The 57,671-nt window shown below is 44.4% G+C and carries 48 protein-coding genes, 1 tRNA gene and 1 other annotated feature (1 of these 50 running past the window's edge); of the genes, 6 read left to right on the top strand and 43 right to left on the bottom strand.

The genetic code is table 11. The features are described from left to right. The 7 genes from truA to PG840_RS10655 all read right to left on the bottom strand — a co-directional run. Positions 1 to 524: the 5' portion of a tRNA pseudouridine(38-40) synthase TruA gene (gene truA / locus PG840_RS10685; RefSeq protein WP_270205844.1), read on the bottom strand. It extends 256 nt beyond the left edge of the window; the window shows 524 of its 780 coding nt (coding positions 1-524); it begins with the start codon at positions 522 to 524; the stop codon falls past the left edge of the window. A 54-nt stretch (positions 525 to 578) separates the two neighbouring features. Beyond that, positions 579 to 1,343: a type III pantothenate kinase gene (locus PG840_RS10680; protein WP_008371460.1), complete on the bottom strand. Its 765-nt coding sequence runs from the start codon at positions 1,341 to 1,343 to the stop codon at positions 579 to 581. 2 nt (positions 1,344 to 1,345) lie between these two features. Then, on the bottom strand, positions 1,346 to 2,011 hold the full coding sequence (locus tag PG840_RS10675) for an ECF transporter S component (RefSeq protein ID WP_173700001.1): 666 nt from the start codon (positions 2,009 to 2,011) through the stop codon (positions 1,346 to 1,348). A 56-nt stretch (positions 2,012 to 2,067) separates the two neighbouring features. Then, positions 2,068 to 3,267, bottom strand: coding sequence for a bifunctional phosphopantothenoylcysteine decarboxylase/phosphopantothenate--cysteine ligase CoaBC (gene coaBC, locus PG840_RS10670; RefSeq protein WP_008371456.1), 1,200 nt, complete (start codon positions 3,265 to 3,267; stop codon positions 2,068 to 2,070). Between the two features lie 14 nt (positions 3,268 to 3,281). Next, complete coding sequence (gene nrdR / locus PG840_RS10665) at positions 3,282 to 3,731, bottom strand: transcriptional regulator NrdR (protein ID WP_022220817.1); 450 nt, start codon at positions 3,729 to 3,731, stop codon at positions 3,282 to 3,284. A gap of 118 nt (positions 3,732 to 3,849) precedes the next feature. Beyond that, on the bottom strand, positions 3,850 to 4,545 hold the full coding sequence (locus PG840_RS10660; protein ID WP_270205843.1) for an NUDIX hydrolase: 696 nt from the start codon (positions 4,543 to 4,545) through the stop codon (positions 3,850 to 3,852). An 81-nt stretch (positions 4,546 to 4,626) separates the two neighbouring features. Then, positions 4,627 to 4,884 (bottom strand): PRC-barrel domain-containing protein, encoded by a 258-nt coding sequence (locus PG840_RS10655; protein WP_055156107.1) that lies wholly within the window; start codon positions 4,882 to 4,884, stop codon positions 4,627 to 4,629. 278 nt (positions 4,885 to 5,162) lie between these two features. On the opposite strand from PG840_RS10655, the gene arcC reads away from it, so the two are divergent. Further along, entirely contained in the window at positions 5,163 to 6,092 is a 930-nt protein-coding gene (arcC, locus tag PG840_RS10650; protein WP_117557150.1) for a carbamate kinase, read from the top strand. Between the two features lie 651 nt (positions 6,093 to 6,743). On the opposite strand, the gene PG840_RS10645 is transcribed toward arcC, so the two are convergent. From PG840_RS10645 to PG840_RS10550, 20 genes are all read right to left on the bottom strand, one after another. Continuing rightward, positions 6,744 to 7,877: a toxic anion resistance protein gene (locus PG840_RS10645; RefSeq protein ID WP_055262143.1), complete on the bottom strand. Its 1,134-nt coding sequence runs from the start codon at positions 7,875 to 7,877 to the stop codon at positions 6,744 to 6,746. Between the two features lie 21 nt (positions 7,878 to 7,898). Beyond that, positions 7,899 to 9,275, bottom strand: coding sequence for a 5-bromo-4-chloroindolyl phosphate hydrolysis family protein (locus PG840_RS10640; RefSeq protein ID WP_242999970.1), 1,377 nt, complete (start codon positions 9,273 to 9,275; stop codon positions 7,899 to 7,901). 14 nt (positions 9,276 to 9,289) lie between these two features. Beyond that, positions 9,290 to 9,841 carry a hypothetical protein gene (locus tag PG840_RS10635; protein ID WP_055156041.1) on the bottom strand — a complete coding sequence of 184 codons (552 nt, stop codon included), beginning with the start codon at positions 9,839 to 9,841 and terminating at the stop codon, positions 9,290 to 9,292. 217 nt (positions 9,842 to 10,058) lie between these two features. Further along, on the bottom strand, positions 10,059 to 12,023 hold the full coding sequence (locus PG840_RS10630; RefSeq protein WP_117557152.1) for an ABC transporter permease: 1,965 nt from the start codon (positions 12,021 to 12,023) through the stop codon (positions 10,059 to 10,061). Beyond that, on the bottom strand, positions 12,016 to 12,783 hold the full coding sequence (locus PG840_RS10625; RefSeq protein ID WP_270205842.1) for an ABC transporter ATP-binding protein: 768 nt from the start codon (positions 12,781 to 12,783) through the stop codon (positions 12,016 to 12,018). The genes PG840_RS10630 and PG840_RS10625 overlap by 8 nt, the downstream gene beginning before the upstream one ends. Before the next feature lie 420 nt (positions 12,784 to 13,203). Then, positions 13,204 to 14,226, bottom strand: a complete 1,023-nt coding sequence (locus tag PG840_RS10620; RefSeq protein ID WP_117824263.1) for a sensor histidine kinase — start codon at positions 14,224 to 14,226, stop codon at positions 13,204 to 13,206. Further along, a complete protein-coding gene (locus PG840_RS10615; protein ID WP_270205841.1) occupies positions 14,223 to 14,894 on the bottom strand; it encodes a response regulator transcription factor in 672 nt (223 codons plus the stop codon). The genes PG840_RS10620 and PG840_RS10615 overlap by 4 nt, the downstream gene beginning before the upstream one ends. A gap of 15 nt (positions 14,895 to 14,909) precedes the next feature. After that, a complete protein-coding gene (locus tag PG840_RS10610) occupies positions 14,910 to 15,785 on the bottom strand; it encodes a YitT family protein (protein WP_022220447.1) in 876 nt (291 codons plus the stop codon). A gap of 252 nt (positions 15,786 to 16,037) precedes the next feature. Next, positions 16,038 to 16,295 carry a hypothetical protein gene (locus PG840_RS10605; protein ID WP_256171008.1) on the bottom strand — a complete coding sequence of 86 codons (258 nt, stop codon included), beginning with the start codon at positions 16,293 to 16,295 and terminating at the stop codon, positions 16,038 to 16,040. A gap of 39 nt (positions 16,296 to 16,334) precedes the next feature. Continuing rightward, positions 16,335 to 17,405 (bottom strand): 16S rRNA (cytosine(1402)-N(4))-methyltransferase RsmH, encoded by a 1,071-nt coding sequence (gene rsmH / locus PG840_RS10600; RefSeq protein ID WP_117824261.1) that lies wholly within the window; start codon positions 17,403 to 17,405, stop codon positions 16,335 to 16,337. Positions 17,406 to 18,403: 998 nt separating this feature from the next. Next, positions 18,404 to 19,132: a DUF5597 domain-containing protein gene (locus tag PG840_RS10595; protein WP_242655666.1), complete on the bottom strand. Its 729-nt coding sequence runs from the start codon at positions 19,130 to 19,132 to the stop codon at positions 18,404 to 18,406. Further along, positions 19,056 to 19,520, bottom strand: a complete 465-nt coding sequence (locus PG840_RS10590) for a beta-galactosidase (RefSeq protein ID WP_015520311.1) — start codon at positions 19,518 to 19,520, stop codon at positions 19,056 to 19,058. Before PG840_RS10590 ends, PG840_RS10595 begins: the two co-directional genes overlap by 77 nt. A 27-nt stretch (positions 19,521 to 19,547) precedes the next feature. Then, positions 19,548 to 19,688, bottom strand: coding sequence for a hypothetical protein (locus PG840_RS10585; RefSeq protein ID WP_006859593.1), 141 nt, complete (start codon positions 19,686 to 19,688; stop codon positions 19,548 to 19,550). Positions 19,689 to 19,743: 55 nt separating this feature from the next. Then, complete coding sequence (locus tag PG840_RS10580; protein ID WP_117834688.1) at positions 19,744 to 22,215, bottom strand: glycoside hydrolase family 3 protein; 2,472 nt, start codon at positions 22,213 to 22,215, stop codon at positions 19,744 to 19,746. Positions 22,216 to 22,286: 71 nt separating this feature from the next. Beyond that, positions 22,287 to 24,746 carry a glycoside hydrolase family 3 N-terminal domain-containing protein gene (locus PG840_RS10575; RefSeq protein ID WP_270613628.1) on the bottom strand — a complete coding sequence of 820 codons (2,460 nt, stop codon included), beginning with the start codon at positions 24,744 to 24,746 and terminating at the stop codon, positions 22,287 to 22,289. A gap of 16 nt (positions 24,747 to 24,762) precedes the next feature. Beyond that, on the bottom strand, positions 24,763 to 25,005 hold the full coding sequence (locus tag PG840_RS10570) for a hypothetical protein (RefSeq protein ID WP_242999972.1): 243 nt from the start codon (positions 25,003 to 25,005) through the stop codon (positions 24,763 to 24,765). Then, on the bottom strand, positions 24,975 to 26,651 hold the full coding sequence (locus PG840_RS10565; RefSeq protein WP_270205839.1) for a family 78 glycoside hydrolase catalytic domain: 1,677 nt from the start codon (positions 26,649 to 26,651) through the stop codon (positions 24,975 to 24,977). Before PG840_RS10565 ends, PG840_RS10570 begins: the two co-directional genes overlap by 31 nt. An 88-nt stretch (positions 26,652 to 26,739) precedes the next feature. Continuing rightward, on the bottom strand, positions 26,740 to 28,170 hold the full coding sequence (locus PG840_RS10560; RefSeq protein WP_006859599.1) for an MFS transporter: 1,431 nt from the start codon (positions 28,168 to 28,170) through the stop codon (positions 26,740 to 26,742). A 91-nt stretch (positions 28,171 to 28,261) separates the two neighbouring features. Continuing rightward, positions 28,262 to 30,598, bottom strand: coding sequence for a GH36-type glycosyl hydrolase domain-containing protein (locus tag PG840_RS10555; protein ID WP_055160585.1), 2,337 nt, complete (start codon positions 30,596 to 30,598; stop codon positions 28,262 to 28,264). Between the two features lie 62 nt (positions 30,599 to 30,660). Then, positions 30,661 to 33,093, bottom strand: coding sequence for a hypothetical protein (locus PG840_RS10550; protein ID WP_242999973.1), 2,433 nt, complete (start codon positions 33,091 to 33,093; stop codon positions 30,661 to 30,663). A gap of 165 nt (positions 33,094 to 33,258) precedes the next feature. On the opposite strand from PG840_RS10550, the gene PG840_RS10545 reads away from it, so the two are divergent. Continuing rightward, positions 33,259 to 34,461, top strand: coding sequence for a helix-turn-helix domain-containing protein (locus PG840_RS10545; RefSeq protein WP_055160590.1), 1,203 nt, complete (start codon positions 33,259 to 33,261; stop codon positions 34,459 to 34,461). Here the strand turns inward: PG840_RS10545 and PG840_RS10540 are convergent. The 5 genes from PG840_RS10540 to PG840_RS10520 form a co-directional block, all read right to left on the bottom strand. Then, on the bottom strand, positions 34,453 to 36,879 hold the full coding sequence (locus PG840_RS10540) for a glycoside hydrolase family 3 protein (RefSeq protein WP_270205838.1): 2,427 nt from the start codon (positions 36,877 to 36,879) through the stop codon (positions 34,453 to 34,455). The two genes, PG840_RS10545 and PG840_RS10540, sit on opposite strands and share 9 nt — an antisense overlap. Positions 36,880 to 37,085: 206 nt before the next feature. Then, the gene (locus PG840_RS16955; protein ID WP_242655673.1) at positions 37,086 to 37,250 is read right to left on the bottom strand and encodes a sugar fermentation stimulation protein; all 165 of its coding nucleotides are present in this window, start codon (positions 37,248 to 37,250) and stop codon (positions 37,086 to 37,088) included. A gap of 92 nt (positions 37,251 to 37,342) precedes the next feature. Then, positions 37,343 to 39,097 carry a S8 family peptidase gene (locus PG840_RS10530; RefSeq protein WP_270205837.1) on the bottom strand — a complete coding sequence of 585 codons (1,755 nt, stop codon included), beginning with the start codon at positions 39,095 to 39,097 and terminating at the stop codon, positions 37,343 to 37,345. A 67-nt stretch (positions 39,098 to 39,164) separates the two neighbouring features. After that, a complete protein-coding gene (locus PG840_RS10525) occupies positions 39,165 to 40,199 on the bottom strand; it encodes a bile acid:sodium symporter family protein (RefSeq protein ID WP_008369831.1) in 1,035 nt (344 codons plus the stop codon). Between the two features lie 121 nt (positions 40,200 to 40,320). After that, positions 40,321 to 40,566 (bottom strand) — a binding site (T-box leader). A gap of 62 nt (positions 40,567 to 40,628) precedes the next feature. Next, positions 40,629 to 41,645 carry a glycosyltransferase family 2 protein gene (locus PG840_RS10520; protein ID WP_022220025.1) on the bottom strand — a complete coding sequence of 339 codons (1,017 nt, stop codon included), beginning with the start codon at positions 41,643 to 41,645 and terminating at the stop codon, positions 40,629 to 40,631. Positions 41,646 to 41,788: 143 nt separating this feature from the next. On the opposite strand from PG840_RS10520, the gene PG840_RS10515 reads away from it, so the two are divergent. Continuing rightward, a complete protein-coding gene (locus tag PG840_RS10515; protein ID WP_270205836.1) occupies positions 41,789 to 43,009 on the top strand; it encodes a 6-phosphofructokinase in 1,221 nt (406 codons plus the stop codon). 250 nt (positions 43,010 to 43,259) lie between these two features. Here the strand turns inward: PG840_RS10515 and PG840_RS10510 are convergent, their stop codons facing one another. Then, positions 43,260 to 44,810: a hypothetical protein gene (locus PG840_RS10510; protein WP_270205835.1), complete on the bottom strand. Its 1,551-nt coding sequence runs from the start codon at positions 44,808 to 44,810 to the stop codon at positions 43,260 to 43,262. Between the two features lie 572 nt (positions 44,811 to 45,382). On the opposite strand from PG840_RS10510, the gene PG840_RS10505 reads away from it, so the two are divergent. Both PG840_RS10505 and PG840_RS10500 read left to right on the top strand, forming a co-directional pair. Then, entirely contained in the window at positions 45,383 to 45,883 is a 501-nt protein-coding gene (locus tag PG840_RS10505) for a DNA-deoxyinosine glycosylase (RefSeq protein ID WP_117824254.1), read from the top strand. Between the two features lie 160 nt (positions 45,884 to 46,043). Then, a tRNA-Arg gene (locus tag PG840_RS10500) sits at positions 46,044 to 46,117 on the top strand. A gap of 200 nt (positions 46,118 to 46,317) precedes the next feature. Here the strand turns inward: PG840_RS10500 and PG840_RS10495 are convergent. The 5 genes from PG840_RS10495 to PG840_RS10475 form a co-directional block, all read right to left on the bottom strand. Next, a complete protein-coding gene (locus tag PG840_RS10495; RefSeq protein WP_008369822.1) occupies positions 46,318 to 46,608 on the bottom strand; it encodes a DUF2325 domain-containing protein in 291 nt (96 codons plus the stop codon). Between the two features lie 198 nt (positions 46,609 to 46,806). Further along, complete coding sequence (locus tag PG840_RS10490) at positions 46,807 to 47,238, bottom strand: flavodoxin (RefSeq protein ID WP_195508796.1); 432 nt, start codon at positions 47,236 to 47,238, stop codon at positions 46,807 to 46,809. 53 nt (positions 47,239 to 47,291) lie between these two features. Further along, positions 47,292 to 47,891, bottom strand: coding sequence for a DUF3793 family protein (locus PG840_RS10485; RefSeq protein ID WP_117834697.1), 600 nt, complete (start codon positions 47,889 to 47,891; stop codon positions 47,292 to 47,294). A 252-nt stretch (positions 47,892 to 48,143) separates the two neighbouring features. Next, positions 48,144 to 49,175, bottom strand: a complete 1,032-nt coding sequence (locus PG840_RS10480) for a 3-deoxy-7-phosphoheptulonate synthase (RefSeq protein WP_055156021.1) — start codon at positions 49,173 to 49,175, stop codon at positions 48,144 to 48,146. Between the two features lie 26 nt (positions 49,176 to 49,201). Continuing rightward, positions 49,202 to 50,227 (bottom strand): alpha-hydroxy-acid oxidizing protein, encoded by a 1,026-nt coding sequence (locus PG840_RS10475; RefSeq protein WP_270205834.1) that lies wholly within the window; start codon positions 50,225 to 50,227, stop codon positions 49,202 to 49,204. 179 nt (positions 50,228 to 50,406) lie between these two features. Between PG840_RS10475 and PG840_RS10470 the strand changes: the two genes are divergently transcribed. Continuing rightward, the gene (locus tag PG840_RS10470) at positions 50,407 to 51,501 is read left to right on the top strand and encodes a DUF4352 domain-containing protein (RefSeq protein ID WP_270205833.1); all 1,095 of its coding nucleotides are present in this window, start codon (positions 50,407 to 50,409) and stop codon (positions 51,499 to 51,501) included. 115 nt (positions 51,502 to 51,616) lie between these two features. Here the strand turns inward: PG840_RS10470 and PG840_RS10465 are convergent, their stop codons facing one another. The 5 genes from PG840_RS10465 to PG840_RS10445 all read right to left on the bottom strand — a co-directional run bounded on the left by PG840_RS10465 (position 51,617) and on the right by PG840_RS10445 (position 57,167). Continuing rightward, on the bottom strand, positions 51,617 to 54,190 hold the full coding sequence (locus tag PG840_RS10465) for a YfhO family protein (protein ID WP_270613627.1): 2,574 nt from the start codon (positions 54,188 to 54,190) through the stop codon (positions 51,617 to 51,619). Beyond that, positions 54,177 to 55,133 carry a glycosyltransferase family 2 protein gene (locus PG840_RS10460; RefSeq protein WP_118218556.1) on the bottom strand — a complete coding sequence of 319 codons (957 nt, stop codon included), beginning with the start codon at positions 55,131 to 55,133 and terminating at the stop codon, positions 54,177 to 54,179. Before PG840_RS10460 ends, PG840_RS10465 begins: the two co-directional genes overlap by 14 nt. A 158-nt stretch (positions 55,134 to 55,291) precedes the next feature. Continuing rightward, positions 55,292 to 55,465, bottom strand: coding sequence for a hypothetical protein (locus PG840_RS10455; RefSeq protein WP_055247602.1), 174 nt, complete (start codon positions 55,463 to 55,465; stop codon positions 55,292 to 55,294). A gap of 27 nt (positions 55,466 to 55,492) precedes the next feature. Then, positions 55,493 to 56,839, bottom strand: coding sequence for an FtsW/RodA/SpoVE family cell cycle protein (locus tag PG840_RS10450; protein WP_270205831.1), 1,347 nt, complete (start codon positions 56,837 to 56,839; stop codon positions 55,493 to 55,495). Continuing rightward, positions 56,826 to 57,167 carry a PadR family transcriptional regulator gene (locus tag PG840_RS10445; protein ID WP_008373042.1) on the bottom strand — a complete coding sequence of 114 codons (342 nt, stop codon included), beginning with the start codon at positions 57,165 to 57,167 and terminating at the stop codon, positions 56,826 to 56,828. The genes PG840_RS10450 and PG840_RS10445 overlap by 14 nt, the downstream gene beginning before the upstream one ends. Between the last annotated feature and the right edge of the window lie 504 nt (positions 57,168 to 57,671).

Here is a 57,671-nt window from a genome sequence, read left to right as displayed (position 1 = left end):
ATCCCGACCGCATAAATCGTCCGTACCGTATCTTTGTCCTCTTTCAAATCCGTAAAGGCGGAAAAATCGTGGGTTCCCATCAGATACTCTGCTGCTTTTTCCATCGCAGCGATATCGACCGGATGTGGAAAATGAAACCGGTATTTCCGATGAAATACTTCCATCTTGTCACGCAGATCGATCTGATACTCATAGCATTTCCCGACCGCACTCTTTCTTGCATGAAAATCCCGTTTTTCTCTGCTGATATCCACCACTCTGATATCTTCCGGGAGAAGTGCATTTAACTGCTTCTTAAAACTGTCCATATCAATTTCTTGTTCCAGATACAGACTGCACTCCTGCCCTAACGCATGTACACCACTATCCGTTCTTCCTGAACCACTGACCACCATCTTTTTCCCTACAATTTCTGAAATCCGCCGTTCCAGAATTCCCTGTACAGTAAGTTCCGTATTCTCCTGTCTCTGCCATCCACGATACGCCGTTCCATCATAGGCAACTGTTATCCGGTAAGTATTCATCCTTTTATAAAAGGGGCGAAAACTTTATAAGTCCTCGTCCCTGTCACCTTTCTGTTATCTGTTTTTCCGGTAAATGATCAGAAGTCCTTTCAGGAGCAGATCGTCATCCAGTATGACCTCTCTCTTGCAGTACGGAACAATCTTCTTGGAAAGTCCACCTGTTGCGATTGCAGTCATCGGCTGTCCAATCGCTTCCTCAATCCGGTCAATAATTCCATCGATTGCCGCTGCACTGGAATAGAGAACACCACTCTTCATACATTCGATCGTATTCTTTCCGACAATCCGCTTCGGTGCTTCCAGACCGATTCCCTGAAGCTGGGATGCATTTTCCGTCAGGGCGTTCAGTGAAATATTCACTCCCGGATAGATCATGCCTCCGATATAATTTTTCTTTTCATCGATCACACTGACTGTTGTCGCCGTTCCCAGATCGAAAATCATCATCGGTGCTTTGTATTCTGCAATTCCGGCAACTGCATTTGCCACCAGATCACTTCCGAGCTGTGCCGGATTATCCATCAGGATATTGAGTCCGTTCTTCACGCCAGGTCCGATGACCAGTGTCTCTTTTTTCAGAATCTTTTCTGCCGCCTCTTTTACAACATATGTAATCTGCGGAACTACCGAGCTGATGATCGCTCCTTCCAGCTTCTCCGGTTTGATTCCGTGAATATCCAGAACCATCTTAATATCAATCGCATATTCCAGTTCCATCTTTGTCTTGATCGTGGAAAGTCTTTCGATAAAATAGGTTTTGTTGTCATCCACACATCCAAGTACAATATTTGTATTTCCTATATCAATCGCAAGTATCATTTTTACACTCCTAATCTTTCCTGTACCCCTTTTTTCATCAGTGTTTTCCCAAGTACCAGCGTGATCACCGCCGCTACGATCGCCTCCGGAATCCCATTGATTCCGATAATGCTCAGAATAAATCCATATACCGCCTTTACGGTAATACCATTGGCTGCCGCATAATCATTTCTGAAAAATACAAAAATAAGATTCATGACAAGAAGCGTATTGGTCAGTGCTCCGGAAAGTCCTGCCGCAATCAGTCCAACAGAGGATACTCCATTGTTTTTTGAAAGCTTCTTAACCAGACGGTAAACATAAAACGGTACTACACCGATCAAAATACGTGGCACAAAACAGATGATCAGACTTCCGATCCCTCCACTGTATTCACCCAAACTGTAAAATGGGGTAAATACGAATGATGTCAATGTCGGATTTATCGTATTATTGATAAAACTTGTAAAACCAAACACGCCTCCAAGCGCTGCGCCCTTCTTCGGTCCAAGCATCAGCGATCCCATGATCACCGGGATATGGATGATCGTCGCCCTTGTAAATCCCAATGGGATATATCCGATAAACGGGGTGAATGCCAGCACTACAATAAGTGCTGCGAAGATTGCCATCTGTACGAGTCCTTTTGTTTTGGACATGGATGTAGTACGTTCATTGCCTTGATTCATTTTTCTTTTCCTCCTGTTACTATTCTCTTTACGAGATACAATACATTTTGGCTTTTTTATTTATTCATACACTCCAGAATCTTGTCCAGAATACAAGCTGCTGTCTCTTCCTTGCTGATCATTGGAAGTGCAGTCTCATCTTCCTTCGTGATCAGCGTCATCTGATTTGTATCGCCCTGAAATCCTGCTCCGGCAACTTTAAGATTATTTGCCGCGATCATATCCAGCTTCTTCTTTTCAAGCTTCTTTCTGGAATTTTCAACCATATTCTCGGTTTCCATCGAAAATCCACACAGGAACTGTCCGTCTTTTCTGTGCTCTCCGAGATATTTCAGAATATCGTCTGTCTTTTCCAGTTCCAGACTCATCTCACTGTCCGATTTTTTCACCTTTTCATCCGCAATATGCTTTGGCCGGTAATCTGCAACCGCTGCTGCTTTACACACAATGTCTGCATCTGCTGCCTCTTCCTTTACCGCCTCGAACATTTCCTTTGCAGTCGTGACCGGAACAATCTTCACAAACATCGGCTTTTTGATCTCTGTCGGTCCGGTGACAAGCGTAACATCCGCTCCTCTTGCCACAGCAACGCGTGCAAGAGCATATCCCATCTTACCGGATGAGTGATTCGTAATGTAGCGCACCGGGTCGATTGCTTCTCTTGTAGGTCCTGCTGTGACAAGAATTTTCTTTCCGGTCAGATCTTTCTCATAAGCAGTATCCCGATAAATATATTCATACAAAGTCTCCGCTTCCGGCATCTTCCCGGCTCCGTTATCTCCGCATGCCAGATGTCCACTTGCCGGCTGAATCACTTCATATCCATAATGCTCCAGAAGTTTTAAATTATCCTGTACGACCGGATTCTCATACATTCTTGTATTCATCGCCGGTGCAAGGATCTTCTTACATTCGGCACATGCCATCACAGTCGTAGTCAGCATATCATCTGCAATCCCGTGTGCCAGCTTGCCGATCACATTTGCCGTGGCAGGTGCGATCATCACAATATCTGCCCATTTTGCCAGTGTCACATGCTCCACACTGTACTCAAAATTGCGGTCAAATGTATCGATCAGGCACTTATGCTGTGTCAGCGTCTCAAATACCAGCGGATTGATAAAATTCGTTGCATTCTGTGTCATCACAACTTTCACATCGTATCCTGTCTTTACCAGCATACTTGCCAGTGTTGCAATCTTGTACGCCGCGATACCGCCGGTCACGCAGAGCAATACTGTCTTTTTCCGTTCCATTTGTCTTTCCCCTTTTATTCTAATATTTTCTTCAGTTCATCCATGAAGGTATTCACGTCTTTAAATTCCCTGTATACCGATGCAAAACGTACATAAGCAACCGGATCCAGCTTTTTCAGACTTTCCATAACAATCTCACCGATCTGGCTGCTCGGAATTTCTTTCTCTTCCCGGCTGAAAATCGCTGTCTCGATCGAGTCGATCGTTGCCTGAATATCTGCTGCCGCTACCGGACGTTTATAGCACGCCCGGAGTACTCCGCCTTCCAGCTTAGTACGGTCATACTGCTCGCGGTTGTTGTCCTTCTTGATCACGATCAGCGGTATGGTCTCCACCTTCTCATAGGTTGTAAAACGCTTGTTGCACGCATCACAGGATCTTCTCCTTCTGATCGTCGTTCCGTCATCTGCCGGTCTTGAGTCGATGACTCTTGTATCAATGTTACCACAATATGGGCACTTCATCTTTTTTCCTCCTGCCTGGTTCTTGATTGATTCTACTGCCGAATCACGCACATTTTTAATGTCTATAGTATAAATCCTGTATACAGGGTTGTCAACAAATTCACACTTTATCAAAAAGCTATATAAGCCGGCTTTCCACCAGCTTCCATGCCTGTACGATCAGTGCCGCATGGTCACAGGCGATCCGGTCCGATTCTTTTACCTTATAATAAGTCTCTCTTACCAGTCCACTTCTTTCCTTTTTTTCAACGATTGCCGAAATTGTAAGCTCTGCTTCTTTATTTTCCAATGCCAGTCGATAAATGGTTCTCTTCCAATCTCCATCCTCCTTCACCGATTCTGTCTGACAATGAAGCTGCATCCACTTTGCATCCGCCGCATCGTCACCAGCCTGCACCTTTACCTGCCCTTCATCCACAACCGAAAGATATGCCGATGTAATAATCCGTGCCCTCGGATCACGGGTCACATTCCCATAGACTGCAAACTGCTCCATCGGAAGATCCGCCACGCCGGTCTCTTCGATCAGTTCTCTTCTTGCCGTATCTTCCAGATTCTCATGAAGTTCAATAAACCCACCCGGCAGCGCCCACCAGCCAATGCTCGGATGATTCCGCCTTTTCACCATCAGAACTTTCCATTCTCCGTCCACTACCTTTCTTTTGCAGGAGAATATAACTGCATCGGTTGTCACACAAGGATTCTTATATTTATAAGGATCATACTCTTCCAGAAATTCTTCCAGCGTCTGTCCCTTTTCATTTTCGTTTCCGTTTCCCCGGAATGGCTCGATTTCTTTAAAAAATGCTGTCATTTTTCTTCTCTCCTTTGTCTTTTTACTTGTTCTCATTTATTTCACTGAGCAGTCTGCACTCTTCTTCCTCTTTTACTATTCTTATTTACACGGCTTCAGACATTTGTCCTCTTTAATTTCCACAAGAATAATATCCTCTCCAATCCTGCGAATACACTCAAACGGAATAATATACTCCGCATCATACCCAAGAAATCCACAGATTCTTCCCGGTCCCGGTACGATCAATGCTTCCACACACCCTGAACAGATATTGATCTGCAGATCTGCAACAAACCCGAGCCGCTTGCAGTCACATATGTTGATGACCTCACGCTCTTTTAATCCGCAAAATCGAATCCGTTCCTCTTTCATACTGCACCATCCATCGGACTTCTTATTATATTATATGAACATCTCCCCTTGTTGTCAGCATATTTTCTAAAAATCCCCGTCCTTGTGCCATTTAGCTTCTGCCCACCAGTAATTCCTTTTTATACTGTGCATTTTTGCCAACTAATGATTGCAATTTCCATAAAAAAATACTATAATTTTTATATATTTTTTATCGCTGTTGTCTGCGTTATATGTTTTTCATACGCAGACAATTCAAATTCTGAGAAACAGAGGGATGTAATATGAAGAAAAAAGTTGTTGTTGCATTAGGACACCGCGCACTCGGAACCACACTTCCAGAGCAGAAGGTTGCCGTTAAAAAAACTGCAGTTTCCATTGCAGATCTTGTTGAAGAAGGATACCAGGTAGTAATCACACACAGTAATGGACCTCAGGTTGGTATGATCCATACTGCTATGAACGAATTCAGCACCAATCATCCGGATTATACCGCTTCTCCGATGTCAGTCTGCTCTGCTATGTCGCAGGGTTACATCGGATACGACCTGCAGAATGCGATTCGCGAAGAACTGATCGGACGCGGCATCTATCGCAGCGTATGCACCGTTATCACACAGGTAACTGTTGATCCATATGACGAAGCATTCTATACACCAACCAAGATTGTCGGACGTATCATGAACGCAGAAGACGCTGCCGCTGAACGTAAAAAGGGCAATTATGTAGTAGAAGTTCCTGGTCAGGGCTTCCGCCGTGTCGTTGCTTCTCCAAACCCGGTTGATATCGTAGAAGTTGATGCCATCCGCACCCTTACCGATGCAGGACATATCGTAATCGCCTGCGGTGGTGGCGGAATCCCGGTACTCCAGCAGAACAATCACCTCAAAGGTGCCAGCGGAGTCATCGAAAAAGATCTTACTGCCGGCAAGCTTGCTGAACAGATTGATGCTGATGAACTCATCATCCTGACCAGTGTGGAAAAGGTATGCTTAAACCACGGAAAAGAAGATGAAGAAGAACTCGATAATATCTCCGTAGAACAGGCTAAGCAGTATATGGATGAAGGACACTTCGGAATCTACAACATGCTTCCAAAATTCCAGGCATCCGTAGGATTCATAGAAAAGAAAGAGGGAAGAAGTGCTCTGATTACTTCTTTTGATACTCTGAAAGATGCTCTGAAGGGTAAAACCGGAACTGTTATTGAATAAATGTACAAAAGGGACGACATAAAGGACTCCGTTTTCTGTGGGTAGAAATGGTGAAGAGTCCGTAGAGAAAAAATGCACCAGTAATTTGGATACCGGGCTGATTCGCGGAATAATCCTGATGATTATTCCACTCAGCAGCCCTCTGGATTTCGTGCTTGTAGCACGAAACCAGATCCGAGTTACTGGTGCATTTTTTCTAACGGACTCTAGCACCGTTTCTAATTACAGAAAACGGAGTCCTTTATGTCTGTGCGCTGGCAAACTTTTAGTTTCATAAGCATTCACACTAAGCACTTTATTCCTACCACCTGCCATCTCCTCTACTCGCCCCACCCCATACCGGGGGCAGCCTCCAGGCGTCCCCCCCCGTGGAATACAGCAAGGCAGGGACAAGTAGATTCTGTTTTTTTATGTTAGAAAGCGGCGATTAGGGTCCGTTGTAAAAAGGCAGCCGGTAATTTGGATCTGGTTTCGTGTTTCATACACGAAATCCAGAGGACTGCTGAGCCGAATAATCATCAAGATTATTCAGCGAATCAGTCCGGTATCCAAAATTACCGGCTACCTTTTTACCTACGGACTCTTCGCCGCTTTCTCCTCATAAAAAAACAGAATCTACTTGTTCCGGCCTGTATGTCATCCACCAAACGCTTACCCCTGAACCTGTAACAGCTTCGCTTTCAGTTCAGCTTCGATGCGTTGCATTTCCACCTCTGCCTGCTGACGTTTCTGGCGGCCTTCCTGTTGGATCTGCATGACTTCATCGAAGGTTGCGATCAGCGATTCATTGGTTGCTTTTAAGGTTTCAATATCTACGATTCCACGCTCGGATTCTTTGGCAGTCTCTACAGTAGCAATCTTCAGCTTTTCTGCGTTCTTGCGCAGGAGTTCATTGGTCATATCGTTGACCTCTCTCTGGGCTGCGGCTGCCTGTGCGGAATGTTCTACACCAAGGGCGAGTACCATCTGGCTTTTCCAGAGTGGGATCGTATTGACGAGTGTAGACTGGATTTTTTCTGCCATCATTGTGTCGTTTCCCTGTACCAGACGGATCTGTGGTGCGGTCTGCATGGCGATTGTCTTGGTCAGTTCCAGATCATGCAGTTTTTTCTCAAAACGTTCACATCTGGAATCCAGATCTTTTGCTGCCTGTGCATCCTCAGCAAGTCCACTTGCCATCGCTTTATTCTTCAGTTCCTGTAGCTCGCCGTTTCTTGTCTCGGCAAGCTTCTGCTTTCCGGCAAGCACATACATGGCCAATTCTTTATAATATGTCAGGTTCACTTCATACATCTTGTCCAGAAGCGCAATGTCTTTCATAAGCTGCACTTCGTGAGATTCCAGTGCTTTGACAATATTGTTTACATTGGTTTCTGCTTTTGCATATTTGGCTTTCATTGCCTGGATCTTGTTTCCGCCTTTTTTGAAGATTCCGAGGAATCCTTTTTCCTCTTCCTCATCAAATCCTTTCAGTTCTGTCACCACATCACTTAACAGTGTGCCAACCTCTCCAAGATCTTTTGTTTTTACATTTTCCAGTGCTTTTTCTGAAAAATCTGCGATCTTCTTCTGGGTTCCGGCTCCGTACTGAAGAATCATGTTAGAATTGGCGAGATCAATTTTTTCTGCAAATGCACTGACCATATTCTTTTCTTCCGGTGTCAGGACGATCTCCGGTGTTTCCGGTTCTGCCTCCTGATAAATCTGCGGAGTCTCTTTTTTTTCTTCCTGGAACGGATCCAGCGTCAGCTCCGGTGTTACATTAAATTCTTCAAAATCGTTCATACTCTTCTTCCTCCTGCGACTTTATTTTTTCATTCCGTCCTCTTTCAGACCTTCCTGTGCAAGCATGGTATTCAATACGGAAATATCCGATGAGACATCCCACATGGTATCCTGAAACAGGTCATCCAAAAGCTTCTCAAACGCCGTATTTAAAGTATCGAGCGTTGCCTCAATCTCACGTTTTGCAGTCTGGATATTTTCTCCATCAACCGGCTGTCTGTCAAGCTGTTCATATGCTTCCAGAAGCTTGATCGTCGTCGGAAGATAATATTCCATCAGCTTACGGATATCCGAAACTGACTGTGGATTTTCTTCCACCCGGTCGAAGATCCGGTCTACCAGCATCTCCATCCGGCTGATCTTTGCGGAAATCTCTTCTCCCGGAATGGCTTCATTACACTCGTGGATCTTTCTGATAAAAGCATCCCCCTGGTCAATGATCTTCTGCACCTCCGGTGCCAGCTTTTCATTCTTTGCTTCTTTTTCTTTTGTATTTTCCTGTGTCTTCTCTTCTTTCTTTACCGGCTCTTCCGCTTTCGACTGCTGTCTGCGGGTTTCGATCTGTAAATATTCTTCGTAAGCACGGTTTGACAGGATCAGGCATTTCTTCTCACCATCCATGTGCCCCTGACGGAACCAGCCTTTAGAAATCATTCTTTCCAGATCCTTTGTCACAAATTTTATGGATTTTCCGGAATTGCTTCCGATCTCCGAAATATTGCAATACTCTCTGCCTGCAATCCTGCGGCTGTAGTTCTTGAATCTTCCAACCTGTTTCAGAAGCTTAATGCCCCATCCTGTGATCATGCCACTTGCTGCCGTAAACAGTCCAAATACCGCACGCATGATCCATAAAGCCCCCGGACTTTCCGGCAAAGAAGCAATACAAGATGCAAGGAACAGAATCAGAAATATAAGTGCTATGCTTCCGCCTACTGCGATCATGACAATTCCGCCTGCCTTTGTTCCCGTCGTCGATCCATACAAGACAGGTGACTGCTGTGCATTGCTGTATCCATACCGGCTGCTGCCCTGTGATTCCGCCTTATAGTCCTGCATATCCGGATTCCATGCTCTTCCATTTCCATCCGTTCCGCTCCACCTGTAAGTTCCAAACGGAGGTACACCTCCTCCAGGCGTTCTTCCCCATCTGTCAGTCCCGCCCATCTGTCCATATCTTCCACGCGGTCCTCCCGGACCTCTTCCCATATTTCTCGTTGCCTGATCAAACGCATTTCCAAAAGAACGCATGCCCTGTTCCGCGCCATTTACCGCACCATTCACTGCCCGGTTGATCGTATCTGTGATCGTCTGGTTCAGCTTCCGGTAATCCTGCGAGTCTACAGCATCCTGCACGGTTCGTCTGATCTCTTCTCCAAATCTTTCCCAATCCTGCATTTTCAGCTTCTCCTTTATTTTGAAAACTTGATCCTGTCATCAATTCCGTGCGAAAGAACATAATCAAAAACGGTCTTTGGCACCAGATCATCCCACTTTTCATCTGCCAGGATCCTCTGCCGGATCTGGGAACCTGATACCCCTTTTTCCTCTTTAGTCCTTCTCCAGAGAACTTCCACCGGAATTCCAAGCTTCTCAAAACGCTTCTCATTGTTCGCAGTCCATTCATCACAGATACTCATAAAGCAGACCGCACCCTCCGGCAGATACTGCCCCAGATATTCCACTCTGTCAATCGGAAATGGGATGATCTCAAACTCTTCTCTCGGCACTCCGAAACTGAGCAACGTATCACGAAGCATCTCATAACGCTCAATATAAGTCAGAGGATTAGCGCTCCGTCTTACCCGGTAATTGTCTTCCTCACCCCCTGATACGTGCAGATCATCCGACATAGTGATTCCTATATAAAGCCTTTTGCAGCGCATCTTTGCCGCCAGAATATATTCCACATGTTTGAGATGCAGAATCTGAAATCTTCCATATACCAGCCCTTTTTCTATCATTTATACATCCCTTGCTTTCTGTAATTTTATCTTTTCAATGATGTTGAGGTCAAAAGGTATTTTAACCCTTTTGATACCAGATTGCTACGTGCTTTGCACTCTCGCAATCCTTTTCAATTAGTCTATCTGTATTCTACTACAGAACGGTCGTTCTTAGCAAGAAATACCTCTGTATACGACAAAAAGATGACTTTCGTCACCTTTTTGTCTTTTTCTTCTATTCAACGATTTTATAATATTCTTTTGCTGTTATCACAAATACGATCACATAAAAGACGGCAAAGATTCCCACTGTACCGGCAGTGCATCCGAAGAACAGCTTTGTATTTTTCAGATAAAATATGGCTAAAAGCTTTGTGATCACCGGAAATGCAACTGCAATATGGATGATTGCCATCGCAAGCGGCAGGAAGAATACCATCAGGATCTGGCTGCGTATCGAACTTTTGACCTCGCGTTTGCTCATTCCTACCTTCTGCATGATCTGATAGCGTTCTCTGTCATCAAAGCCTTCGGAAATCTGTTTGTAATAAATGATCAGCACCGTTGCCATCAGGAACAGGCTTCCAAGATACATTCCAATAAAAAACACACCGCCATACAGACCAAAGAAAGTCTCTTTTTCAAGATATCTTCCCTGTACGCCAGTATGTTCAAATTCACTTTCTGCCTGTGCTTTCAGCTCTTTGACAGCTTTCAGCTTCTGATCTTCGCTGCCCCTTAAATTGAATGACTCCCTCCATTTTACCGGTTTGTCCTCTGCCTCGAGCTGGTATTTTTCCAGATAATCTTTCATAAACTCTTTTTCATCACTGACGATCATATAATATACATTTTCTGTATTAGAATCACTCTTCTTTCCAAAAGGTGCAGTATCCAGTTCCTTCTTGACCATCCATGTTTCCTCATCAATCCTGATCTTATCCTTTCCGTAATTTTCCCCATTTGTAAAAAGAATAGCTTCCTTATCCCCAAGCTCCATCCTTTCGCCTGTCAGCTGATTATAATCTGCCAACCTAATCACATCAAAAAACACTATATCAGATGACGAATTATCCTTTATCATAGCAGAAGTATATTCTTCTCCGTTTTTTATCTTAACAAGCTCTGCCATATGCCAGCTCTTCTCATCTGTGATCTCTACCTGATTATCCCGGCAGATCTTTTCCACCATGTCATGCAGCTTCTTATTTTCCACATCATCAGATACCGAATTTGTGATATACACTTCCTGCGGATACCTTGTTCTTAAGACATCCTCCTTTCCAATGTACAAAGATACGGTAGACGAAATGATCACCAGAACCATAGTACTGAGTACACAGATATTTGACAGCCCGACTGCATTCTGCTTCATTCGGTAAAGCATGCCGGATACGGATGTAAAATGCTTTGTTTTATAATAGAAATTTTTGTTTTTCCGAAGCAGCTTTAAAAAAGCAATACTTCCTGCTGTAAAAAGCGCATAGGTTCCGATAATGACACAGATTACTGCGACAAAGAAAAGTTGAAGCGCCTTAAGTGGTTCTTTTGTCGTAATCGCAATGTAATAACCGATTCCAAGGAAAATGATTCCAGCCATAGTCAGGAACCATTTGGTTTTTGGCTCGCGCTCGCCCTGACTTCCCGCATGCAGAAGATCGATTGGATTGGCAAGCCGGATCTGCAAAAGATTATAGATCAGAGTCAATGCAAAGATCAGTGTGAAAAAGAGAACGGTATTTCCGGCAATCTCCCATGACATCCGAAATGCCAGTTTATCGTCATAATGAATCATTCTTTTCAAAAGTGCATACATCAGCTTTGCAAGCGCAGTTCCGAAAAAGATTCCGCCCAGGATACTGACCGCACCGGTTACAACCGTCTCGATCACCAGCATTTTCGCAAGCTGCGGTTTCCCCATTCCGAGAATATGATACACTCCGATTTCTCTTTTCCTTCTTTTGATCAGAAAACTGTTGGTGTAAAACAGAAAGATCAGTGCAAATGTTTCTATTACATGAACACTCAGACTTAAAATAATCTGTAATGCTTCCTGGTTCATTGGCGAATTTGCCGCCAGATTCGCCATCATATAATACATCATCACCGTTAAAATGGCAGTCAGTACATAGGGAATATATGTCTTCCGGTTATTTTTCAGATTGGAAATGGCAAGCTTTGTATAAATCGATCTATTCACGGTGCTCACCTCCTGTAGTGAGAACCGTCAAGGTGTCGGTGATCTTCTGGTACATCTCGTCACTGGTCAGATTGCCACGGTAAAGCTGATGAAAAACTTCCCCATCCTTGATGAAGAGGACTCTCTTTGCCGTGCTCGCTGCTTTGACACTGTGCGTTACCATGACAATCGTCTGCCCGTTATCGTTGATCGCATTAAAGAGTCCCAGAAGCTCATCCGTCGATCTGGAATCAAGCGCACCGCTCGGTTCATCGGCAAGGATCAGCTGCGGTTGTGTGATCAGAGCACGTGCAATGGCTGCTCTCTGCTTCTGTCCACCGGATACTTCATATGGATATTTGTTCAGAAGCTTACTGATTCCCAACTGCTCTGCGATCGGCGCGATCCGACTCTCCATTTCCGTGTATTTCTTTCCAGACAAAACCAGCGGAAGGAAAATATTATCCTTCAGGGTTAGTGTATCCAAAAGGTTGAAATCCTGAAAGACGAATCCAAGATTCTGCCGCCGGAATGCTGCCATCTCTTTTTCTCGGATCTTGCTGAGATCATTCCCTTTTAAGTAAACATTTCCACCAGTCGGCTTATCAAGTGCAGCCAGGATATTCAGAAGTGTAGTTTTGCCACTTCCGCTTTCTCCCATAATTGCTACATATTCGCCTGCTTCTACGGAAAAGCTGACGTTATGCAGCGCCTCTACCTGATTTCCTCCGAAACGGGTTGTGTATATCTTTTTTACGTTCTTTACGTCAAGTAATGCCATGGTTTTTATGACCTGCCCTTCTTTTTTATTTGATAAAGTCATTATAAAAAAGTAAGGGATTTCCTTCCATCGAAGTAAATGACAATTTGTGTGGGGTTTCTTACATTTTTGTAAGGATCGGGTTGGAAAAGACTCATTTGGTGAAAGAGACGCCGCCAGAAAAAATAAATATTCCAAATTCCTTTGTGCAAACCATTCCGATGAACCACTTAGGACGGGAATCATGTTCGGCAATGGCCTCCATGATTCCTGTGTTTCATCTCCATTGCACAAACATGGAATTTTCCATATTTATTTTTTCTGGCGGCTGTTTTGTTCAAATGGATAAACTTTTTGCAACTGATAGATCCTTACCCAAAAGTAAATCATAGTTCTGTTCCGTTGTTGGAAGTTTTTTCGTTTTTGTACCAATAGACTCCATTACTCTATTCGTCTGGATTCACGGTCAAAGTTTAGATATACTTTTGTTCCTTTTTCTGGTTTTGATTCAATCCAGATAGTATGATGGAGACGATCTATGATTGTCTTACAGAGATATAATCCTATTCCAGTGGATTTTTTATTCGCTCTTCCATTGTAGCCGGTAAAGCCTTTTTCGAAGATTCTTGGGAGGTCCTCTTCTGCAATGCCAATTCCGTTATCGGAGATCACCAGAGTTTTTTCTTCTGTGTAGATTGATATTTCTCCGCCTCTTGCGTATTTAACTGCATTGGAGAGAATTTGTTCGATGACGAAGGTCAGCCACTTTTCATCGGTCAGGATCTTCTGATCCTGGATTTCAAGGTGAAGTCTTGTCCTGGTCATGATGAACATCTGGGAATATTTGCGGACTGCCTGGCGGACGATTTCTTCCAGGCTGCAGATCCGGAAGGCGTAATCGGAGGTTGCGGAACCCATTCTGAGATAGGTGAGTACCATATCCACATATTGTTCAATCCGGAACACCTCCATTTTCATGCTTCGGGTAAGTTCCTGTGCTTTCGGGCTTTCCTGTACTTCTTCCAGTTCTTCCCCGCTCTGGATCAGGACACCGAGTGCTGCAATTGGAGTCTTGATCTGATGAACCCACATGCTGTAATAATCAGACAGCTCCTGTTTTTCAATCTGCACAGAGGATTCCAGCTCTTTTTTCTCTTCGTAAAGCTGCCGGATCAATTCCTGGTACATTTCGCTTTCCCGGCTTTCTGCCTCCGGAAATCCTCCTGCCTCTGTCCGGATTTTTCCCTGATTTTCTTCCAGTATTCTTTGTCTTTTTTCATATCGTATGAAAACAAGTGTAAACCAGATCACATTCCATAAAATCACCAGAAGGAACGCATATCCTGCAATCTCCACCGGAATTTCATAGATCCAGAAGATGACTGCAAAGAGAATGCCCGAAACAAGAACCGCTATTCTCTCCGGTCTTTTTTCTTTCCAAAATGCCCTTAAAATCTCTGTCATACCAGCATGTACCCGATTCCTTTCTTTGTCCGGATCACATCATGCATTCCGGCTTCCTCCAGCTTTTTCCGAAGTCTCGCCACATTTACTGTAAGTGTATTATCATCGATGAATTCGTCACTTTCCCAGAGGCTGGTCATGATCGCATCTCTGGTCACAAATTTTCCTGCGCTCTCAAAAAACATCTGACAGATCTTGAACTCATTCTTGGTGAGTTCAATCTTCTGCCCGGCTATTGTAAGTGATGCATCTCCCAGATTCAGCAGCATTTCTCCATGCTCAATGATATTTGCCGTTCCCTGAAGTGCATATGCTCTTCTGAGCACCGCCTGCACCTTTGCTGTCACTACATTCAGATCAAACGGCTTCTCGATAAACTCATCTCCGCCCATGTTCATTGCCATCACGATATTCATGTTGTCATTCATCGATGACAGAAAGATGATCGGCACATTGGACAGCTTCCGGATCTCCTGGCACCAGTAGAATCCGTTGTAAAACGGAAGCCCGATATCCAGGATTACAAGCTGTGGATCTGTCTTTTTAAATTCTTCCATTACATTTTTGAAATCACGTACACATACTGTCTTATAATTCCACTTTTTCAAATGCGATGCCAGCCGCTTTGCGATCGTGTTATCGTCTTCAACAATCAGTATTTTATACATTTATTCCTGACTCTCCTAAACTCTCTTCTGGAAGTTTCCGTACACCTTAACCCCTTCATCTACCGTAGTAAATGCTTCCGGATCCAGTAAATACACCATGTTCAGGATATCTTCTACTTCAAATTTATTCACGATCGTCACCAGAACATAATTGTGTTCACTCGTAAATGCACCTTCACCATTCCACTGCGTAACACCACGTCCGGTTTCTTTCATGATTGCCTCTGCGATTCCCTTCTTCTTCGTGAAAATCAGCATTCTCACATTGATGTTCTGAAAATGCATCCTGTCCAGAGTTACCGTGTAAAAGAACAGGTAGACGACCGAATAAATCACCGTTGAGATATCAAAAACTAAAAGATAAATGGCATACAGTATCAGATTGAAGATGGTTCCCAGTTTTCCAACGGACATTCCCGCATATTTTTTCGCCATCCAGATACCGATAACCTCGATTCCACCACCGCTTCCTTTTGCCGTCAGCATGATTCCGATTCCGGCTCCGGTTACAACACCACCGATGATGATTCCAATGACCGGATCAGCAATCACTGCTGTTGCCGGAGTTGGTACGATTGAAGTAAATAAACTGATTCCTACCGTTCCAAGGATTGTATTTATAAAAAATGTCTTTCCGATTTTAAACCATGCAATAAATAAAATCGGAATGTTGAGCAGTAAATAAATGATACCATACAGGTTCAGACCTGCAATTTCCTTAATCCCGATCTGTCCTGCTCCATAACTTAACAGCTGTGCAAGACCAACTGCTCCCCCGCTGTATAAATTCATAGGGATAATAAATACATTCAGACCAACTGCGTAGATCAGACAGCCCACTATGATCCAGACAACCTGCATTCCCCTCTTCTGGGGCAAAAAATTGTTCATACTTTTTCTTTCCTCCTTGCTTCCGTTTTGATACCAGATATTTCATAACTTTTCCATACAGTATATCACGCCGGCATCTGAATTTGTAGACTAAAGTACAAATCGGCTTATAATTTTCTGTTATATATTTTAATCATTTTTCAAATAACAAAAGATGCAGCTCTGTTATCTGTTTTGATAACTTTGCAGCATCTTTCTACTCTTCTTTTTTATCCAACGTGACGCTCAAATCTCTTAAATCCAAGAATATTTTCAATCCGATCCATTGCATCCTTTTTTACTGATATACTCAGCGACTTCCTTCATAGCCTGATAATTATCAATCTGCACACTTCCCATATTACCACTCTTTTCAATCTTACGGTCAATAAATACAACTGGGATTGATAAATCTGCAAGTAGCTTATTACTGGTCGCATAATCCGAACTGACATAAATGATTCCATCTACCATTCTGGATTTTAACACATTCAAAAACTTTTCTTCCTGCACCGCATTATGATCCTTGATTTTTGTTTTGTCAATATTCTAATCAGCCTACACTTACTTTTACTCCGCCTTCACAGCCCAGCGCATCTTCGTAGATCTTGCACGCCCATTCTGTGCACACTCTTCTGCCGAAGGTCGGACTACATCTTTGGCATATTCGGAATAAACTCCCTCGCGATATCCTGCTTTTAAAGCTTTCTTCACCAGTTTGTCTTCTCCTGAATGGAACGTCAGGATCGCTACTCTTCCCCCCGGTTTCAAAGCGCCCGGCAGTTTTTCCATAAATTCATAGAGTACTTCAAATTCATGATTCACGTCAATTCGAAGTGCCTGGAAAGTCCGCTGACAGGTCTTCCTGATGATATCTTTTTTCTCCTTATTTTCCGGAAGGAAAGACAAGGTCTGTTCGATCACCTGACGTAGCTTTGTCGTAGTATCAATCCGGTGTCCTTTCCGGATTTCTTCGGTGATTGCCTTTGCCAGTTCTTCACAATACGGCTCATCCGAATTTTCATATAACATCCCGGCAAGTTCTTCTCTTGAAATTGTATCCAGTCTCTCGGCTGCACTGATCCCTTTTTCCTGATTCAGTCGCAGATCCAGAGGTCCGTCCACTTTGAAAGAAAATCCTCTCTTCGGGTTGTCAATCTGCATGGAAGACACACCCAGATCAGCCAAAATAAAATCAAATCCCCCAACTTCTTTTGCAATCTCATCGATAGTACAAAAGTTCTGAAGACGGATTGTTAAAATATCCTCCCCAAATCCCTGTTCTTCCAGACGTTTTTTTGTCTTTGCAGATTCTTCCGGATCTACATCTGTCGCGTAAATGTGCCCCTTTCCTTCCAGACATTTCAGCATTGCTTTTGTATGTCCGCCATAGCCAAGCGTTGCATCAAATCCCACCTCTCCCGGCTGGATCTTCAAGAAGTCAAGAATTTCCTGCACCATGATCGAAATGTGCATTCCGGCAGGTGTATTTCCTTTCTGAATGACATGTGCAATCATGTCCTGATATTTCTCCGGCTGTAATTCTTTGTATTTTTCTTCAAATTTTCGTGGATATTTTCCCTTGTACCTTGTGCGGCGCTTGTGAACACCTTGTTCAATGTTCTTTTCCTGTTCTGACATACATTGTCTCCTTACTTGTTAATTTATTTTTGGTTTTTTCGAATCTCTGGTCAACTCCATCGATTTTGTTGACTCATTGCCATTTTCTCAACGTTTTCCATATTTTTCTTAATATTATTTTGTTCGACTGTAACTTGAACAGCTGCTACTTTTAACTGACCATCCATTCTACCTTCTTCCTTCAAAATATTAATTTGTTTAAACTCACTATACTCTATCACTCTATCAGCGTAAAGCATTTTTTACAAATCGCCCTATTTTTGTGCATATACAGTTTTGAGTTGTGCATGTTACATAATTTTTTTACCTATTAACTGAACAAATTTAAGGTTAACCACTGAATAAAGCTATGTTTTCAGGTTGTTTTTCGAGGTGTTATTATAAATATAACATTTTAATCTGGCAGGCTTCTCTCCAAACAGAGTCGTCCCGAGGATGTCAAGTCATTGCTACAAAAAATATGCGGCTTTTTTGCCACAAAATGGCTTAAAACCGCATATTTCTGTATAGAGGACGTTATATAATTGTCACAAAGTAACTGGGGAGGATGTTACGTCATTGTCACAAAATTCTTTCAGTATCATTCCCATCAATTCCTGTACAATGCTTTCTGATTTAATTCTTATCAGATTATCCCATGCGTCCACTTTGCCTAACAAATTCATTTTTTCTATCAAAATCAGATAAAAATCTGTATTCCCATAGCATCTATTTTCTGGCTTTGTTAGAATTACACTTACTTTTGCTCTCTGCAGTCTCTTTGTCCATTCCGCAACCAGAATCCCGAACTGTCACACAGACAACATTTTCTTTCACTTCCGATATAAAACATTAAACTACCTGGGAAAAATTGGAACTTCCTCTCCGTTTACATATGCCGCCATCTCATCTCTGATTAACACAATATCTCCAGACGGTTTTCATTTTTCATCTAATGCTGTAATAAACAATTTGCCATACTCCAGTCCTCTGTATATCTCTCTTTAAAGTATAGAAAATTAGTATTTAAATGTCTCTATTCTAAAACATCCCGGCATATTATATAAGACTGATACGATTTTTTCATCGCCGTTCTGTCTCTGCTCACATACCCATTTACCAACATGGAAAGTCCCTGCTTCTTTTGTGAGAAAGTCTACTCTCCTATGATCCCCGGGTTTCGTATGGAAACGGATACTGCACATCATTCCTATGATCAGAAACGTATTTTCATCCAGTTCAAAGACGACTCCTGCGGCTGCCGGTGCACCGTCTGTCCTCGGGAGATACTGTATTTCTATATCATAGTTCTTAAACTTCAGATAGCATCCCTGCTCTCCATCTGACTGTTTCAGAAAACACTTCATATGTTCTGTCCCACGGTATTTCAAGTACAGCGGTCTGATCTCTTCCAGTAGCCGGTACACCTCGCCCAATGTCTCTTTAGTCCCGCTCAGATTAAAGGAAAGCGGATCCAGTTTCAGAGCGTCTATCACTTCTGCCGAAAGATCCGAAGGCTGGTCTGCCCACAGATCTTCCACTCCAAAAGGCGCATAGCATAACGCATGAAAATGCAGGAATGCATAAAGGGCATAGGAAGCTGTAACTGCATCTTTCCGCACTTCGGGGATTAAAAGCGGATTATCCGGCCGGCTGTACGTCTTCATGATGTCAGAGACATATGGCACATAGATGTCCGGACCGATGGTAAAAAGTGAAGGCGCCGCTGCTTTCCATACCCACAGCATATCCTCTACCGGTCCTCCGGACGGATAGGAACCCGGATACCACGGAAACTGCTTCAGCCATACGTTCGTAAAGCAGGGAAGCGGACTCTGCGTTCTTCCAGAGACCGAACCAGAGCAGGATCAATTTCTTTTTATATTTGTCCGCCTGCTTTATAAGCGCATCCACAAGGGTGAAATCAAACTTTCCTTCTTCCGGCTCCAGCGTTTCCCAATACACCGGCACAATCAGCGTATTCAGATTACTCTGCTCCATCTTCTCCCAGATTTCTATTTCCATCCTTTCCGGATCATACGCAGCGGAATTATGTACCTCGCCTGCAAATGCCTGAAAGGGTTGACCGTCTACATATAATGTAGAAATTCCGTTGTCATTTCTTATCTCTGCCATGTGCTTCATTCCATTATTTTCCTTTCTTTAGAAAAGAATCTTAGTACGGGCAAGCCAAAGGCGTATTCCACTTATAAGCGCAGAAATCCCAACTGCGATCGCAAATGCTCCTGCCACGATATTCATGATTCCTGAACTTTTCACTGTATGATACATTTTTTCTTCCATATACCTACCTGTTTCATCTACATCCTATTATCACATTTACTCGTTACCCTAACCATCAATCTGCCAGCCTGATTCTCTTTATCATAATCAGCAGATGACGCACTGCCTGTTCCAATTCTTCTCTCGTCACTCTGCCTTCTTCGTATCCTTTTAATATCTGGCGGATTACCGGAGGACCGCCGGGCATTACGATATCGTTTCCTGCCGCAACAGCGTCCGCGCCGTCCACAACCATATCCATATCTCCCCAATCCGTTACAACAGCCCCTTCAAATCCCCATTCCTCACGCAGGATATGTGTGCACAGGTCATGGCTGCCGCCGGAAAATGACCCGTTGATCTTATTGAAGGAGGTCATGATGCATGCGATCCCGGCATCTTTGACTAACATCTCGAACGGCTTTAAATACTGTTCTCTAAGTGCCCTTTCTGTCAGGATTGAGTCCACTGCATCTACATTTTTCCCTGCATTTCCGCGGCGGAATGTCTCCTGCTCATTTGCCGCGAAGTGCTTCGGGCACACAATAACCGGACGGCTATTCTGTACGCCTTTTGTAATCTCGCAGGCACAGACTCCCGTCAGGTACGGGTCTTCAGAAAAATATTCAAAATTTCTTCCGCACAGCGGATTCCTGTGGAGATTCACAGCAGGAGCAAGCCAGACATTCACCTGCTGTTCTTCACATTCTTTCCCTACTGCATCTCCAAACATCTGCCACAGTTTTTTGTCAAAGGAGCACGCAATGAGCATCTCTGTTGGCCATGCAACACCGCCAATCCCGGCAGGGCCGTCTTTATAGAAAATGGACTTGATTCCTTTTTCTGCAATCGCCGGAGAAACATATCCCGGATATCCTGTCGGGTGGCTGTTTGTTGTAATCGGTTTTCCTTCGTCATCGAAAATCGTAGCCGGATCACTGCGATCACCCACAGCCGCAAAAGGAGTCCCCGGTCCATAACCCACGCAGAGAGAAGCGAGTTCTTCGATGGACAGCTCCGGCAGACTTTGCTGCGCTTCTTTTTCAGCCTGTATACTCTCCCCTCCTGCAAGAATATCCTCTCCCGTTACAGAAATTACCGCCGTCTCGGTCACGCCTCCATCAGGTTTTTTCTCATATACGTCTTCCGGCTGACACTCTGTGCAGTCTTTCTGTGTCAGGAACAAAAGTTTTCCTCTGTTGCATCCCGAGATAGCCAGACGGTTCGCACACTGTTCTGTAATGACTGTATCCCGCAGGCATACCATTCCCACCGTAAAGGTGTCTCTTGATGATTTTCCCATCTTCAGGAGATAATCGCCTGACTCGATGATCCAAGCGGCTCTTTCCTCATCATAAACCGCCAGTTCTCTCCATGGGATCCAGATCTTAACCTGCTCTTTTTCACCCGGAGCGAGGTCAGACGTTTTCTCGAATCCCTTCAATTCCTGATAAGGACGCTCCACGCCCTCTGCTGGATATACCTTAGACAGATAAACCTGGATTACCTCTTTCCCCGACATTTCCCCAATATTTTTCACATCGGCTGTCACCATAATACCGCCGTTTTGCTTCTTGACCAATGCATCGCTGATTGCAAATGCAGTGTAAGATAGTCCATAACCAAAGGGGTAAAGCACCTGTTTTCCGAATGTATCGAAATAACGATATCCAGTATAAATATCTTCCCAATACACGGTTACCGGACTCTTCATAAAACCTGTACTTCCGTTTTCTTCTGGCGAAAGGCCGTAACTCTCATAGTCCAGAATATTCTCCAGATGCTCCTTATCCCACGAGAAATGATCTGCCGACGGATAATCTTCATAGTGTTCCGCTATAGTCACCGCCAGTTTCCCGGAAGGATTAATCTCCCCTGTCAAAATGCCAGCCAGCGCAGAAGCCCCTTCTTCCCCCGGGATTCCAATAAACAGAAGGCTTTTTATGCTCGCATATTTTTTCATCCACGACAGATCAATCAGTCCGTTTACATTCAGGACTATCACTACATTAGCAAAATGGGTACAAATATCCTTTAACAGGCTTTCTTCTGATCTGGTCAGGTAATAATCCTCCGGCAGATGACGGTCACACTCTTCTCCACCGGAGTTTCTGCCGATCACGAAGATTGCTGTGTCTGTTTTTTCCGCCGCCTGAAAGATAAGTGTCTCCGGCACATCATATTCATCAAGCGGAGCCTTGTATTTCCCAAATATTTCGTACATGATTCCGCTGTTTACCATTTCGCTGACCTTCGTCCAGTCAAACTCATCCTCTTCCGTTACCTGTTCTGCACTTGCTTTATACTCATAAAATTCTTTCAGCAGCGATTCAGGTTTTATCCCTCTCTTTTCACATTCTTCCAGAATTGTGCCGCACCCGGCTATATTAGCACCACCGGATCCATTTCCGGAATACAAAGTGCCTATCTGTGTCCTTCCGAAAAATGCAATCTCTTTCTTCTCTTTTAAAGGGAGTATATGATCCGCATTTTTAAGCAGAACAATCGATTCTTCTGCTATTTTTCTGGCAATCTTTTTTTTATCCATTTTTTATCCTCTCCTGTTTTCTCATTTCCTGCCGAACCTGACAGCCGGTCTGCTGTATAAATCTAACGGATTTATAGTCTTACTTCCCGTGCTTTCGCATAAAATGCCCTTTCCATTCCATTGATCCATTTATCTTCTGTGATTCGGTATGTTCCTTTTAACCGGATATCCTCAGAAGAACTTCCAATTTCTGCATCTATATCCCCTTTTTCCACCTTCCAGCGCATCTGCCTGTCAAGAAATGCTGACTGATCCGCCTGCACTGTAAATGTGACCCGCACTTTTTCTTCCGGCTCCATATGGATCCGCTTAAATCCGGCAAGCTCTTTCACCGGACGTGTCATACTTGCGAATCTGTCCCTGAGATAAAGCTGTACTACCTCATCCCCGGCACAGTTTCCTGCATTCTTTACCACACAGCTAATCTGTACCGATTCTTCTGCTCCAATCTCTGCTGCCGATATATGAATTTCTGAATACTCAAACCGTGTATAAGACAATCCATGCCCGAAGCAATATCGCGGTGTATGGGGAAGATCCACATAGTTGACAAATCCGATACTCTCCTGCTGGTGCCATGCAGAACCGTTCGGGTGATTATAATAAATTGGAATCTGTCCGGCGTGATATGCCACGGATACCGGCAGCTTACCGCCCGGGTTATATGCACCCAGCAGGACATCCGCCACAGCCTGCGCTCCCGTTTCCGCTGGGTTCCAGGCTTCTATGATGGCATCCAGATATTGGTCTGCTGTGTCACTGGAGATTGGTCTTCCATCAAAATGAACCCCAATCAAAGGCTTACCACATGCAGCGGCAGCCTGAATAAATGCATCCTGACATTCCGGCAGATTGATGTCGGCAGCGTCCACACCTTCGCCCATGGTCGCCATAGAGCATGTGCCGTGCTTTCCTCCCAGAGTCAGGATCACAGCATCTGCTTCCCTGACTGCCTGCAGCGCTTCTTCAAATCTGCCCTGATCCTTTCCGGCAACCGGATACCCGTATGCATACAGAATCTCCGTGTCTGTCATCCGCTCCTTCAGTTCTTCTAACAGGCTTCTGCAGGCCGGCTTCTGCAGGCGCAGGATATCATCAAAAAGCTCCGCTTCGTCTGACTGGATCTTTGTACCTGGGACATAATTCACCGGCTCACCATTTGGCAGCATTGCTCCGCTGATCTGCCCGGACTCCGGGCTGCCCTCTACCCCTGCGATGGAGCTTGCGACAGCGTAGACCGACTCCATCATGCACAGATGGGTATATCCGCCGAAGAACTTTCGGGCACAGTCTGCATGAGGCCCGATCAGGGCAAGCTTCTTTATCTTACCTGACAAAGGAAGTATCCCGTTGTTTTTCAGGAGTACCATGGACTCTCTTGCTGACCGGAAAGATAACTCCGCCCCCTCTTTCTCTTCAAAAATCTTTTGACAGGACTCACCATCCATGGCGAACGGATGCTCAAACAGACCCATGCGGAACTTGGCTTCCAACACCCGCAGAACGGTCCGGTCCAACAGTTCTGTATCCGCCTGCCCGCTTCGGAACATTTCTTTGAGTTCTTCTCCATATCCGGTCGCTTTCGGCATCTCTATGTCCATCCCTGCTTCCATGGCAAGAAGCCCTGTTTCTCCGATAGTCTCCCCGATTCGCTGGACCTCGTGGGCATTGTTAATGCCGCCGTAGTCGCTGACACACAGACCGTCAAACCCCATCTTTTCTCTGAGAAGTTCCGTGAGCAGCCTGTGTGAAACGGAAGCCGGCTCGCCATCGATAGAATTATAACAGGGCATGACCCCTTTCAGCTCGGATTCAGAAATCGCAGACTGGAAAGGCTTGCCGTATATTTCTTCCATGAGCCGGGACGGCGTATCACTGTTCGTTCCGTGAATACCGCCCTGTGAATTGTGAAATCCGAGAAAATGCTTGGCGACACTTTCCGGTCTTCTTCCGCCTGCCTCTGTTGTCTGGATTCCTTTCGTATATGCCGCTCCCAGAGCTGCCGCCAGAGCCGGGTCTTCCCCGTAGGTCTCTCCCTGTCTTCCCATGCGGGAATCCCTTGAAATATCCAGCACCGGAGCCAGAATGTGAGTGATGCCGCAGGCTGCTTCCTGTTTTGCCACCACTTTGGCTATCTTCTCTTCCAGCTCCGGATCCCATCCTGAGCCTCTGGCGATTCCGGATGGGAAACTGGTTCCTTCCTGAATAAATGCTCCGCACAGTCCCTCCATATGAAAGATTGCCGGGATATGATGAGGGCTTTGTCTCATCACAGTCTCCTGCATCTTCCTCTGCCATCCGGCGGCCTCTTCCAGCATGCCTATCCTGCGCATTTCCAGAGTACTCACCTGTCCAATCCCGTAAGGCATCTCCAAAGCCTGCTGTTCCATATCATCATAGCTGTCACCAAATGGGAAAATGCAGCCAAGCTGCGCCATCTTCTCGTCTAAAGTCATTTCTTCGAGAAGTGCCCGTGCCCGTTCAGCCGGGGTTCTCTCGGTGTCTGTATATTTTACCTTCTGCTGTACCATTTACTTTCTTCTCCTTTTACATCTGCGCATTCAATTCTTTTAGTACGGCTTCATAAACCGCTTTTACCTCTGGGGCAGAGCTGATTCCTTCAGCCAGAGTCATTTGCCTTGCATACTCGATCATTGGATTGTGTACAAGCTCCGGCAGCATCTCTTCCATCATCTTCATGCCAAGAGGTTCGTCCAGAATCTCTCCCAGTGTACTGTCCAGAGTGAATTTCAGCTCTTTTAAACTTGTGTTTGTGTCATATTCATACACATATGTTCCCGATCCCACCTCTCCCAAAGCGTCGTCGCGCCCTTATTCACAGCATACAGCCATGATGGCAGATCCTCTCTCATAAACAGGAGTCCGGCCGTATCATGCGCTTTTTTCTCAGACAAGACATGACATAAATACGGCGTCCCTACAAATCCTGTGGTCAAATGATTCTGATGATCTTCTATATTGCTCACCAGCATTTGTACTATATTTTCCCTATCCTTTTCATATGCCAGGTTAAAATAGAGAGACAGCGCGCATGCAGTCTGAGTCTCGCTGACGATCCTGCCTCTTGCGGTGTAATATTCTTTCCTGAAAGAGTCCAGCGTCTTTTCACGGAGCACTTCATAATATGCCGCCTCTCCATATTTTCCCAGCACATGAGCCGTCTTTGCCACAAGCTCTGTGACATATATATAGTAAGCGTTTGCCACAAAGTAAACATCTGTAGCTCCAACGCTTTTATCTCCCATTTCACGATCCAGTGCCAGCCAGTCGCCATACTGGTAATTGGTCATCCACAGCCCGTTTTCATTTACATGATTGTGAATATAATCTACCCACTCGTGCATACATTTCCATGATTCTTCTAAAATACGTGTGTCTCCATACATCTGGTAGACTACCCATGGTATGATCACTGCAGCATCGCTCCACGCCGCAGAACTGTAAGTTCCCTGTATGTCCGGTACTATATGAGGCACTCCCCGTTCCAGTGAAGACGCCGCCGATATATCCCTCATCCATTTTGTAAAAAACAGAGCCGTCTCCCGGTTGAACGCTGCTGTCCATGAGAATACCTGCGCATCTCCCATCCATCCAAGCCGCTCATCCCTTTGAGGACAGTCGGAGGGGATATCAAAGAAATTATCACGCAGACTCCAGGAAATATTGCTCTGAAGCTGGTTCACTTTTTCATTGGAACATCGGAACTCTCCGGTCTTTCTCATGTTCGAATGCATTACGCAGGCTGTAAACATCTCAGGTTGGGGATTCTCTATTCCCTCCACGGCAGCATACCGGAAACCATGAAATGTAAAGTGGGGCATCAAAACCTGTTCTTCCCCGTTTAGGATATAGGTGTCCTCGGATTTTGCCGTCCGCAGAGTGTCCGGGTAAAATACACCGTCCTGATCCAGAGTCTCCGCATGGCGGACAGTGATTTTCTGGCCTTTTTCTCCCCGGATTCTGATTTCTACAAGACCTGTAAGGTTCTGGCCGAAATCTACAAGTATATTCCCTTTGGAATCCGTGAAAACCCTCTTTGCCTTCAAGTGCTCAGTCACCCGCACCGGTTCATTTAGCTGCGGCGTCAATACAGTCGGATGAAATACGGCTTCTGGCACGGCAGATACTTTTCCCTCTCTGATATCAGGGGCATTTGTATCAATTGTCTCTCCCATGTAAATCTCACTGTAACGAATCTGACCGGTACGCACATGCCATGTCTCGTCCGTAGTAATTACCTCTTCTGTCCCGTCTGTATAACGCACATGAAGTTCTGCCCAAACAGCAGTTCGATCCCCATACCGTTCCGGCTTACAGTCAAAGCTGAGAATCCCTTTATACCAGCCGTTGCCCACTGTCAATTCCAGGACATTTTCCTGCCCTGTCCCTATTACTATTTTCCGCCTATAACTCAAGCCGGCGCTCCGATTCCGACGGAAGCGCCGGCTCTCATAATTACAATGTTTCTTTCAGCTTTGCCTGCTTCTTGATAATATCTGTTTCTTATTTTTCAATGGTCTTTCCTGCTCTGCGCGCAGCGATTTCCTCGCGCATCTTCGGCAGCTTTTCTTCCAGATCGAATTTCAGGAAGATTACAAACATCACAAGGTTGATCACAACCGGAAGATAATTTGAGAATCCATAGATGGAATATATCATGGATGTACTTGCGACTTCCAGCGTGGCATCATATGCACCGATTGCCAGGAACGCCGACAGTATTGCTGCACCAAGGCCATTTCCAACCTTACTGCCAAAGCCGATTGCTCCGCCCGACATTGCCACCAGCTTCTTATCATATTTCCACTCATTGTAATCAATGGTCATGGATGTCAGCACGCCATACAGACTCATCATCGGAATCTGTACAAAGCTGCCTAATAGACCGGTCACCACACAAACTGTAAAGTTCGTCGGTATAAAGCAGCGAATGCCTGCGAGTATCGCCGCTCCTAAGAGCCCGATGGAGATTGTCCTCTTGATTCCAAGTCCGGCAATAATCGGCTTGGATAAGATGAATCCCACTACGGTAGCCAACATACCTGCTGCTCCGATTATTCCGACCAGATTATCATTTCCGAAAATCCATTTACAGTAGTATATACTGCCAGATGCCGCGATACCGCTCGTAACACTTGTGGTCAAGTTAAAGAGCAGGATGATCACCCAGTATTTATTCTTCAGAAGCATTGTCATTGCTTCTTTGAAAGGAACCGGCTCTTCCTCTTCTTCAGCAGCTCCCTCGGTTTCTTCTTCTTCGTAATCACATGCAAATTTGGCTTTGCGGCCGTTATGGCAGCAGATTGCAAACAGAACAAATACCAGTACACCAAGTACCACGCCGTATTTGATCCATGCGGACTGTGTGCCGCCCAGCATATTTGTCACCGGGATCGTGAGAATGGAGATCAGCATTCCAGCGCCATAATTGGCAACCGCACGGAACAGCCCGATACTTCCTCTCTCGCTCAAGCTTCTGCTTCGTACAGTCATAACTGCCGCAAACGGGGTCGCAATAAAGGTATAAAGACCTGCGGACAATACCAGATTCGTAATCAGCGCGTAGATTACGCCCGGAATCTGTCCTGCCTGAATCGGTACGGTAAACATCAGAACCATAATCAAGGCTGCCGGAATAATCTGTGGCAGGATCCATCTGAAATACTTATGGTCGCCTCCTTTTGAATGATCGATAAAATTCCCCGCAATCACATCCGTGAATGCATCAATCACCTTTGAGATTGCCAATACAATACCAACACTTCCGACAGCTAGTCCTACCTTGTCCGTGTAGAAATAATTGAGCTGTCCGACCAGATTCGCCATCAGCCCTAATGCGAGCTGTCCGCCGAGATCTGCCAAATAATCTCTTTTGCGCATTACGCGCCTTGCGCCCTGCTTGTCGTAACGGGGTGCGTTTTTGTCTTTTGCCATCTTTCCTCTCCTCCTGTATCATTGATGATAGGTTTACTATACTGTTTTTCTATAGATAATTATTGTAAATTAATTTACAAAATTGTAAATTTCATCCTCGTTTTATTAAAACGTCTATCCTATGCTGCTTAGCATCCTGATAGTCTGGTATCAGCCCGGAATCGCAGATTGAACCGTCAGCATAAACCTCGGCTTTTCCATTCTTAATATGTTCGGGATTGCGGATGATAATATGATAATCCGCACCTCTGAAGTATCTCGTCACTTCTGCCTCTTCCCATTCTTCCGGAAAGCAGGGACTGATCCTAAGCCCTTCATAATCCCGTTTTACACCCAGAATACCTTCATACAGCCCCATCATGCACCATGCGGAAGTTCCTGTTGTCCATGACTGATAGGATTTTCCGTAATATCCCGGGTTCGTGGAATAGCAGTTGGTAAATACATAAGGTTCTGCCCCGGACTTCGCCGACGGGTTCTCTTCGCTGTCAGGCATAATCTTTTTCAGCGTTTTCAGTGCCTTTTCTCCCCTGCCCGTACAGCAGTCCATGAGGATCTTAAAGCCGGTAGCATGACAGTACACTCCACCGTTCTCAAAAAGTCCCGGCAGCATACCGGACATCCTTCCCACATGGGCATCATACTCCGGGTACGGCGGCAGATTTAATGGAAAGCCGAAATCCTGCTCCATACTATCAACAGCCTCCAGCACCTGAGAAAGCCTGTCTCCATCCGCGACTCCTGCCAGCACAGCCCATGTTTGTGCGTTCAAATAGATTTTGCTTCCGGCGCTGTCCTGCGTTCCTACGTTTCCCTTGCTGCTTAAGGCTCTCGCATACCATTTCCCATCCCATGCATAGCGGTTGATATCTTCCTTAAGCTGTTCATATTCCTTCTCGATAAATCCGGCATACGCTGTATCGCCCGCATACTCCATCATTCTCTTTAATTCTCTCAGAGCCAGACAGAACTGGTGGGACAGCATCACAGACTCCGCCTCCTGATCATCCGTGATATTTAAGGCGTCATTCCAGTCGGCGAAATAAATCTTCACCAAACCATGCTCCCCTTTATCAAGAATTAAGCGATTAACCGCAGCCTTTACATGTTCCAGAACGGATGCTTTTCCGCCGTCCTGCCATTCAATCTCCGTATCAAGAATTGACAGATCCCCCGTCTCCTTAATCAGCTCGCATACCGCCCAGATGATCCAGAATGGCTGGTCTGAGTAGCGTGTGTCATCATAAGGATACCATGTAAGCACTCCGTGCCCGTCCTGAAACTGATGGCGCAGACATTCCAGGATTTCTTCTTTTGCTTTCTCCTGACGGTAATTCAACAGCGCTACAGAAATCTGCAGGTTGTCACGGACACCTTTCTTTCCTACGATACAGAAATCTGCCTGCTTTTTTACCCAGTTGTTCATCATATGATTAATCTTCTGGTCTGGTGTTTTCACAGACAAAGAGCTAATCTTCTCATAGTTATACGCCTCCGCCTCTGCGAACTCCCGTTCTGTGGATTCTGCATCTGCATACCGCTTTACTGCACTGCATGCCTCTTCACAGGAAGAGCTGATCCCGAATACCACCTGAATCTCTTTCTCCTCTCCCGGCATCAGCGTGATCTTATGCTGCAACACCCCGCCAAGAATGAACAGCGAGGCTTCCGAATTTGTACAGTCTTTTCCCTGCACGACAATATCCGGTCTTTGGAACAGGGCGCAGGCGGAAGCATCCGGTAATGTCAGCGTGCTTGTAGACCCGCAGAACTTTGTCAGGTCACCGTCCCATGCATAAACCGGCTCGGATGAGGCCAGAAACCCATGATACAGTTCATGGGGCGCGAAGGGATGGGCGGAATCACAGTAGATTCCGTTCAGTTCCCGTTTGAATTCTGTCTTCATGCATCGGTACATTTCGTAGTATCTGGGATAAGAGAAGCCTTCCAGATAAAAACTGACCGCAGAGAACATGCTTAACCTTTTCTCCTGCTCTGCTGTATTGCGAAGTTTCAGTGTCCATACCTCATGAAACCCTTTCTTCGGCACGAAAATCCTCCAGGATCCCTCAATTCCATTTTTCTTTGAACAAATCTGCGTGTGCCCGATACTATGTGTACAGCAGTAGTCTTCCACCTCTGTGTTAAGCGGCCCCTTCCCGATATTCCAGCATGTTCCGTCTGCATCATCTCTTAAATATACATATCTGGCATCATCCCGGTTGATCATACACATATCTGCTTTTTCGCTCAGATAATAACTGCGCCCGTGTCCTACCTGCGATATCTGAGCGCAGTAGCGTTCTTCATTCCACAGGTAATTATACCAATAACGCGGTGTTTCCGCATGATAGATCTGGCAGCCGTTCCCGTCCGGCGTAAACTCATACAGACCATTTTCTGCACTTTTCTTTGACTCATAATTCATCTTTCTTTCAATCTCCTGTTTTCTTATTTTGTAATCTCAAAGTACTCCCTTGGGAACTATGCTTATTCACCGACCACAAGTCTGTACTGGATGCCCGGAACAGAACCGTCCATTGCAAACCGTATTTCATCTCCTGTTTTTTCTCCATTCATTTCGGCAATTACTTCCCCGATCGGATTTAACACCTCCAGTTTCGCATTCTCCGCTTTCACACGGATGCAGCCTTCCAGTGTCTCTGCGTACAGTTTGCCTTTGAACTCCACAGCGGCAAACGGAATCCCCATCAGCTCCGGTCCTTTGCCAAATGTTGTCTCGTCCATACCGGTTGTCCCCATTGCCGTCAAAATATATTCTGACGCGCCATCCATCTTAATTTCATCTTTTGCGATCAGAGCCAGTGTAATCCTTTCGTTTTCCACCTCCACACAGATCTTGTCAGAAAGGGAAATCTCTTCTTCCGGCGCGCCGCTGAAATAGCCGCAGTAAGGTGTGTGGATAGAGAAGCGTGCGTGATCTGGGTCAAAAACGATTTCTTTTGTGTCTGAAATCAGCCTTCCTTCCACATAGCCGGTATCTTCCGGCAGAATACCCCACTCTTTCATCGCACTGTCCATGATTTCGGCAAACGTCCGGTAATCTCCGTTGCCCGATGTCTCTCTGATCCGGTCGAACACAAGTGCTTTTTCTCCAAGATGCACTCCCGGTTGAATTTCTTTCGTGTCTTTCGCAGCATTTGCCAGGCGGTTTTCCTCTTTATAACGCCGGAACGCATCCCTGTATTCAGACCATGCATAGTACACGCCATGTTCCGCATCTGAGAGATCAGCGCCGTTTAAAAATCCGGCATTTACCGCTATGTCCGCATTACCCTGATAACTGTCTCCTCCATCCAGAAATACATTGCGCATAGACGTAATATATGGGAAAAAGGTGGTCGGCATTGCATGGAAAAGGGGCAGTGTTTTCAGGTCATTCTGTGTGTATATAACATCTACGCAGTGTTTTGCTACGGAGACAAGCCCTTTCAAAAAGACAGACGCCATGAATCCCCACTGGCAGATTACCGCCGGATCGTTATATACATCGAATACATTCAATATCTCATCTGCCGGCTGGTCATCCCAGTTCTCGGAGGTATGGTGATTATAAAGAATCAGTCCGTCCCAGTCGTTTAAGCAGGCATATGCTGCCATCTGCACAAACGCCGTGGAATGGAAAGGATGCTCACCATACTCGTTCCACTCGCTGAGCATAAAAGGTTTTCCTTTCACAATCGCCAGTGATCCCAGACTTAAAAGGGTCGTTGCCGCCGATCCCACGCCGGTCTGCATAGTCAGAGGATTCGTAGAGACATATTCCATGGGGCCGGCCACCAGGTATGTATTATTCTCTACTGGAAGGAGAGGATGATTAAAATAGCTGTTATTCTCCATCAAGTCGCCGTCTGTATGCCCATACACATCCGCTGCCCCGGCAATTAAATTGCTGGTAACGACAGGAACTTTTGCCCCGAGGAAATGGATATAGTCTTTCATATCCTGATAGAACTTCCGGTTCATATAGATGCCGAACTCCATAAAGTCGGCATATCTTGCCGGTCCTTCCGGTGCATCCCACTCTCCTTCTGGGTCGCTGACCGGCTGATAGAAACTGCCTTCAATCCCCCGGACGATTCCCCGGGCCGGATCTTCTTCCTCCCCCAGCGCGCAGCAACCGTCCTTTGTCCACGCTTCTTTCAGATGCTCCCGTGTGTGGTACTTCATCAGCAGGAAGTCGTTAAAGCGCTCCTGTACTTCTGCCCGGTAGGGTTTCATCTCTTCCCCTGCATCGCCACCCATATTCCCCTTGATAGCAGTGTCCTCGTTGTTGATTTGGATTGTCACTACCGCCGGATCATCGATAAGCGCCAGTCCCGTATAGGGATTCACATGGCAGAGCAGCTCCTTTGCATACTCTTTCTGGAGTTCAATCATCCGCTGGTTGTACAGACAGTACCGTTTGATACAGGAGGGTGCGCCGCCCGGATACTCCATGCCGTCTCCCTCTTCAAACTTTCTCGCTACAATCAGGTCTATATGGAGATAGATGCCCTTCTCTTTCAGTTTCGCCGCAAAGTAATCGAACCGTTCCAACCCATCCGGGTTGAATTTCCTGCTGGTACCGGATGCATAGTCCAGAAGAGGCGCTTCCCTGCAGCTGCTCCAGCTTCCCGGCTTCTCTCCCACTGGGGCGTCCGCCGCATGGAGACGGATGATGTTTACTCCCATGCTGGCGAACCGTTCTGCCATTCTGTCCGCCGTCTCATGATCCGGCGTATTGGAACGCGCCGCCACATTGAATCCTAAAAACCGCGCTCTCGTACCATCTTCAAAATAAAGATGCCCCTTTTTCGCTTCGACAAACCCATGTTTTCCCGCAGGCGCATCCAGCAGATGAGAGTAATTGAGGACTCCCGTATTCGGTTCTGCCTTGTGTATCCTGATTCGTTGTTTCATTCTGATCTTCCTCCTATCTCTTCCGGCTCCTGCTACCTTATCATTTTTCTTGCACAGCAACCTTTCTGATGTCAGACTATCACATGGCAATTTATAAATATTGTAATATTCATTTAATTATTGTAAAATAGAATATATAATTTTAGTTTAAGGAGAGAATGGCCTATGGAAACAGATTATCTATCTATGTGTAAGAATTTTTATGCGGCGACAAAAATCCCGGTCACATTACTGAAAGGCAAATATGCAGTCTATACTTCTTTTAATGATATCACCGGCACATCTCCTGCATACTACCGTGAGGATCTCTTTCCCATGAGCGATCATAATCCGACCTTTTGCAGTGATTCTCCGGATATCGGCTACGGACGCCTTTTAATCGAGAATACCGACTATAATCTGATTCTCGGCCCGGTATTCAACGTTCCTGTCACCGAAGAACTAATTCGCTATTCCTCCAGAGAGAGTGGAGTCTCTTTAGAAAACAGGGAACAGTACGCAGAATTGCTCTATGCAATCCCCCTGCTTGGTCAGGCACAGTTTGCCAATTATCTGGTATTTCTCCATCAGTGCTTCAACCACAAGACTGTCTCCGCAGAACGGCTCTTTCTGGAAAATGACAAGCTCACACTGGAGCGCTTTAACCAACAGACGGATCAAATGGTAGAAGATAAGGAAGAAGGAAATGTTCATAACACCTACTATTTTGAACTGGAATTGTATCAGATAATCAAGAATGGGAATACAGACGCCCTGAAGAAATTTCTCTCTGCCACCCGTGCTCCCCTCAAGGAAGGGAAGATGGCAGGCGCACCCTTGCGGCATGCCAAAAACCTCTTTATCAGCGCTGTAGTAAAAGCCGGTATCATGGGTGCAATCCCGGGCGGTGTGGATATCGAAAAAACATACCAGCTCATAGACTATTACATTCAAGAGTGTGAACAACTGCGCACAATTGAGAAAATCAATCAGCTCCAGTATGTCATGCTTCTGGATTTCTGTCAGCGTGCCGGAGAAACACGCATCCCGGAAGGTATCTCCCCGGATGTCTATCAATGTATGACCTATATCCGGAACCACACAAATGAGCCTATCTCTGTAGAAGCTGCCGCCGCTCATACAGGGCGCAGTGCCTCTTATATGATGAAACACTTTAAAGGTGAACTCGGCATCCGGATGGGCGCTTACATTATGCGCTGCAAGCTGGAAGAAGCAAAAAGTCTTCTGACCTACAGTGAAAAAAGTCTGGCTGAAATCAGCAGCTATCTCTGCTTTTCCAGCCAGTCCTATTTTCAGAATGTATTCAAAAAGCAATACGGTGTCACACCGCTCCAATACCGGAAACAGACAAAAGGCCGGTCAAACTGAAGCGCCTGCGAGTTCCACAGCCATCCGGCAGATCCTGGTGGCATTTTTTATCAATTCCTCTCTTGTAATATGACCGTTCTTGAGAGCTGCCGTAAGGTTATCAATTTCCTGCTGGCTTCCCGGCATAAAAAGATCATTTCCTGCGAGAGCCACCTTGTATGCCTCGGGTGCAGGATATTTCGCATCAGCACTTAATATATCAGAGGATGTTACCCAGTCTGTCATTACAATGCCGTCAAATTCAAATTCACAGCGGAGCACATCCTCAAGAAGTTCTCTATGCTCAGAGGTATGCTTCCCGTTTAACAGATTATAAGATGTCATCAGGGCTTTAGGCTGTGCCAGACGAACACAGATTTCAAACCCTTTTAGATAGATTTCCCTCAGCGCACGTTCACTGACTATACTGTTATTGTTATACCGATTTGTCTCCTGATTATTCGCCGCAAAATGCTTGATGGTAACCCCACATCCGGGATGGCTCTGCACCCCTTTCGTAAGTGCTGCCGCGAATACGCCGCTTATCAGCGGGTCTTCTGAAAAATATTCATAATTCCTGCCGCATCGTATGGACCGATGGATGTTAAGAGCTGGAGCCAGCCACAGATGAATGCCAAACCGCTCCATTTCGCTTCCTACGATATCCCCGCAGCGTTCTGCAAGCAATGGATTCCAGCTTTGGGCGATCGCGGTGCCGATGGGAATTGCCGTCGCATACTGCTCAAAGATCTCACTGTCCTCTCCGGGCTGCGGAATCATGCTGTTCATATATGCGCGCTCATCCTCGGTCAGAAGATTCTGCATTGTCTCCGGCATTGTACTCCCCAGACTATGTATTCCATTCTCATCCCGGAAGCACTTTTGAGAAAGCCGCAGTCCTGCCGGTCCGTCTGCCATAACGATCACGGGGATTTCTCCCACTTTTGCCGTCTCGCCTGCCGCGCCTGCAACCGACATAGAAGCATTACCGATGATGCCTGTCACTCCGCCTCCTGCAACGAAAGCACCCACATTCAGGCTAATCAGTTCTTCATCGGAAAATCCCCCCATCTCCGGCATTGGCTCATCTTTATGCTCATAGACTACTTTCACTATATCCACGCTGAAAATATCTGCTTCCAAAGATTGTATCTTTTTTCCTACTCTGTCCTTTCTCTTTCTTTCCGGCTTCCAGTCTGTGAAATCCGGTTTTCCAAAACAGTTTTTTACTGATTTTATAACCAAAGTTTCCGGTACTGATATGACACCGCAGACTTCCGTATCTCTGCTGCTGTTTCCCATTCGGAGGGTATATTCCCCTTGTTCCAGAATCCATGCCGCCTGTTCTTCGTCGTAAGATGCCAGATCCGTCAGTAAGAATGAAAGTTCAACTGTCTGTTTCTCCCCCGGTTTTAATTCTTCTGTCTTTTTCCATGAAGCCAGAGTCTGATAAGGCTGATCCAGCTTTCCTTCCGGCACAGAAACGTATAACTGTACGACCTCTTTTCCACAGAAATCACCTATATTCACCACTTCTGCACCTATTTCGGCAGTCATTTTATCCAGTTTCAGACCCTTAAAACGGACTTCAAAATTTGTATAGGAGACACCGTATCCAAACGGAAACAGTACCTCTTTATCCACACTGTCAAAATATCGGTATCCCACATAAATTCCTTCCTGATACCGGGTATCATCCTGTTCTCCAAATGACGCAAAATCCGGATAATCCTTCCATTTTGTCCATGTAGTCGTCAATTTGCCGGAGGGATATGTTTTCCCAAGAACAAGATCCGCAAGAGCGCTTCCTGTCTGCACTCCAAGCTGCGACAGAATCAGGATATTCTCCACTTCCATGACAGGTGAAAGATCTACCGGACCTCCTACATTCAGAACCAGCATAAACCTTCTGTACTGCCGTTTCAGCTCAAGGATTGTCCGTCTCTCGCTTTCTGTCAGGAAAATATCGCCTTCCCTCGCTTCCCTGTCATTTCCCTCTCCTGATATCCTTGCAAGGACATAAATGGCTGTCTCACCTTTTACATTCAGTGGCAGATCATATTCCGGCTCCGGCATGACAGCTCCCATCCCTTCGATTACGGGATGTGTATGATGCTCCTGCGCCCTTCTTCGGATTTCTTCTGTAAAACCAGCCTGCGCTTTGTCATATATTTCGTCATAGGCATCAAGCCAGTCTCTGGAAACAATTTCAAACCCAGCTTTCTGAAATCCATCCTCTACTGTCTCAAAGAATCGGGAATTCACCTCTCCGGAACCGGTTCCTCCTTTTACCGTCTTACGCACACCGTTACCATACAGTGCAATCTTTCCCGGCTTGCCAAGGGGGAAATCGCCGTTCTTCTTGAGAAGTACTGTACACTCAGGAAGAAGCGGCCGCAGTATATCCAGATGCTCCTGTTCGTATTTCTGAAGTTCCATAAAGCATGCTCTCCTTTCTGCAAAAGTTCATTTACTGCAGATATTTTATCAAAAGTGCTTTGGGGAATCTTTCAAAATAGTGGATAGAATTGTAAATTAATATCTATAAAAGTCAAAATTTTACTTTTTGTGTGGAAAAGCAAATCCATGCGGAATTTTACTTTTATAAGAAATATTCTGCAATATTTTTTATATTACAGAAAATACTATTTAGTAAAAACAAGCTTTAGTGTACCCGGGACCAAAAATTCCCTGCACCTGCCTGTATTCTTTACATGAACCGTTTCCACCTGCCCATTGATCTCCACATGTGCAATAAACCGATTGGGACGGTCTATGAAACGCCCCTCTGTGATATGTTCGTACTTCATTTTTTCTGCTTGACCACGCTTTCTATTTTTTCTTTGTTCCTCTTTACACACTGTATATGCCATAGCATGTTTTCCTTATATCTACAACATTCTCACTTTGGGAAACTATTCTCCAGGCAAAGTGCTCCATATCCCACCTCACGGTTCGGATACTTTCCAAATCCCGGCAACTCTCTCGCCCCGCGCCGGAGATACGCCTTCACTTTCTCCCCATACAAAAACGGATCATTTCCTCTTACGATCCCCCATTCCATCAAAAGTGCCGATGCTCCTGTCACAAACGGCGTTGCGAAAGAAGTTCCACTCACCACTGTCACCCCTCCGCCAACTGCTGTCGTCCTTACGTTCACTCCCGGTGCCACAAGATCCGGTTTCGTCCTTTCATCCTGCCAGGTATATCCTCTTCCTGAAAAAGATGCATAGGAAAAAGTAAGCGCATCATACGCCCCAACCGATATCACTTTATCTGCAGTCGAAGGAATCGTTAAGGTCACTTCTTCATCCGGATACAAAAATCCTGTCCCCCGGTTCAATACATTCTCACTTGGCAACCACAGATCATACTGCCCTTCCACAACCCTTGTCGGATTCAAAATGATCTGCCAGACTCCCGACGTAATATAATCTGTCACCGGAATCATATCAATATAAATCTCCTGCGCGACATTATACGGGCTCGGTTTTCCATAATATAATAAAATCTCCGTTTCTCCGATCCGGAATCTCTGCGAACCGAGAACAGATTGTATTGGACCGATCCGCGTCCCCGCAGGAGATACAAATGAAATTTCCACTTCGTCCGTATACGCTTTCCAGATCTGAATATTCAATGTTGGTTCATCTGCCTGTACTGCGAGCTGTATTCTTTCTTCTTTTCTTTTCTGCAGCACTCCAGAAGTATGCCCGGCACTTGCTGCTTCATTTCCGGTCCCCACACAGATCACACTCTTCCAGAAATTCGACAGATCATCAATATACCGTTCTACCAGACTCCTGCCGTCATGAGAACCATATGTATTTCCAAAACTCAGATTGATCGCCACCGGCATCCGAAATTCCAGTGCTTTCCTCACCACATAATCCATCGCCTGCATCAGTTCTGTCGTCCGTGGAAATCCGTCTGGCATAGGCGACCCCATTTTTACCACAATCAGCTCACTCTCCGGTGCCACACCGGCATACAGATTTCCGCTTCCTCGTCCATTTCCTGCAGCAATCCCTGCAACTGCAGTCCCATGACCGGATATATCCTGACTTGGTACCATTCTTCTCCTTTCCTCTGACGAGTCAGCCTCAAGTGCCCTGTTAATCTGCTCCTCGGTAAATTCCACTCCCATCCGATAACCATTTGGTGGATTCTTCTCTTCATCCGCATTCGGTTTTAATGACTGATCCCACATCACCCGTATTCTCGTCGTTCCATCTGCATTCCGAAAATCTTCATTCGCATAATCAATCCCCGAATCAATTATCGCCACAAGTACACCCTGTCCACGCAGATCAAGAAAGCGGGTATCCTGCACCTCATTGATACAGGATACCCGCTTCCCATTTGCTATTTGAAAAAATAAACGTTTCGGTTTCTCTATATATTCTACCTCAGGAATATCTGAAAGTAAATCAATCCTGGACTGGCTGATCCGAATGATCGCGTACTCATTCTGAAGTTCAACCACCTGGATTGCCAAGGCTCTTACCTGATCCAGATTGCCCGAATATTTAATAATCAATTCCCATTCCCTGTCAATCGGATGATACCCGACATCCAGGTTCAATGATTTTTCTCTTTCTTGTTCTGTCGCTCCAAGTGCCAGATTTAAAAGATTTTCCAGTTTCTGATCTTCCATATCTTCTTACGCCCTGTAAGTTATTCCTGATATTTTATGACGATCATTCCGAAATTATTTCTGTATTTTATGCTACATTTTCTGCAGCCTGCTTTTTATTTGCAGGCTTTCCTGCTTTTCTCTTATCATATGCTGCAAATAATCCTGCGAGAAGTGTTCCTGAAATAGAATGCCATGTACAGGATACAGCACAGATAATTGCGGATTCCGGTGCAACCGCAAACTGTGCCGTTGTGGTTGCAAGGTTGGTAGCAAGTCCGGCGTTCTGCATTCCAACTTCGATGGAGATTGTTCTCTTCTTTGCAGTATTCATACCAGTCAGTCTTCCTGCGCCGTATCCCAGCAGATATCCAAGTCCATTATGAAGAAATACTGCCACAAAAATTACAACTCCTGATTCAAAGAATTTGTCTCCCTGCGAAGAAACCACTCCGCCAACTACACATGCAAGTCCAAGTACTGCAACTCCAGGCATCACTTTCTGAAGCTCTGTAAATGTTTTTTTCTTTCCAAACAGATAATTCAGTAAAAATCCAAAAGCTACCGGAACAATAACGGTCTCAACAATAGATACAAACATCGGAAGTCCTTTGATCGTAATATGCGTTCCGCTTGCAAGAAGTGAAACCATAAGCGGTGTCATAACCGGTGAAATGATTGTGGATACCGTAGTCATTCCTACGGAAAATGCCACATCTCCGCCACACAGATAAGACATGATATTGGAGGATACACCACCCGGACAACAGCCTACAAGGATCAGACCAAGTGCAATTCCATCCGGAAGCTGAAGTACTTTCGTCAGTGCAAATGCAAGAAATGGCATGATCAGATACTGCGCGATTGCGCCGATACAGATATCAAAAGGTCTCTGTGCCAGAATCTTAAAATCTTCGGTTGTCAGTGTCAGTCCCATGCTGAACATGATGATTCCGATGATGATCGACTGACAGGTGAACTTGTTGGATACCGGATCAACGAACAATGGGTTATTTACCCATCCCATCATTGCCGGTACAAAGAATGTGACTACTGCAATAGCGATTACCACCAATGATGTATAGTCTGATAAAAATTTGCTTGCTTTTTGTAATGCTTTCATTACAGTTTCCTCCTTTTTCTTTTCGTCCACGCAAAACTGTTCTTCTAATCTTCCGATAACAAAATTCACAGGATTTTTTGTATACACAGCAACAAAAAAGTCCCTTCCCAGAATCAATCTGAAAAGGGACGAATAAAATCCGCGTTACCACCCTAATTCCACAGATAATAATCTGCGGCACTTCACATACCAACATATGCTATCCATATAACGGTGGATCCCGGCAAAGTCTACTTGCAGATACTTTTTCTGCTTTGGACCCGCTTCTTAGAGAGGATATCCTTATCCGGTTATTACCTGTTCACACCATCCACAGGCTCTCTGAAAATAATGGCGGATACGACTTTGTTCTCATCAACGAATTTTGGTGAACCATATTTACTTTAACAGTTATTATAGTCTTCTCTTCGGAAATGTCAAGAACGAATTTTAATTAAATCCGACAATTCTTCTCGCCACAATGTACGCCAGAGACGAAATCTTTCTTCCTGATCTGCCCGGAAGATTCATGGTCTGTCCAAGGATTCCGTATCGGATCTTCCAATAAGTTCCGTAGTGATTCTTCTTCAGATACTGCCACAGCTCCCGTTTCTTTTCCAGATTCTCTGCATTTTTGGAACGAATCAGAAGAATCGAAGACACCGTCATCATAATTGCAAGATAATTAGTCATATAGGTCCGCAGTTTTTTATTAGAAATCTTGCGCATATCATACATATCAATCATGCTCTTTGTGACAAAGATCTGCTGATCCACACGACTGATCATCACCTTTTCATTGACAGACTGATCTTCTCTTCCAATGTAATAACGATAAAAATCCACATCCATATAATACATCTTACGCACATGCGGAAGTGGATAGTAAACATAAATATTGTCCACATAGAACGTATGCTTCGGCAGCCTGAGCTGACATAATTTCAGGAAATCTGTCCGGTAAATAACAGAATGCATCAGAATATACTGTCCCAGATGAAAATGTTTCACATCATTCCAGCCAAAAATCTCTTCCTGTGGAAGCACATTCTTGTACTCAATCACTTTCTTGTGCTCCATTCCTTCTTTTTCGTATACATAATTGGCAAGCAGCATATCCACCTGCTTTTCTTCCTCTTCAAACTTTTTCAGAACATCCAGAATCTTGTACAGTGCTTCTTCATCTACCCAGTCATCACTGTCCACAACTTTAAAATATTTTCCCTCTGCGTGGTCAAGACCTGCATTGACCGCATCTCCGTGTCCACCATTTTCCTTATCAACTGCACGGACGATCGTTGGATACTTTTCTTCATACTCATGTGCAATCTTTGAAGTATCATCCTTTGATCCGTCATTAACTATGATGATCTCTACATCTTCTCCACCTTTTAAAATAGATTCCACTGCCCGGTCCATATAAGCTGCCGAGTTATAACACGGAATCGCAAACGATATATATTTCATGTGTATTCTCCTTCTCAATTTAAAGCTCACGTTCCTAGTATAGCCTAATTTTTTTTGTTTTCCAACTGATATTGTAAATTTCACATTTTTCGGCTATAGTTAAAGCTATATGATTACTATGAATAAAGAGGAGGATTTCAACTATGAATCACAATTTACTGGTCGGACAATCAGGTGGTCCTACTGCTGTAATCAACGGAAGTCTCTATGGTGTTGTCTCAGAAGGTCTGGCAAATCCGGAGATTGATAATGTCATCGGTATGGTCAACGGTATCGAAGGTTTTCTTGCCGATCACACAATAGACATGGCACCTTTAAAAGAAAATGGCGAACTGGAACGTATCCGCACCACACCGGGTTCATATCTTGGTTCCTGCCGTTATAAATTACCGGAAGATCTTTCCGATCCGGTTTATCCTGAACTTTTCCAGAAATTTACCGAAAAAGAAATCAGCTATTTCTTCTATATTGGCGGAAATGATTCTATGGATACCGTAAGTAAATTATCCCGCTACGCAGCAACAGTCGGAAGTAATATCCGCATCATCGGAGTTCCGAAAACCATCGACAACGATTTGGTTCTGACCGATCATACCCCGGGCTACGGAAGTGCTGCCAAATATGTTGCTTCTACAGTACGCGAAATTGCAATTGATGCCTCTGTCTATGATAATAAACCATCTGTCACCATCGTCGAGATCATGGGACGCCATGCCGGATGGCTGACCGCCGCAAGCGTTCTTGCCCGCAAATTTAAAGGCGATAATCCGGTTCTTATTTATCTTCCGGAAGTTGCTTTCTCCCCGGATGCATTTATCGAAAAGGTAAAAGAAAAGCTTACTAAAACTTCTAATCTCGTTGTCTGCATTTCCGAAGGAATCAACGATGGTAACGGAACCTTTGTCTGCGAGCTTGCAAGTGATGTCGGCACAGATACTTTCGGTCATAAAATGCTGACTGGCTCCGGAAAGTATCTTGAAAATCTCGTAAAAGAAAAGCTTGGTATCAAAGTACGCTCTGTGGAACTCAATGTCTGCCAGAGATGCTCTTCCTCCTGTTTATCTGCCACAGATCTGAACGAAGCCGCTGCTTCCGGCCGTTTTGCTGTAAGTGCCGCTTTAGATGGTGAAACAGGAAAGATGATCAATTTTATCCGTAAGAGTGATGACCCATACATCCTTGAATTCGGAACTGCAGACGTGAACGAAATCTGTAATAAAGAAAAAGCTGTTCCTGAAGAATGGATCACAAAAGACGGTTCCGACATCGGAGATGAATTCATCGCTTATGCCCGCCCACTGATCCAGGGAAGTGTAGAAGTACCTATGAAAGATGGGCTTCCATACTTCGCATTCCGCAAATAGTCTTGTTCACAATTTGTTCATTTATCTTTCAAAAAACCTTCATTTGTTAAACACTCTTTCTTCACAAGTGTTTTATATACTAGAATCATCAAATGAAGAACATAAAAGATAAAAGATTTCAAACAAATCATTTAATAAGACGTGCAGAAGTTAATAATAGAATAACTTTTTCATAATACATGCCGGGGGCTTTTAAGTCACCCGGCATCCTCCCTTTTATGGGACTTTTTCAAAAATTTCTTTCAGCGTTTTATTCTCCAACCCGGATATTTTCTCCATCGATCACAATTTTATATTTTCCCTGAAGCTGTTTAAACGCTTCTGATTCTGCAAGCTCAGGAACTGCCTGGATGGCCTTTTTTACTGCTTCTGCACATAATTCTCTTTCCATTTCCGGATTCTCACAATAACGCTCCAGATAGTTCATCCACAACCTTTCTGAATCCGGTAATACTTCAACCGCCTCTCTGCTGATCTCCCACACTTTCTCATATTCCTGCGCTTCTTCATAAATCAACTGCAACTTTTCATAAATCTCTTCTAATTCTTCTTCATTCGATTCTAATTTTCTGATCTGTTCATATTGTTCAGCTGCTTTTAAATTCTCACCAAGTTTAAAATAGCTTTCTGCAAGATATTTTCTGACCTCGCACTCCTTTTCTCCATTTGTATCCCACCGGTACCACGCCTGTCTTCTAATCATCTCCTCACCAATTCTCTTTGTCAGCCTGTTCCATTTTTCACTCTCTTCCAGAACACTTACCTTCAATAGCGGGTATTGGTACAAATACACTTTCATCTGTATTTTTTCTGCACGTTTCTCCAATTCATCTAATATTTTTTTTACTGCATCTTCTGCGTTTAATCCATCCTCCTGCTGTATACTCCCTTCTTCCAGACTCGCTATGACTACCCGGTATGCATCGGAAAACTCTGTCTCCTGCATTTCCTTATCGAGACTATCCAGGCTATTCACATAATCTTCCCACGCTACATAATAAATAAGTCCCATTTCCAGATAAGGACTGTCCCCATTTTGTTCCACAACCTCTTTTGTCTCCTTTTTCTCCTTTACTCCTTCCTGAACTCCCGCCTCTGGCTGATCCTGATCCGCTGCAATCGCTTTTGTTTCCGGCTTTTTCACTGTCCCTCCGATGATTGCTGCACTCATGATACAAACCGCCAGAATTGCAAGCAAAATCTTTTTTGCCGAAACATTATCCCTCGGTCTTTCCATTTCCCTTTCCAGAAAACCAATTTCTTTTTGCATATTTTTTAATACTTTTATGGCATTTTTCCCACTGCTATAACACTTTCCAAGCATTCTTTTCCAGACTCGCTCTTCTTTCCGTGTAAATGCCTTTGGATCCAGACATTTTTTTGCTGTAAATTCCATTATCTTTGCCAGACCATACAGATCATCCGACCGTTCTGTCTTCTGCGAAAGAACCCTTTCTTTCCTTACAAAAAGCATACGAAGCTTTTTCTTCTTCATCTGCTTTAAAAGTTCCTCGTTTTCCGGTTCATTGATATCCAGAAGACAAAGCATTCCGTCTCCGGTTATGATCACTGCATATGGGTTCACATATCCATACGCCGCATCCTCATTTCCACAACGATAATACTGTTCCAGCTGTTTTGAAAGCTGTCTGATCCAGTCAAATACTGTTTCTTTTTCCACCCGGATCCCCTGTTTGATATACTCCATCAAAGAACAGCCTTTTGCATAGTCATTTACCATATAACTCCAGCCATTCTGATCCACAAAACGGAGTACCGCATAGTCTCTTCTTTCTTCCATCCTGTTCCTCCCTGTGTCTGTTCATTCATATTAACTTGTCCCGAAAATGCCACATTGAATCATGTGTCTGATATCATATACTTTTCTTGTGATCTGTTTCAAAATAGAGAATGTCACCCGGCGTATCTTCAGAGTATTTCATTATACCGGATGCAATTTCCTGTAAAATAAAATTAGAATCGAATTAGAGTGACTTCACTATACACTGACATCCGCCACTTTACAAGCAGAACTTTTTTCAATAATTCACAAACTTTTTATTCCAAAACCAGTCACTAATCTTTTTATTTTCTATAATCTCCTGACAGTCACAGGGATTCCAGGGTTTGTGCATTCTGCCAGACTGGTTACTGTTCACAGTACCTGTGACCAGCAACGCATCTCGCCATTTTAAATCGCCTTTGGCTATGGTCGAGATGCCATTCAAGATAAAAAGTGCATCCTCCGTGCCAATCAGCGTAGTGATTGACACGGGAGTGAACAGTAACCCAGACTGTACTTTTTCCCACTTGCTTTTCACTCCCGTATCGCTTATCCTTTTATTGAATATATTTATGAAAGAAGGCATACCTATGGCTCAATCTTCACATGTACTTCACGAAATCCATCCTGTATTTAACACAGACTCCCGCATTCTGATCCTTGGGAGCTTCCCTTCTGTAAAATCACGGGAAAGTCAGTTTTTCTACGGGCATCCAAGAAACCGTTTCTGGGATCTTCTTGCCACACTTACAGGTGAACCACTTCCTGCCGGCATAGAAGAGAAAAAATCACTGCTCCTTGCACACCACATTGCCGTCTGGGATGTGATCGCCTCTTGTGATATCGAAGGCTCCAGTGACAGCAGTATCCACAATGTCGTTCCCAATGACCTTTCAGAGATTCTTCAGACGGCATCCATTCGGCAGATTTTCACCAACGGTGGCACTGCAGACCGCTTATATAAAAAATACTGTTTTCCACAAACTCAGCAAAAAGCAATCTGCCTGCCGTCCACAAGTCCGGCAAATGCAGCCTGGTCAAAGGAACGCCTGCTTACCAAATGGAATCAGATCTGTCCTTATCTTGAATAAGAGCCAGCAAACTTGCCTTAATCGCCCCGTTCAAAAATGAGTTTCAAAAATGAGATCAAAAGTTTTTTAACTTTTTTCATTTTAGTGCTTGACATATTGTCTTTCCTGATGTATACTCAATTTTGTTGTTGAGCAACACAGTTCAACACACAATATAAATGTGCGTTTAGCTCAGCTGGATAGAGCGTTTGGCTACGGACCAAAAGGTCGGGGGTTCGAATCCTCTAACGCACGCTGTAAGAGGTCTTTCGTGAGAAAGACCTCTTTTTTATATGTGCCAATCTGGGCACATATAAAAAGTGCCCAGATAATTTTCATACCAGGACACATTCATTTCATTTCTTTTCGCTTTTCCACTCTGCATTCTATCCAAGTGCCACATCCAGCGTCGTTCCAATAAAAGGGATCATGATCCCGGTAAATAAATTCATGCTTTAAACTGCTGCTCCTGCTTCCTGTGTTAAAATTTCTGTCAGAGCCGCACCACTGCTTGTATGACTGCGAACCACCTTCGCATTGCTTCTTTTTGCCTCATCAAGCGCGGTTTTTACCATCTTGTGCGATACTGTATTTGTAAAAAGTACAAACAGGTCAGGCTGTCCAAGCTGCTTATTCAGATCGGCAGACATATGCGTAAATACTTTAGCTTTACATTTAAACTGTTTGCATATTTTTTTATACTGACAGACCATTCTGTCATGACCTCCTACAATTACAACGCTCATTCTTATCCATCTCCTTAATTCATTCTAATAACGATTGTGATTTTTTTGTATGCCGCCCCGCAGAAACGGAGCGGCTCTTTTTTGATGATTATTTAGCTTTTAATTTTTGATTTTTATTTGTTTTTGATTCGATTATAATTTTATTTGATTATTTAGCTTTTTCGGTTTTCTGTTTTATTTAAAAGGTATTCGTATCTCTTATAATCCAGCCACCTCCCTGCCGAGTGACTCACACTCATCTATTGCATCTGCTCCCGGTGTTCCGTGGCAGATAAGTCCTTCTCCGCCGACAATCTGTGCGCCAGCCTGTTCCATTCTTTCAGTCCATGTACGCATCCATTCGCCATCTCCCCAGTCATAGGATCCAAACAGGGCAACCTTTTTTCCTGATGCAAATCCTTCCAGTTCAGATACAAACGGTTCTACCGTTCCGTCTTCCAGTTCTTCAGCTCCCATTGCAGGGCATCCAAGTACCCAGACAGCCTGATCTTTTAAATCAGCAGGCGAAATAGTTTCCATCGGTACTACATCAGCACTTTTCCCTGCTGCTGTAATTCCTGCTCCAATTGCCTGTGCCATTGCTTCTGTATTTCCTGTTCCGCTCCAGTATGCTACACAAATATCACTCATTTTTAAATTCTTCCTTTCTTTTTTCTTTCTATCATCTACCAGGTTTTATTCCTTTATGCAGGCTGTATGTCAAATGGCTGTCTCACGCTTCTTGCTGCATGCCACAGATCCTTTCCTGCCTGCATTTCCCTGATAAATTCCTCTTTTACAACGTTGTAGATAGAAAACATTTTCTTGCGTTCTTCTACGTTCTCATACACTTTCCAGTATCCCTGATAAAGGAAATCTTTTCCGTTGTGCTCAATAAACCCTTTCACATCTGCAAGTGGATATCCGAGGAAAATTCCAAGTTCATGTGGAAATTCTGCACTTCCATGCTGATATCCTTCAAATCTCAGATTCATGATCTGAAGCATCTGCGGAAACTCAAATCCCCGATAGCCAAGTGTATCAAGAAATTCGCTGTATTCTTTTTTTCCAATGATTTCAAGAATCTCTTCTTCTCTGTAGATCAGCCATACTTTTCGGACTCCGCCGTCGCAAAGCATGCTGTATGAAATTCCCATCTCTTTCAGACTTTCCGCAACTTCCTTTTCACTTACATTTTTCAAGGTCAGAATATTGGATGGCTTTACACCGGTCAATACCGGAGCACACTGCCATGCAATTTCCATCTGAGCAGATGTCTGTACATCTTTCTGCATCCAGTTCATGTTGTTTTCCTCTTGTATGAGTTTGTTTAAATTTATTTTAGTTAGCTTTTTCTAACTATTTATAGTCTACTATATGAGTGGGATTTTGTCTATAGGAATTTTTGAAAAGTTTTCTCATTAACCCGTAATTTATGTTTTTACAACATACATTCTATCTGCCCTGGAAATATATCTTACTGTAATTTTGTAATTATTTCTGCAAAAAAAAAGTGTATCAAAGTTTTTCAACCTTGATACACTGTATTTTTACAATTAACAGTCTTCCGCAATCTTATCAATCAGTCTCACTGTATCTTCCCATCCAATACACGGATCCGTAATCGATTTACCATATACCATATTTCCGCCGATATCCTGTCTTCCTTCTACCAAGTAGCTTTCTACCATTACACCTTTGATCAGTTTTTTCAGCTTTGAATCATAATTTCTTGTGTGCAGTACCTCGCTTACGATTCTGAGCTGTTCTTTGTACTGCTTGTTAGAATTGGAATGATTGGCATCAATGATCGCTGCAGGATTCTTCAAATTCTTCTGCTCATACATATCCAGAAGTCTCTTGCAATCCTCATAATGGTAATTTGGAATCGTTGTGCCATATTTATCCACGCCGCCCCGCAGGATCACATGTGCCAGATCATTCCCACCTGTCGTCACATCTTGCCCACGATAAATGAAGCGGTGCGGTCCCTGTGCTGCAACAACAGAATTGAGCATTACCGATAAATCTCCACTTGTCGGATTCTTCATCCCAATCGGGATATCCATTCCGCTCGCAGTCAAACGGTGCTGCTGGTTCTCAACCGAACGCGCACCAATCGCTTCATAAGAAAGAATATCATCCAGATAACTTCTGTTCTCCGGATAAAGCATCTCATCTGCTGCTGTCAGATAAGTCTCCTGCATGGCTCTGATATGCATTTTACGGATTGCAATGATTCCGGCAAGCAGATCCGGTGCCTGCTCCGGATCCGGCTGATGCAGCATTCCCTTGTATCCCTCTCCGGTTGTACGTGGCTTGTTCGTGTAGATTCTTGGAATGATCATCAGCTTATCCGATACTCTGTCATTTAACTTTGCAAGCCTGTTCACGTACTCACATACCGAATCTTCATTGTCCGCCGAACATGGTCCGATGATCACCACGAATTTGTCTGATTTCCCTGTAAAAATATCACGGATCTCCTCATCCCGCTTCGCCTTGATAGCTTTTAATTTATCCGATAACGGATATTCGTTTTTCAGGTCTGCCGGTAATGGCAGCTCTGCGTTCACTCTCATTCCCATTGTATTATCCTCCTGCATGTATTTTTCTAGTCCTGATAATATCTTACCATATCTCTTGTAATTTCTGAAACAGAATGTGCACCGCACATCTGCATGGCATCTTTGAGTTCTGCTCCCAGCTTATCAATGTAAAGCTTCACACCTTCTTCTCCACCGCCATAGACAGCTACAACGAACGGCCGGCAGATCAGTACACCGTCAGCACCAAGTGCAAGTGCCTTGAAAATGTCTGTACCAGAGCGAATCCCTCCGTCAACCAGAATCTTCATAGAACCGTTCACTTCTTTTACAATCTCTTCCAGCACTTCTGCAGTTGCCGGACACTGATCCAGCACTCTTCCTCCGTGATTAGATACGATGATCGCATCGGCACCTGCTTCTTTTGCTTTTCTCGCGCCTTTCGCTGTCATCACGCCTTTGACGATAAATGGTCTTCCAGCCATCTTCACAATCTCGGAAAGCTCCTGTACATTCTTGCTTCCTGCCGGCGGATTCATATTTTTCAGAAACGGAAGTCCTGCCGCATCAATATCCATCGCTATCGCAAATGCTCCTGACTTCTTCACCAGTTCCATCTTCTCCCGGACAGTATCCAGATTCCAAGGCTTTACTGTAGGTATCCCGCATCCATCATTTTCACGGATTGCCTCCGTTGCAGCCTCCATTACCTTTGCATTCACTCCATCTCCGGTAAATGCGGCGATTCCGGCATCTGCACAGGCTGATACCAGTACATTATTATAAGAAACATCATCATACCTGTCACTGTAGTGCAGATTCACGGCTCCAACCGGTCCTGCAAAGAACGGCATCTTAAATTCCTTTCCAAATAAATTCACAGAAGTGTCTGCCTCTCCGCCATCACAGATCGTATCCATGTTCACGCGGATCTCCTGCCACTTTTTATAATTTCTGATCGCAGTATCACCAACACCTTTTGCGCCCGGTCCCGGTATCTGGTTTTTACATGCTCTTCCATCACAAACCGGACAGGCTTTGCAGTAAATCCCCATAGATAATTTTGCGTTTTCCATCATTTCCTGATATGTCATATCATTCCCTGCTTTCTTTTGTTTTCCTGTATCTGACAGCTTCGACTTTCTGCCACGTTACTTAGTCAGTATGATATCACTTTTCTGTCTGTTCGACAAGAATACCTCCTTGTTTTTGACAGGATTTTCCCCTATAATAAAAACAGAACACTTGAATCATAAAGGAGACTTAACTTAGAATGAAATGCCCTGTATGCGGTCACAAAGTCCGCCCCAGCAAAAAATATCCCGGCAAATATCTCTGTGATACCTGCCGTAAAAGATTTCCGGCATCCGCTGTGATTCCGGATGATACAGATACCCGAAGTGCCAGATCTTCTGCCCATAAGCATGGATCTGTTTCCAGAAAAAAGCGCCCGGCTGCCAGACAGCAGGCTTTTTTCGACGATCCCCTGAACGGACCGGAGATCTACCACAGCACAGCTGCTGCCATGCGCAGCATGCGTAAAAATGTTCCGGAAGCAGAAGAAGCAGAAGCTCAGAAGAAAACCACTGAAAAAAAAGAGACTGAAAAAGTTTCTACAGACAAACCCTTTTCCGGAAATGAATCCTCCGTACAGGAGCATGCTCCAGTTCCAGAACCAGTTATCAGCTCCGGTCAGGAAGATGAACCTGCTGCCAAACCAACGCCAGTTTCCAAAAACGATACTGCAGGCACAAAGTCCGATGTATCTTCTGATGATGTAACTTCACCAGACCAGCTAACAACCCCCAAAAAGAAACACAAAAAAAGTCTGCCGTTTATCATCTTGATTCTCATCCTGATCATTATTGCGGTTATATTCCTTTTTTCCAAAATGCACACTTCTTCTGACAATTCTTCCGGCACTTCAACACCGAAGAAGACAGCTGATGCCACCAAAGAGATCTATAAGCAAAATGAGACCGCCGCATACAATGGCATTGAGATCACGATGGACAGCTACGTAGAATCCGAAGGAGATGACTGGTCTGTCCCGACAGAAGGCAATGAATTTATGTTTGTCCATATGACAATTGTCAATCAGACATCTGATGATCTGGTCATCAGCAGTATGGCAAGCTTTGAAAATTATTGTGACGATACCAAACTTGACTACAGTGCAGCTGCATTTACTGCTCTTGCAACCACAAGCGACCAGCCAAAGCTCGATGGAACGATCGCTCCCGGCGAAACCCTGGAAGGATATCTTTCTCTGGAAGTCCCACTGAACTGGTCTACCATCGAAATCCGATATACCGATAAGATCTGGTCTGATGATGCCGTTCATTTTCAGATCAAGCGCCAGGAGTAAACTACTACCTGCAGATACATGGATGGCAAAAACAAGCTTCTTCGGAATTCTCTGTCAAATAAAAAAGGATGCAGCTCTAAGACTGTATCCTTTTTTATTTCAGAATCTTAAAGATTCACTCCGCGCATTTTTTCTTTCTTACTGCCCCTGCGATCACACTCAGAACGCCAAGACCTGTCAGTATCTTTCCTGCTGTCACTCCAGGCGCATGATACAAAATTCTGATTTTATGTTTTCCTGCTTCCAGATGAAATCCCAGAAACGCTTTATTCACTTTTTCACATTTCACCTTTACGCCATCTATCGTCATTTCAAACCCTTTATCAAACGGAATGGACGTAATGAACATTCCATCCTTCTGACTTTTGATTCTCCCCTGGATCAGATTCCCTTTCGTCTGCTCTTTATCCACCCTGAATACACTCTGATAAAGGCCGGTATCTTCATTTAATACGCCGTTATATGCACTCATATCTTTAATCGTATACTCTCCTTTTCCAAGAGATAAACAGACCGTTTTCTGCCCCTTTTCCAGTCCTACTGCATAGGTAAATACGGTATTTCTGTTATAATACACATGCTGGATTGACGAAAGTTTATTGCGCTCTCCTTCCAGGGATATTTCGATATCCTCTTTCGGTTTTTTATTTTCGATTCGAAACTGTACAAACAGAACTCCATCTTTCTCTTCCTGTTCCGGGACAGCCACTTCGAACTCCTGTTCCTTTTTCATTTTCACCTGATATCCGTTTTCAGTCGGGACAACCAGTGAAATTCCGTTATTCTTTTCCGGAATCCGAAAATCACATTTCTCTATGTCTTCTGCCAGTTTTTCTTTCACCTGTCCTGCCGATACAGTTCCGTCCTTTGTCACAGCATATCTGGTAAATACCAGCTGATTATATGGGAAATCCAGTCTGTCATATTCCGCTTCCGACATCGTCTGATCCGTCTCATAGGCAATCGGTGCTGCATTTTCATCACAGTACACATCCCCTCCCCCGGTCATCCACTTTTTCTCATATCCCGGTATATTCTGACTGGAGATCAGATATTTCACTCCCATCAGCTGTCTGAATACCGGATTCTGCGAAACCGACTGCATCAGAAAATTTCGGTACGGCTGCTCTACCTGAAAATCATTTTTACGGAAATTCTGGTAATCAGCATTATAGGAAGATGAATACAGAGATGTAATATATTGCTCACTGTTCCACACACGATTCAGATTTTTCGCATTTTCCTCTTCATTTCCAACCTGCTCGACCCGGTAGAATCCACTATCTGATGTAATTGCCTTGTCCACAGCTTTCCCGATGGACCGGCTGGTATCTTCCTCATACGCTTTCCTGCTCTCCAGATTTCCACTCTTTTCCCAGGAATAGCTTCCGGTGACAATAAGGCTCAGGATCACCGGTCCCAGAACGGCTACTGTCAGATACTTCCGAATCCATGCACTATACGCTTGTGCCACGCAGATCAACAGTGTTATGACCGCATCCAGCAAAAGTAGTTTCCAAAGGACTTCGCTTTTCACATCATCCTTCTTCAGATAAATATATATGATAATTGCCAGACATGGAAGAAGCATCCAGATTCTCGCTATTTTCTGATTTTTCAGCTTCTCCAGATATTTTGCCGTAAGATAGCACAGAAGCGGCAAAAACGGGATCAGCGACTTCGGTCTGATATAAAGTGCACCATTGAGCAGATACGAAAAAAACGGAACTGTCAGCACCACCAGACAACCAAGCGACAGGATCTTCTCATAAGCCTTTTTATAAAAAAGTCCGGTCAGCAAAATAATCAGCATCAGACAGCTAAGTCCCGGTCCATATGCCCCATACAGAAATTTTTCCAAATTGATCTGCGGTGTCAGAAGCTGCCAGATATCTGTTTTTTCTCCCTTGCTTCCGCTTCTCCCGAGAAGAGCCATCGCAGTCGGCACAAGAAGAACTCCTGCAAGCATGATTGCCGTCAGAATCCTTCCTGCAAACCGCAGTCCGTCACCTAGAAATCCTTTTACCGTAATCATCTCTTCTGCCCGCTCTTTTGTCCTTGCATACCGGTAAATTCCATATAGACCAAGCGCCAGTATTCCACCGATGCTGAAATAAAAGCTTGTCATAATCATCAGAAAGGTTCCGCCGATCAGCAGATCGGATTTTTTCTGTTCAAAATATCGGTCGATTCCCAAAAATGTCAGACAAAGAAATGGCATATAATTTACAAACATAATCTGATGCGACGACTGATAGATCATAGGTCCTGCGAAAAGAAACATCAGCGCTGTCATCCCGCTTACCGCAGCTGTAAATTCCCGGCTTTTCAGCCACCGGTACAAAATTATAACCGCTGCTGCCAGACATACAATACTTGCCACCATCATATAATCTGACATCTTCACATTCGGCAGAAGATAACCGATCAAAACGACCGGACTAAACAATCCATAATAAGAAAAATTGTAAATATTCTGACCACCGCCAATATTTAATGCAAACTCAGGAAAAAACTGCCCTGTACGATAAAACTGCTGCCGGAAATATTCCGGGAACACACTGTGCTGACTGCTCCAGTCCACCTTTGCCCCGAAAATATTTCCTGCGCCTGTAGAGTACAGACAGGCGGCAACCGTAAGCAGGATCAGTGCCATTTCCCATAGCAGACCTTTTCTACGTTCTTTCATGCTTCTGCTCCTTATCATCGCTGGAATCCTTTAAAATAAAAATCGGACGTTTCTTCGTCTCAAGATAAGTCTTTGACAGATACTCCCCTACAATTCCGGTACAGAGAAGCTGTACTCCGCTGACCATGAAAATAATACAGGCAAGTGACGGCCAGCCGGATACCGGATCTCCCCAGACCAGCGTCCTTATTACGATTACTGCGATCATAATAAAGGAAAGCACGCAGAACAGTACACCCACTACCGAAGCCAGTGAGAGCGGTGCCACTGAAAATCCAGTAATTCCCTCCACCGAATATTTAAACAGCTTCCACATGGACCACTTGGTTTTTCCGGCAGAGCGCTCAATATTATCGTACTGCAGCCATTTTGTACGGAATCCAACCCAGCCGAAGATTCCCTTTGAAAAACGGTTATACTCGCTCATTTCCAGAACTGCCTGCACCATCTTCCGCTTCATCAGCCGGTAATCTCTCGCTCCATCTACAATCTCTGTCTTTGAAATAGCATTGACAAATTTGTAAAAGCTTTCTGACAGGAAAGAACGGATACGTGGCTCTCCGGTTCTTGTGACCCTTTTTGTCGCTACATTGTCGTATCCATCCTCCTGCAGGATCTCATACATCTCAGGTAATAGCGTCGGTGGATCCTGAAGATCTACATCCATAAGTGCAACATAATCGCCTTCCGATGCTTTCAGTCCTGCATAAATCGCAGCTTCCTTTCCAAAGTTTCTGGAAAATGAAAGATATCTGCACCTGCTATCCTTTTCATTCAGGTCTTTCATGATACCAAGCGTCGCATCTGATGAACCATCATCTACAAAAATCAGTTCAAATACAACATCCTTCATCTCGTCCATTACACGGCACATTTCTTTATAATAAACAGGCAATGCCTCTTCTTCGTTATAACATGGTACTACTACCGAAATCTTATCCATATTCTTCACCTCGGAAGTAGAGTTTACTCTCTTTTTATTAAATATGCACATCCATTTTCCTTAATATTTTCTGAAAAATTTCTAAACAGAAAATTACACTTTGAAAAAAGTGTGCTCCGGCACTTTCCAGTCCCAGGGCACACACATTTTCCATACCTTTATTCAACAATTGTATACTGAAGTAATTCATAATGAAGGCGGCTTCCTTCCCGGATCTCTTCCGGAAGAAGTGCTCTTGCTACCATCTTTGCCTCTTCCTCTGGCAGATTGGTCCGCTTCAGCATCGCATAATCTCCATCGATTCTCTCTACAATATAATCACAAACCAGCATCTTGTTCCTCCTCTTTTTTCTTCTATCTTAGCTCGCCACCGCTCTTTTTTCAACTACAAGCTCAGGAGTTACATTCTGATGCCGGTAAATACTCAGCAAAATTCCCATCAATACTGCTGAAACCATCTGGCCACTTCGTCCATATCCGAAGAACAGACACCAGGCTCCCTGACCGAACCTGGATACCCCAATGTTCGCCAGCAGTGATAACAGAAACTGAATTGCCAGAACCATCACACAGCCAAATCCCATCATCATACCAAGCTGGTTCTTCTGCTTCAGCGCGCTTCTTAAAAACCAGCACAGCAAACCGGCAATTATTGCAATACAAAGAACCATCACAAGAATTCCACAATACCCCGCAATTCCAAGCATCATATAATCCGCGGAACTGATACGGTCCCCAGTCCAAAAGTCCTCTACTCCGGTGGCGCGTCCAACTGCCATACATTTCGACAGCAGTTCCCGTACTGCCCCAAGCGTTGTCCCTTCCATCATTTGTGACTTATTCACTGCAAACATCGCCAGGATACGGCTTTTCTGATATTCCGCACCAAAGAAGAAAAAATATGCCAGTATGCCAACCGGAACTCCAACAACACTGATACCTATTCCGGTCATCACCTTTGTAACCGCAACCTGATACCATCCCTTTTCCAGTGCCAGCATCAGCATAAAGACACAGGAAAGTCCAACCGTCCCTGCCATCACAAGATCCGGACAGGTGATCAGAATCCCTGCGATAAGCAGCATCCAGACTATGGCTTTAAGAACAGCACCATATCCTTCTCCCCGGTACCGATACAACACTGCACCATACAATGGAAGAAACAGCCAGCTCATCAGCGAAAGACTTACACTGAAACCGCCGACTCCAATCCATCTTACTGCACCGTTAATCTGAAGGGCAAAAAAATGTCTCATCAGAACCATAAACAACAGATAACTGCCTGCCAAAAGCCTTGCGTGCTTCCCGATCCAGCTGTAATCCATATAACACACCAGGATCATAACCGAAAATGCCATCGCAAGCCGGAATATCTGCCGGATTCCTGCGATATATCCATAACTTTCATTCTGTTTCAAAAAGAAAGCTGCAAACATTCCACTTAAAATCTGCATCAGAGCGATTACAAAAATTACTTTCCATGGCATCTTCGGTCTGTGGATCTGATCCATCTCCACTCCGACTTCCACCGGATCACCCATCTCCTCCACAGCTGCCTTCTCAGCTTCTTCTTCCTTCATCCCTTCTGCCATAAAAGCCTGCTTTTGATCTTCAATATGATCTTCTACTTCCTTTGCAATAACCGGACACATTTTCTTGCAACGGATCTGACCGGTCATCAATTCCAGATAATCACGCCGTTCCAAAACACACACCTCCGATCACCTGTAAAATAGCTTCCGAATACTCTTTCCACTCTTTCTTTTTTGCCTGATACTGCTTTTTCCCATCTCTGGTAATCCGGTAATACTTCCTCATCTTTCCACCGGCCTCCTGCTCATATACGGTAAGCCATCCCTTTTCTTCCATAGAATGCAGTAGCGGATATAAGGTTCCCGCTTTTAGTTCAAATACATTGTTTGACTTTCCTTTCAACGTATCGATCATCTCATATCCATACATATCCTTCTCTTCCAGAAGGCTTAAGATCAAAAGAGTCGTACTCCCTGATATCAGACTTTTATCAACTGCCATTTCTTTCTCCCTCCTTATATCGATTATCTATATACTTTGTACCTTCATATTATATCGATAATCTATATACGTCAACTGTTTTGCTGAAATTTATCTCTTCTTCAGAAGTTTTTAAGATATTTCAGGATTTCTTTATCTGCCCGTCACATTCTTTCCATAATTTCCCGTTATACTAAATGCATAAAGTTAAGGGACGCCGGTAATCCTATATGATATAAACTCTGTAAGATTATCAGGATGTCCGCCTAAAAAATCAGGCATATGTCTTTGACCTATACCTTTTATATATATCTTCTCTCTACTCTGCCGATACAGTTTTGTATCGGCTCTTTTTTTCATCTTATGAATTTTCAGCTTTCCGACACAGATATTCCTCATTTTCTCCTTAAGCTAAAAATTTAGCCGAAAAATTTTATTTTTTTCAAAAAAACACTTGTCAAAATCATATAGTTATGCTATTATAATTTTCGGTCACTGTTATAAAACAGTTCACCAAAATAGTTT

This window comes from Coprococcus sp. AM97-35, assembly GCF_027697525.1.
Classification (GTDB): Bacteria; Bacillota; Clostridia; order Lachnospirales; family Lachnospiraceae; genus Allocoprococcus; species Allocoprococcus comes.
The sequence above is the reverse complement of the archived record's forward strand: the minus strand, read 5'-3'. Positions and strand labels throughout refer to the sequence as shown.

What these genes read in the sequence shown, in the direction of transcription:
- PG840_RS10660 (WP_270205843.1), bottom strand. Translation starts at nt 4,545, where the DNA reads ATGACAGCATTTTTTAAAGAAATCGAGCCATTCCGGGGAAACGGAAAC.
- PG840_RS10585 (WP_006859593.1), bottom strand. Translation starts at nt 19,688, where the DNA reads ATGGAAGAAAAAATGTATCATACAGTGAAAAGTTCAGGAATCATGAAT.
- PG840_RS10540 (WP_270205838.1), bottom strand. Translation starts at nt 36,879, where the DNA reads ATGGAACTTCAGAAATACGAACAGGAGCATCTGGATATACTGCGGCCG.
- PG840_RS10455 (WP_055247602.1), bottom strand. Translation starts at nt 55,465, where the DNA reads ATGCTGGTTTGTGATTATATTGTAGAGAGAATCGATGGAGATTATGCG.
- PG840_RS10495 (WP_008369822.1), bottom strand. Translation starts at nt 46,608, where the DNA reads ATGAGCGTTGTAATTGTAGGAGGTCATGACAGAATGGTCTGTCAGTAT.
- PG840_RS10590 (WP_015520311.1), bottom strand. Translation starts at nt 19,520, where the DNA reads ATGGCAGAGATAAGAAATGACAACGGAATTTCTACATTATATGTAGAC.
- PG840_RS10620 (WP_117824263.1), bottom strand. Translation starts at nt 14,226, where the DNA reads ATGACAGAGATTTTAAGGGCATTTTGGAAAGAAAAAAGACCGGAGAGA.
- PG840_RS10470 (WP_270205833.1), top strand. Translation starts at nt 50,407, where the DNA reads ATGAAATGCCCTGTATGCGGTCACAAAGTCCGCCCCAGCAAAAAATAT.
- PG840_RS10515 (WP_270205836.1), top strand. Translation starts at nt 41,789, where the DNA reads ATGAATCACAATTTACTGGTCGGACAATCAGGTGGTCCTACTGCTGTA.
- PG840_RS10460 (WP_118218556.1), bottom strand. Translation starts at nt 55,133, where the DNA reads ATGGATAAGATTTCGGTAGTAGTACCATGTTATAACGAAGAAGAGGCA.
- PG840_RS16955 (WP_242655673.1), bottom strand. Translation starts at nt 37,250, where the DNA reads ATGAAGTACGAACATATCACAGAGGGGCGTTTCATAGACCGTCCCAAT.
- PG840_RS10645 (WP_055262143.1), bottom strand. Translation starts at nt 7,877, where the DNA reads ATGAACGATTTTGAAGAATTTAATGTAACACCGGAGCTGACGCTGGAT.
- PG840_RS10510 (WP_270205835.1), bottom strand. Translation starts at nt 44,810, where the DNA reads ATGGAAGAAAGAAGAGACTATGCGGTACTCCGTTTTGTGGATCAGAAT.
- PG840_RS10615 (WP_270205841.1), bottom strand. Translation starts at nt 14,894, where the DNA reads ATGTATAAAATACTGATTGTTGAAGACGATAACACGATCGCAAAGCGG.
- PG840_RS10545 (WP_055160590.1), top strand. Translation starts at nt 33,259, where the DNA reads ATGGAAACAGATTATCTATCTATGTGTAAGAATTTTTATGCGGCGACA.
- rsmH (WP_117824261.1), bottom strand. Translation starts at nt 17,405, where the DNA reads ATGTCAGAACAGGAAAAGAACATTGAACAAGGTGTTCACAAGCGCCGC.
- PG840_RS10505 (WP_117824254.1), top strand. Translation starts at nt 45,383, where the DNA reads ATGGCTCAATCTTCACATGTACTTCACGAAATCCATCCTGTATTTAAC.
- PG840_RS10530 (WP_270205837.1), bottom strand. Translation starts at nt 39,097, where the DNA reads ATGGAAGATCAGAAACTGGAAAATCTTTTAAATCTGGCACTTGGAGCG.
- PG840_RS10490 (WP_195508796.1), bottom strand. Translation starts at nt 47,238, where the DNA reads ATGAGTGATATTTGTGTAGCATACTGGAGCGGAACAGGAAATACAGAA.
- PG840_RS10625 (WP_270205842.1), bottom strand. Translation starts at nt 12,783, where the DNA reads ATGGCATTACTTGACGTAAAGAACGTAAAAAAGATATACACAACCCGT.
- PG840_RS10475 (WP_270205834.1), bottom strand. Translation starts at nt 50,227, where the DNA reads ATGACATATCAGGAAATGATGGAAAACGCAAAATTATCTATGGGGATT.
- PG840_RS10525 (WP_008369831.1), bottom strand. Translation starts at nt 40,199, where the DNA reads ATGAAAGCATTACAAAAAGCAAGCAAATTTTTATCAGACTATACATCA.
- PG840_RS10480 (WP_055156021.1), bottom strand. Translation starts at nt 49,175, where the DNA reads ATGGGAATGAGAGTGAACGCAGAGCTGCCATTACCGGCAGACCTGAAA.
- PG840_RS10675 (WP_173700001.1), bottom strand. Translation starts at nt 2,011, where the DNA reads ATGAATCAAGGCAATGAACGTACTACATCCATGTCCAAAACAAAAGGA.
- PG840_RS10635 (WP_055156041.1), bottom strand. Translation starts at nt 9,841, where the DNA reads ATGATAGAAAAAGGGCTGGTATATGGAAGATTTCAGATTCTGCATCTC.
- PG840_RS10465 (WP_270613627.1), bottom strand. Translation starts at nt 54,190, where the DNA reads ATGAAAGAACGTAGAAAAGGTCTGCTATGGGAAATGGCACTGATCCTG.
- PG840_RS10580 (WP_117834688.1), bottom strand. Translation starts at nt 22,215, where the DNA reads ATGGATAAAAAAAAGATTGCCAGAAAAATAGCAGAAGAATCGATTGTT.
- PG840_RS10550 (WP_242999973.1), bottom strand. Translation starts at nt 33,093, where the DNA reads ATGAAACAACGAATCAGGATACACAAGGCAGAACCGAATACGGGAGTC.
- PG840_RS10575 (WP_270613628.1), bottom strand. Translation starts at nt 24,746, where the DNA reads ATGGTACAGCAGAAGGTAAAATATACAGACACCGAGAGAACCCCGGCT.
- arcC (WP_117557150.1), top strand. Translation starts at nt 5,163, where the DNA reads ATGAAGAAAAAAGTTGTTGTTGCATTAGGACACCGCGCACTCGGAACC.
- PG840_RS10520 (WP_022220025.1), bottom strand. Translation starts at nt 41,645, where the DNA reads ATGAAATATATATCGTTTGCGATTCCGTGTTATAACTCGGCAGCTTAT.
- coaBC (WP_008371456.1), bottom strand. Translation starts at nt 3,267, where the DNA reads ATGGAACGGAAAAAGACAGTATTGCTCTGCGTGACCGGCGGTATCGCG.
- PG840_RS10560 (WP_006859599.1), bottom strand. Translation starts at nt 28,170, where the DNA reads ATGGCAAAAGACAAAAACGCACCCCGTTACGACAAGCAGGGCGCAAGG.
- PG840_RS10555 (WP_055160585.1), bottom strand. Translation starts at nt 30,598, where the DNA reads ATGAATTATGAGTCAAAGAAAAGTGCAGAAAATGGTCTGTATGAGTTT.
- PG840_RS10610 (WP_022220447.1), bottom strand. Translation starts at nt 15,785, where the DNA reads ATGAACAATTTTTTGCCCCAGAAGAGGGGAATGCAGGTTGTCTGGATC.
- PG840_RS10445 (WP_008373042.1), bottom strand. Translation starts at nt 57,167, where the DNA reads ATGGCAGTTGATAAAAGTCTGATATCAGGGAGTACGACTCTTTTGATC.
- PG840_RS10640 (WP_242999970.1), bottom strand. Translation starts at nt 9,275, where the DNA reads ATGCAGGATTGGGAAAGATTTGGAGAAGAGATCAGACGAACCGTGCAG.
- nrdR (WP_022220817.1), bottom strand. Translation starts at nt 3,731, where the DNA reads ATGAAGTGCCCATATTGTGGTAACATTGATACAAGAGTCATCGACTCA.
- PG840_RS10680 (WP_008371460.1), bottom strand. Translation starts at nt 1,343, where the DNA reads ATGATACTTGCGATTGATATAGGAAATACAAATATTGTACTTGGATGT.
- PG840_RS10595 (WP_242655666.1), bottom strand. Translation starts at nt 19,132, where the DNA reads ATGCTGTGGGTATGGAAAGCAGCGGCGCCTTCACTTTTTACCATCGGT.
- PG840_RS10485 (WP_117834697.1), bottom strand. Translation starts at nt 47,891, where the DNA reads ATGAACTGGATGCAGAAAGATGTACAGACATCTGCTCAGATGGAAATT.